Origin of the sequence: Rhodococcus sp. MEB032 (genome assembly GCF_030208925.1) — a bacterium.
Lineage (GTDB): Bacteria > Actinomycetota > Actinomycetes > Mycobacteriales > Mycobacteriaceae > Rhodococcus_F > Rhodococcus_F qingshengii.
Map to the genome: position 1 here is coordinate 112,393 of NZ_JARVSY010000001.1, position 57,405 is coordinate 169,797.

Genomic DNA, 57,405 nt, shown 5'->3' on the forward strand with positions numbered 1-57,405 from the left:
ACATTCCCGTCGAACCCGATCCGTCGGAGATGCACGCAGCAGGTCTGACGGTGGGCGGCGCGGTGCGCGGATCCGGTTTGGCACTGCCGTTCCTGGACTCGTCCGTGGACATCTGCTTCTCCTCCAACGTGGCCGAACACGTCAGCGAGCCCTGGCTGATGGCCGAGGAAATGCTGCGCGTGACCAAGCCCGGCGGCTTGATGGTTCTCTCGTACACCCTGTGGTGGGGTCCGTTCGGCGGCCACGAAACCGGACCGTGGCACGCGCTGGGTGGCGAGTACGCAGCCAAGCGGTACCTACGCAAGACCGGACGCGAACCGAAGAACAGATTCGGGGTGTCGTTGTTCAAAGTCGGCGCCACGGACGGCTTACGCTGGGCCCGTGGAACCAGCCAGGGCACGTTGCTCGCCGCGATCCCGCGCTACCACCCGTCGTGGGCGTGGTGGATGGTCCGAGTCCCCGGTCTGCGGGAGTTCCTGGTGAGCAACCTCGTCGTGGTTCTCGAAAAGCGATAGCGACATGCGCCTCGCAGTCGACATCGGTGGTACCAAGATGGCTGCCGGGGTCGTGTCCGAGGACGGCCGCGTTCCCGTGTTCGACAGCGTGCCGACGCCGCAGACCGACCCGTGGGGATCCTGTGCGGCGCTGCTCGAACGAGTCGCAGACGGCCGAGAGGTCGACGGTGTCGGCATCGCGTGCGCCGGGCCGGTGGACACCGTCGCCGGCGTCGTCGCTCCCATCAACATCACCGAGTGGGCACAAGGATTCGAGCTCGTAGCGGGCGTCCGCAGCGTCTTTCCCGACGCCGGAACCGCCCTCGCAATGGACGGAGCCGCAGCGGCATTGGCGGAGTTCCACCACGGCGCCGGACGCGGAACCCCGAACCTCCTGAGCCTGGTCGTCTCGACGGGAATCGGCGGAGGAATCGTTCTCGGCGGTGAGATTGCTCGGGGTCGCACGGGGAACGCCGGTCACATCGGCCACATCGTCGTTCCAGGATCTGCCGAACCGTGCAGCTGCGGGGGCGTCGGCTGCCTCGAGACGGTGGCAAGTGGACCGTCCGCGGTGCGATGGGCTCGTAGCCAGGGCTGGTCGGGGAACACCGGCCGTGAACTAGCCGAGGGTGCACGCAGCGGCGACGCGATCGCCGTGGACGCGCTTCACCGTGCAGGCACGGCGCTCGGTGGTGCCATCGCCTCGGCGGCTGCCCTCCTGGACGTGGACCTCGCGGTGATCGGCGGCGGTTTCGCCCAGTCGGGTACACCGCTGTGGGAACCGATGCTCGACGCGGCTGCCCGACATGCCCGTTTGTCGTTCGTCGCCGGGCTCCGGATCGTTCCCGCCGAGCTGGGTGGCGCCGGAACTCTGACCGGTGCGGGCTTGCTCGCGCTCACCGCCGTTATCTGACACGCGTTCTTCCCCGATAAATCCGCAGGGAGTCCCACTAAACGGGTGCCACCTGTTCCCAATTTCTGTAACGTGTTTTAGTGTTCTGACTCACACCGTTACGGGCATTGCACGTGACGCCTACGGGAAGGAGGTGACCGTGAGCCCAGACGCTTCCTCATCTGACGTTGCCTCGACTGCTTCTTCGACCGATGAAACCGAGCATCACGCCCAGGTCGCCCGACCAAGCGATTCCCTCCGCGACACCGAAGACCTCCGTGAGCGCCTGGAACGGTGGATGGCCGGCAAGGTGCCGAGCGGATCCACTGTGACCGTCGCCGACGTCACCTTGCCCGCAGCCAACGGCATGTCCAGCGAAACCATCCTCTTCGACGCCACCTGGGACGGCGAACATCATCCCTTGGTCGCTCGGGTGGCGCCGACGGAATCGACCATGCCGGTCTTTCCTGCCTACGACCTCGAATCCCAGTTCCGCACCATGGCTCAGGTGCGCGAGCACTCGGCAGTGCCCGTACCCGCGGTGTACTGGTCGGAATCCGACCCGGACGCGTTGGGTGCGCCGTTCTTCGTGATGGAACGCATCTCCGGCGACGTGCCACCGGACGTCATGCCGTACAACTTCGGATCGTGGGTCACCGAAGCGTCTCCCGAGCAGCGAAAGACCCTGCAGCGCAGCTCGGTCGACGTCCTGGCTCAGTTGCATGCCATCGACAAACCTGGTGAGCGTTTCGACTTCCTCAGACTCCCGAATTCGGGAACGACTGCACGAGAAGCATTCACGGCGCACATCGCCGAGCAGCGCGCGTACTACGAGTGGGTGGTCTCCGACGGGATCAGATCACCGCTCATCGAACGTGCCCTCGACTGGATCGAGGAGAACAATCCCGCGGACGATTCGCCGGCAGTGCTCTGTTGGGGCGACTCGCGCATCGGCAACGTCATGTACCAGGACTTCGCGCCGGTAGCCGTACTGGACTGGGAAATGGCAACTCTCGGCCCGCGGGAGATGGATCTGGGCTGGATGGCATTCCTGCACAGGTTCTTCGAGGACATCGCCGGACTGGCGAACCTACCCGGTCTTCCCGACTTCCTTCGACTGCCGGATCTCGCGCAGACCTACGCCGAGATCACCGGCCACACCCCACACGATCTGGAGTTCTACGTTACCTATGCCGCACTGCGTCAGGCGGTCATCATGTGGCGTATCCAGGCTCGCGCCATAGCTTTCGGCCAGTCACAGCGACCCGAAGACCCCGACGACATGATCATGCACCGCGCTTCGCTCGCCGCGATGCTCGACGGTACCTACTGGGAGAGGTTGGCCTGACATGCTCTCACCGATGGACGACTATCCCGTTCACCAGATCGCCGAACCGATCCGTCACGTAGCCACCTCGGATCGAAACTTCTACGACCGCTACTACTTCAACTGCTACCCCACCGAATCCTCCGACGTGTTCCTCATCGTCGGACTCGGCCAGTACCCCAACCTCGGCGTCATGGACGCCTTCGCGGTACTGCGCCGCGGTGACGACCACATCGTTGCTCGTATGTCGAAGGCTCTGGGCGCCGACCGCACCGACACCACCGTCGGACCTTTGCGCATCGAAGTGCTGGAAGGACTGCAGAAGCTCCGCGTCGTCCTCGAACCAGGCAGCGAATACGATCTCTCCTTCGACATCACCTTCGACGCCACCATCCCGGCGGCGCTCGAGCCCAAGCACTTTCGCCGTCAACTCGAACGAGTCACGTTCGACACCTCACGCTTCCTGCAGACCGGAACCTGGACCGGATCGCTCACCGTCGACGGGGAGGACTTCGCGATCGACCCGAAGACGTGGCGAGGTAACCGCGACCGCTCGTGGGGTGTGCGTCCGGTCGGTGAAGCCGAACCGCAAGGCAGACGCGCCGTCGACGGAATCCAGAACTTCTTCTGGATCTACGCGGTCATGCAGTTCGACGAGTTCACGATCTCGGTGATCATGCAGGAAGACGAGCAGGGCAGGCGCATCGTCGAAGAAGCCATGCGAGTGTGGCCGGACGAAGCCAGGGACAACGAATGGCTCGGCCGACCCGAACACGAACTGACGTTCTGCCCCGACACCCGCGACGTCACCGGAGCGACCATCACCTTCCACCGGCCAGGCGGTGAAGTCCTCACCGTCGCCTGCGAACTGCTGCTGGCCAACTACATCGGAATCGGCACCGGCTACGGGCTCGAACAGGACTGGCGTCACGGAATGTGGCAGGGCGAACTCGTCGTACAAGGGCTCCGCCACAAGGTCCACGAGATCGAACCGTTCCAACGCATGTTCTCCCCCGTCGACAACCTCGCGTCCTTCACGCTCACCGAAGGCACGAACACCAACACCGGCACCGGTCTTTTCGAGGTAGCCGCCATCGGACCGCACGAGAAATACGGATTCACCAGTTTCACCGACACCGCACAGGCAGACGACGCGTATGCCCTCGCGGCGACCGACAACACCGAGGAATGAATTGATGACTGACTACGACAAGCTCTACATCGGTGGAGCATGGGTGGCCCCGGCCACCGACCAGGTACTCGAAGTGTTCTCTCCCGCAACGGAGGAGCGCGTCGGCAGCTGTCCCATCGCAGCACCGGCAGACATCGACGCGGCCGTGTCCGCAGCCCGCGCGGCGTTCGAGGGACCGTGGTCACGCACCACCCCCGCCGAGCGCGGCGCGATCCTCGCCAAGGCCGCCAAGCTGATCGAAGAGCGCAGCGCGGAAATCAACCAGCTCATCTCCAACGAGATGGGCCAGCCGCCCGCCATGGTCGGCATGATGCAGCAGACCCCGTCGATGGCGACGCTGGGCTACTACGCCGAGCTGGCCGACAAGTTCGCGTGGGAAGAGAAGCGCACCGGCGCATTCGGGCAGACCAAGGTGACCCGTGAGCCCGTCGGCGTCGTCGCCGCCGTGCTGGCCTGGAACGTCCCGCTGTTCCTGGCGATCAACAAGCTGGCCCCCGCACTGCTCGCCGGCTGCACCGTACTGCTCAAGCCCGCACCCGAATCCCCTCTCTCCGTCCACGTGATCGCCGAGATCTTCACCGAGGCAGGCGTTCCCGAAGGCGTCATCTCCGTGCTCCCCGGCGGAGCCGAGACCGGCGAATACCTGGTCTCTCACGCGGGCATCGACAAGATCACGTTCACCGGATCCAGTGCCGTCGGCCGCAAGATCGGTGCCATCGCCGCGCAGAACCTCAAGCGCTGCTCCCTCGAACTGGGTGGCAAGTCCGCCGCGATCATCCTCGAGGACGCCGACATCGCCGCCGGAATGCCGATGCTCGTCATGTCCGGCCTGATGAACACCGGCCAGGCCTGTGTCGCTCAGACCCGAATCCTCGCTCCCCGTTCGCGTTACGACGAGGTCATCGAGGGAATGAAGACCGCCGCAGGCTTCATGACCGTCGGCGATCCGTCCGATCCCGCAGCACAACTCGGCCCGCTGATCTCCGAGAAGCAGCGCGAGCGCGTCGAGGGCTATATCGCCAAGGGTAAGGAAGAAGGCGCGCGCGTCGTACTCGGTGGTGGACGCCCCGCCGGCCTGGACAAGGGCTGGTACGTCGAGCCGACCATCTTCGCCGACGTGGACAACTCGATGACCATCGCACGCGAGGAGATCTTCGGACCCGTTCTCTCGGTGATTCCGTACGACTCCGAGGACGAGGCCATCAAGATCGCCAACGATTCGGATTACGGCCTCGCCGGATCGGTGTGGACCACCGACATCGATCACGGACTCGAAGTTGCTGCGCAGATCCGCACGGGTACCTACGCGATCAACTGGTACGCCTTCGATCCCGGATCGCCGTTCGGTGGTTACAAGAACTCCGGTATCGGGCGCGAGAACGGACCTGAGGGCCTCGAAGCCTTCTGCGAGACCAAGTCCGTACTCATGCCGCCCGGCTACGTGGGCTGACCCACCCGGGAGTTGGCACCCTTTGCTGACAGTTGGCACCCGTTCCGACCTGCCGGAACGGGTGCCAGCCCCATGAAATGGGTGCCAACTCCCAGCGAATCCACAGATCCACCCGGTACCGTCGAAAACGAATCAGTCATCTCACAAAGGACATTCATATGCTCACCAACGCCATCAACGCTTTCCTCGCACTCTGGGGCAGCGCCTCCGTCGGCAGCAGTGGATACCAGATCCCGCCGGGAACCCTTCCCTTCGGTTCCTGAGACAGGACAACAGAACCCGCTGAGCGCACTTCGCGCTCAGCGGGTTCTCTGTTTCGCCGACCTGTATCTACCGGTCCAGAACGTGATCCTCCAATTGATTCTCCTGACCTGCGACCAATGCTTCAGCGTCACCGGCGTCCACGTGCCCGAACCAGGTACCGCCGGGGTTCGCGATCACCAACGGCCCCAGGTTGCACGGGCTCAGACAACCGGTTCCGGTCACCTTCGACGAGGTACCTTTGGCCGCCGCGCTCATCGCCCGGTGCAACGGTCCTGCTCCGTACGCCATACAGCGAGGGCCCTTGCACACCAACAGATGCCTATCGTGCTGCTCGATCACGGACCACGCCGGACTGCGATACGACGCCGGACTCGCGGTGATCGGCTTTCCCGCCGAGTCGAGTTCGTCGATCACCTGCCCGGCCACCGCACCTTCGAGCGTTTCCGATTCGTGGAGCGTCACTTCCAGTTCGGCGTCGATCCGGGTTTCGCGCCAGTTCGCAACCGCCTTGCTTGTCCACGTGAGCAGGTACCGATCCCTCGGCACCGCAACTGGAATCAACACGACCTTGTCGACGTCATCGACATGGGCTCGATCGAGTTCCTCGTGAAGGCTCGGCGAGGAGACATCGAGGTACGCAATACGAACGTCGACGTCGGTGCCCGCCTGAACAGCGTCGAGCATCCGTCGTGCAGCCGACTCGTCCAGGCCGCTGACAGTCGGCCGTAAGACGACAATCACCCGACGCGAGCACCGGTTGTTGCTCATGCCGACGGCGCGGTTGTCCAGTCGATGCTGCTCGACGGAGCCAGCCCGAACTCTTCGATCTTCGCGCGCAACTGTTCCGCGCCGTAGATATTGGGGAACCCACTGGTGAACATGGCGAGCGGGAGTACGACGAAACGGTTCTGCTTGACTGCGTCGAGGTCACGCAGGCCTTCTCGGCTCTTGATCGCGTCGATCTTGCCCTGTACTTCGTCGGCACTCTTCTTGTAGTCCATGATCACGATGATGTCGGGTTCTGACTTCGCGACGGTCTCCCAGCTCGCTTTGAACCAGGTGTTGTCGACGTCGGCGAACACATTGGTTCCCCCGGCGACGTCGATGATTCCGTTGGGGGCTCCGTTGCCTCCGCTGGTGTACAGATCTTCTTCACCGCTGTCGTAGATCAGCACCTTCGGCTTGTCGGCGGCATCTGGCGCGGACTCCAGACGTGCCAAACGTGAATCCAATTCGGTCAATGCCTCGGCGGCGGTGTCCTCGGTTCCGAACAGCTTTCCGTAATTGGTCACGTCCGCACGAAGGGCATCCCACGGACCCATCGTGCCGAGCGCGGAATCCGCTGCGGCACTCTGCCGACAACTATCGGAGATCACATATGCATCGATGTTGTTGCTCTGCAGCGATTCCGGCGTCACACCGGAGGCGCCCTTGAACAAGCCACTGTAGGAGCCGACCACCAGGTCCGCCTGCTTACCCAGAATCGTCTCCATCGTGATCGTTCCGTCCAGGTGTGGGACGTCGGCGATTCCGGGACCGAACATCGAGTCCATGACCGCGTCGTTGTTCGTGTTCAACACGACGGCAGCGAGACGATCCAGACCGCCGACTCGGAGAATGGTACCGATATTGGCCGCATTGCTTGTGGCAACAACCTTTTCGATCGGAAGTTGGAAAGTGCTTTCCGTTCCGCAGTTCTCCAGCGTGACCGAAGTCTTGTCCGCGGCTTCGTCGACGGGCGCGGTTGCCGAGCATCCGGACACGGCCAACAACGCTGTAGCGGCTACAACCGCACCGAACGACGCGCGGGTCTTTACGTGTATCAAAGTGCACTCTCCGAAAATGTGTGTTGTGGTTGAGAATTTCGTGATTCGAATACGAGGTGTGAACGGCCTGTCGCGGGGTTCACGAGTTCGAAAGTCTCGACGCCGAAAACAGTTGCCACCACCGAGGTGGTGAGTACGTCGGATGGATGTCCGAACGCCCTGGCCACTCCATCCGCGAGCACGAGCACCCGATCGCACACTGCCGCAGCCAAATCGAGGTCGTGCAGTGCCATGATCACCGTCCGGTCCAACGACCGGACCAGATCGAGCAGTTCGAGTTGATGCCGGATGTCGAGATGATTGGTCGGCTCGTCGAGGATGAGCACACCGGCGTCCTGCGCGAGACCTCGGGCGAGAAACACCCGCCGACGCTCACCGCCGGAAAGCGTGTCCATCGAAGAGAACCGGTGCTCGATCATTCCGACCTCGCCCAGAGCACGATCGACGACGGCATTCTCGTGCTTTCCACCGACGCTCCAGGGCTTTGCATGTGGTGTGCGGCCCAGACTCACGTACTCGTGAACCAACAAATCGGCGGGACTCTGCTCTTCCTGCGCCACAAAGGAAATGGCTTTGGCCCTCGACCGCGCGGACATCGCGTGCACGGAGTCGCCGCCGACACGAATGTCACCGCCGGCGATCGGCCCGAGACCGGCGAGAGCACGCAAGAACGTCGACTTGCCCGAGCCGTTCGGACCAACCACGCCGACCACTGCGCCGGCGTCGGCCGCGATGTCGACGCCTTTGACGATGGTTCGACGGTCGATGCGGACAACTACTCCGGACGCGGTCAGCGCCAGGGCTCGGGCGCTCACGAACTGCCACCGAATCGGTAGCGCCGACGGCCGAGAAGCAGGAGAAACAGCGGTGCACCGATCACCCCGGTCACCACGCTCAGCGGGATCTCGGTCGGCCGCAACGAGGTCCGCGCCACGACGTCGACCCACACCAGGAACGACGCGCCGATCAGCGCTGCCGCCGGCAACACCACTCGATGTCTGGCTCCGACAAGCATGCGTGTGACGTGCGGTATGACCAGGCCTACGAAGGCAATCGCGCCGGACACCGCAACCATCGTGCCGACCAACGCTGCCAGCACGCCGAACAGCACGTTTCGCAGGGTTCGGATGGGAATACCGAGCGAAGCCGCGACGTCCGGTCCGGCCGCCAGCGCGTCCAGCCAACCGTGCAGCGCGAACACCGCTGCCGTCAGCAGGAACACAACGATGACCGGCGCCCACAACTTGTCCCAGGATGCCCCGGCCAAACTTCCCAGGAGCCAGAACAATACGGACTGCGCGGCCTGGGAATCATTGGTACGCAGCACCAGAAAACTCGCGATCGCCGACAAGGCGGATGCGGTAACGGTGCCGGTCAGAACCAATCGCAGTGGAGTGATACCGCCTTGCAGCGTCGCGATGGTGAAGACGAGAATCGCAGCTCCCAGCGCCCCGATCATCGCGCCGAAACTGAGCGCCCACACTCCCGCGCCGGCGAACAGTCCGGTGGTGATGACGGCGGTGGCACCGACACTCGCGCCGGACGACACTCCCAGCAGGTGGGGATCGGCGAGAGCGTTACGGACGAGGGTTTGCACCACCGCGCCGGCGACGGCAAGACCAGCGCCGACGGCCAGACCGAGCAGTACCCGAGGTGCTCTGATCCCCCACACGATCGCAAGTTCGGAACGCGTGACGGGTGGGCCTCCAAAGCGCGAGTGCACCACGTCCACCACAGTGGACACGGGGAGCATCTCGGATCCGAATGCCAACGCGCACACAGCAGAGAGCACGGCGACGACCAGCAGAGCGGGCAGCACGATACCCGGACTGAGCCGTCCTCGAGGCGCACCAGCCTTCGGCGAAGGCAGGTGGGTAGGTGGAGACAGAGCTCCGCCAACAGCATTCATGGTGTGACCGATCCATCCTCGTGGCATGACACAACGTCAACGAGGGTGGTATCTGGCTACGGTCGACGCAGGGACGACCTCACAGTGGCGGGACCGCGCCGGAATTGCACCGACTTCCCATTACCTCGATGATGACGTCAGAAACCATAACGGACTGTGGTCACCATTCCGCACACCGGATCAGGATTCCGACGCGATCATCGATCTCGCCTGCCGCACGACGGCTTCCGTTCGCACTCGAAGTTCCTCGGGTGAATCCGATTCCAGCACAACCCGATGCACCTGACTGTCCACGGCAGTCACAGTCAGCCGCGACGTCAACAACGCATCCTCCGCACTGAAACCGTGGCTCTGGAGGTACTCCGAAAAGCCGAGTACCAGTTGACGATTCATTCCTTCGACCTGCTCGATGAGCTCACGCGTACGTGGAACCTGATCGTAGAGCAGGTGAAAGAACTCTCGCGGCTTACTGTTCACTTCGACCGCGCACTCCACCAACATCCGGACGGCCTCGTCCGGGGAGAGCTCACGCTCGACGATGTCGGCAAGGCAGAGCGCAAAACTCTCCCGCGCAGCACTCACGTGACGGTTCGCCAACTCCGAGAGAATCTCGTACTTGTCGCCGAAATACTGGTAGAGCGAGCCCACCGACACCCCTGCTTCGTCAGCGATCCGGTTGGTGGTCGCTGCCATGGCTTCCGAAGCGAAAACGCGAGTAGCTGCCTCCAGGATCGCGTCGTAGGTAGCCCTCGAGCGCTGCTGGGAGGGCCTTTTCCGCCGAGTCGACACGGTCCTCCGATGCGAGTTGTCAGCCGCGACGCCGATACCGAGAATTGTGTAGGTGACCAGCGCCGATTACTCGAAGTTTATGCCCGACCGGTACACCGACCACATGCCGGCGCCGACCCCGACGTGGTGGGAGTGGAACGGCAACACCGTCCACGTCGCACGGGCCGTGGTTCCAGACGCGCCGGTTCGTGTTCTCGGCATCCACGGCGCCGGCGGCTACTCGGGCGCGTTGTGGCCGTTCGCCGGGATCGGCGTGAAACTCGGAGCCGAAGTCCTCTTCCCTGACCTTCCGCTGTACGGCGACACCGTCGTAGCCGATCCCGCCGGCGTCCGGTACGAGCAGTGGGTCGATCTCCTCTGCGATCTCGTCCGGGCCGAGAAGGCAGCCGACGATCGGCCGCTGGTGTTGTTGGGAGCCAGCATCGGCGGTCTGCTGGCCTACGAGGTGGCCGCGCGGACCGGTCTGGCCGACGCCGTCGTCGCTACCTGCCTGCTCGATCCCTCGGATCCATCGGCCAGAGCTGCCGCGGCGCGGTTCGGCCCGATGGGTGTCTACGGCGCTCCCCTGATGCGGCGCACCGAACGACTGGTGGGCCGTATCCGCGTGCCCATCCGTTGGGTCGCCGACGTGGCGAACATGAGCAGCAATCCGGAGCTCGCAACGCTGTGCGCAACCGATCCGCTCGGTGGAGGTGTTCGAGTGCCACTCGGATTCCTCAGCAGCTACTTCTCGTTCGAGCACACCGCACCCGAAGCATTTCGGACGACGCCCGTTCTGCTCACCCACCCGGCCGACGACCGATGGACGCCACCCGAACTGAGCCTGCAGTTCCTCCGCCGCATCAACGCACCCACCGAATTCGTGATGCTGGACGGGTGCGGGCACTTTCCCGTCGAAGAGCCGGGCCTGACGCAGTTCCACGACGCCGTCGCCACACTGCTGCACTCCGTCGCCGAGCGTCACCGCACGAAACCGTCGTCACCCGCCTAGCCTGAGAATCGTGAGCACCGAAACGGAAGCATCGGCCGACGAGAGCACCACGACGGTCGTACTGGCGTTTGCGGCGAACGCGCTGATCGCCGGTGCCAAGACGGCGGCCGCCATCGTCACCGGATCTGCATCGATGGTCGCAGAGGGCACCCACTCCTGGGCCGATACCGGCAACGAAGTGCTGCTGCTGATCGCGAACCGCCGCTCGAAAAGGGTTCCCGACCGAGACCAGCCACTCGGCTACGGCCGGGAGGCATACATCTGGTCGATGTTCGCCGCTCTCGGACTGTTTGCACTCGGCGCGGGTGTCTCGATCACTCATGGCATCCAGGAACTGTTCCATTCCGAACCGGCGTCCGACTTCGGTGTCGCCTACGCCGTCCTCGGCGTCTCGTTCATCCTCGAAGGCATCTCGTTCCGGCAGGCGTACAAACAACTCCGAAACGAAGCGTCCGCCGTGAACCGCGACGTCATGACCCAGGCACTCAACACATCCGACCCGACGACTCGGGCCGTGTTCGCCGAAGATGCTGCGGCACTTATCGGTTTGGTCATCGCGTTCGTCGGTGTTCTGTTGCACCAGGTCACCGGTTCACCCGTCCCCGACGCCCTCGGCTCCATCTTCGTCGGCATTCTCCTCGGGGTCATCGCAATCATTCTGATAGATCGGAACCGCCGCTTCCTGGTCGGCGAAGAGGCCTCACCGACGCTGCGGGCAGCAGCCGTCGAAGCTCTCACCCAACTGCCCGAGATCAACCGAATCACGTTCCTACGCATGGAATACCTCGGGCCGCGGCAGGTCTACCTGGTGGCCAGCGTCGACCTGGTCGGTGACTACGCGGAATCCCGTGTGGCCCACACGTTGCGCGAACTCGAACGCTCACTCGAGCAGAGCCCACGCGTCGTGCGGGCGATCCTGACCCTCTCGACCCCCGAAGAACCGTCGATCACAGTCTGAACTTTCGGCTGGGCGATAGGCTCTTTCGATGCGCGCACTGATCGTGATTCTGATGGTTCTGGGATTTGTAGTCGGGGGAATTCCCCTGGTGGGCATTGCGATCGACATGTTGACCAGTCGTGACGACACCATTGTCTATCAGGGTGCGTACGAACCGATCCGGGGTGTGCAGATGAGTCGCGACTACGAGTCGAGCCTGGACATCTCCTACATGGCGCTCCCAGACAAATCGCCCGAGTGGTTGATTCTCGCCTGCTACCCCCTGATCGGAGCAGCACTGGGCGCTCTGACGGCGGCCGTACTGGGACGTCTCGGGTGGCGCCTGACACGCGCCTGAGCAGACGCCGATGGCCACCCGTCGTCTACACGAGGGTGGCCATCGAAGAAGGAGTGCTTCAGATGTACATCGCCGGATCGATGTAGCTGTTCGGGTCCACCAGTTTTTCCTTGGTGGTCCGTGGCCGCGCCACCGCCGGGATACCCGTCGCGATGGATTCGGCCGGAACATCTCTGGTGACAACGGCATTGGCGCCGATAGCGCTACCTTCACCGATGACGACAGGTCCGAGGATCTTGGCACCAGCGCCGACGGTGACCCGATCACCCAGCGTCGGGTGACGCTTGACCTGCTCGAGCGAGCGACCACCGAGAGTGACGCCGTGATAGAGCATCACGTCGTTACCGACCTCGGCCGTCTCCCCGATCACGACGCCCATGCCGTGATCGATGAAAAACCGCCGACCGATGGTGGCACCGGGATGAATCTCGATGCCGGTGACGAAGCGTGTCAGCTGCGAGAGCACTCGCGCCGGGCCGCGTAGCGCAGGGACGGCCCACATGCGATGCGCAACCCGATGTGCCCAAATGGCATGCAGCCCTGAATAAACGAGCGCGTTCTCCACATTGCTGCGCGCGGCAGGATCCTGACCGCGCGCAGCCTGCAGGTCCTCGCGAATTGTCCCGAGGATACTCACAAGTCTCAGTCCCGGATGTGTTCGAACAGCGGGGTGGAGATGTAACGCTCGCCGAAGTCGCACACGACAGCCACGATCAGCTTGCCGGCGTTTTCCGGACGCTTCGCCAACTCGAGTGCTGCCCAGACGATGGCGCCGGACGAGATGCCGCCCAGGATGCCTTCCTTGGTGCCGAGTGCGCGAGCGACCTCGATGGAATCGGGGAACGAGACGTCGATGATCTCGTCGTAGATCTCGCGATCGAGGACGTCGGGCACGAAGTTCGCGCCGATTCCCTGGATCTTGTGGGGGCCGGGCTGGCCACCGTTGAGGATCGGCGAGTCGATGGGCTCGACGCCCACGATCTTGACCTCGGGCTTGTACTTGCGAAGGGTGCGTCCGACGCCGGTGATGGTGCCGCCGGTGCCGATGCCGGACACGAAGATGTCGACGGCGCCGTCGGTGTCGGCCCAGACCTCTTCGCCCGTCGTTGCCTCGTGGATGGCCGGGTTGGCCGGGTTCGCGAACTGGCTGGCCGAGACGGCGTTCTCGGTCTGCTCGACGATTTCCTTGGCCTTGGCGACCGCACCGGCCATGCCCTCGGATCCCGGGGTCAGCACGATCTCGGCGCCGTAAGCACGCAGCATCACGCGACGCTCGGTGGACATGGTCTCGGGCATGGTCAGGATGACCTTGTAGCCACGAGCAGCACCGACCATGGCGAGTGCGATACCCGTGTTACCGCTGGTTCCCTCGACGATCGTGCCACCGGGCTTGAGTGCTCCGGACTTCTCGGCGGCGTCGATGATCGCCACGCCGATCCGGTCCTTGACGCTGTTGGCCGGGTTGTAGAACTCGAGCTTGACGGCGACCTGTGCGTCCAGGCCCTCGGTCAGACGGTTGAGCCGCACGATCGGGGTGCGCCCGACCAATTCGGTCACGTTGTTGTAGATCCCGCTCATATCTGGTCCTCCTGAGGATCGAGTGTGTCGACCCGCTCGCTGATCACTGCTTTACGGCTGAACTGCATAACGGCTGAACTGCTTAACGGCTACAGGCAAGGGCATACAGACGACCGATGCCGCATCGGTTCATCAAATTGAACCAATGCGGCATCAGGCCACTACATACGGGGGCGGTTTATCAGGCCAACCGCTGCTTCAGAGCTTCGAACTCGTCGCGAATGCCGGTCGGCAGCTTCTCGCCGACGAAGTCGAACCACTCTTCGATGAGCGGGATCTCGGCCTTCCACTCGTCGATGTTGACCGCGAGGGCCTCGGTGATGTCGGCGTCCGACACGTCCAGTCCTTCGATGTCGAGTGCCGATCCGGTGGGAACGACGCCGATCGGGGTGTCGATACCGGCAGCCTTGTGCTCGATACGCTCGACGATCCACTTCAGGACGCGGGAGTTCTCGCCGAAGCCTGGCCACAGGAAGCGTCCGTCGTCGCCGCGGCGGAACCAGTTGACGTAGAAGACCTTGGGGAGCTTGGACGCGTCGGCGGACTTGCCGAGGTCGATCCAGTGCTGGAAGTAGTCACCGACGTTGTAGCCGAGGAACGGCAGCATTGCCATCGGATCGCGGCGAACCGTACCGACCTGGCCTTCGGCTGCTGCGGTCTGCTCGGAGCCGACCGTTGCACCCATGAAGACGCCGTGCTGCCAGTCGCGAGCCTCGGTGACCAGCGGAACCGTCGTCTTGCGGCGTCCGCCGAACAGGATTGCCGAGATCGGCACGCCCTTCGGGTCGTCCCACTCGGGAGCCATGATCGGGCACTGCGACATCGGGGTGCAGTAACGCGAGTTGGGATGAGCCGCATGGGTGCCCGACTCGGGCGTCCACTCGTTGCCCTTCCAGTCGATCAGGTGCTGCGGGTCGCCTTCGAGGCCCTCCCACCAGACGTCACCGTCGTCAGTCAGAGCGACGTTGGTGAAGACCGTGTTGCCCTGGTCGATGGTGCGCATGGCGTTGGGGTTCGAGGACCAGTTGGTGCCGGGAGCCACGCCGAAGAAACCGAATTCCGGGTTGACGGCGTACAGCTGTCCGTCCTCACCGAAACGCATCCAGGCGATGTCGTCACCGAGGGTCTCGGCGCGCCACCCGGGGATGGTCGGCTGGATCATCGCGAGGTTGGTCTTGCCACAAGCGGAGGGGAATGCCGCCGCGATGTAGTAGGCCTTGTCCTCGGGCGAGATGAGCTTGAGGATGAGCATGTGCTCGGCCAGCCAGCCCTCGTCGTGCGCCATTGCCGAGGCGATACGCAGCGAGTAGCACTTCTTGCCCAGGAGAGCGTTTCCGCCGTAGCCGGAACCGAAGCTCCAGATCTCACGATCCTCGGGGAAGTGGGTGATGTACTTGGTGTCGTTGCACGGCCACGCGACGTCTTCCTGGCCTTCGGCCAGCGGAGCGCCCAGCGAGTGCAGCGCCTTGACGAAGAACCCGTCGGTGCCGAGCTTGTCGAGAACCTTGCTGCCCATGCGGGTCATGACGCGCATGGAGACGACGACGTACTCGGAATCGGTGAGCTCGACGCCCAGCTTCGGGTCCTCGGCGTCGAGGGGGCCCATGCAGAACGGCACGACGTACATGGTGCGTCCACGCATGCAACCGCGGTACAGGTCACCCATGAGGGTGCGCATCTCCGCCGGGTCCATCCAGTTGTTGGTGGGACCTGCGTCGATTTCTTCCTTCGAGCAGATGTACGTACGCGATTCGACTCGCGCGACATCGGACGGATCGGAGTTGCCGAGGAAAGAGTTCGGCTTCTTCTCGTCGTTGAGGCGGGTGAAGGTTCCTGCCTCGACCAACTTCGTTGTCAGTCGGTCCCATTCTTCGTCCGAGCCGTCTGCGAAGACGACGCGATCAGGCTGGGTGAGTTCGGCAACCTCTTGCACCCATGCAAGCAGTTCCTTGTGCTGCGTGGGGGGCGTGCCGTCAGTTCCATTGAGACCGGGAATGGTCGCTGAGGTCATCAAACTCTCCTGGGGTGAGCCGGAACCGGGTTCTCGTGACACCGGATGCGAACTGCAGCGCCCCGATACCAGTCGATCCCGGTGTCCCCCTCTCGACGGGGTCCAGCCGCGTCATCCACTCACGTGGATTTCACGGACGCCGGGTGTCCTATGTATTGAGGTTAACGCTGGCTGTTCACCTGCAGGTAATCGGGTGCGGTCAGAAATGTCACAGAAACGATTCAGTTGGTGTGTTCAGGTGCCTACCCGGCGCTCAGAGCACATAAACGGAAGCTTTTCAGAGTGCTCCGGCATCGATTTTCTGCCACACGAGGGCGCCTTCGTCGTCTCGACTGCATTCCCAGGCCGAGTAGTCGCCGTCCGAGTCGATCATCGTGAGGCGATCGGCGCTACCGTCGCGATCGAAATCGGACACGATCACGACGGCGTCGTCGGAGTGGACGACACGGCTGTCGACCGTTCCGTCACCGTCCAAGTCGAAGGCGTCGAAGTTCAGGTCGCCGGCATCGACCGGTCCCGACGCGGGCCCGAAGGCCTCGGGCTCGATACGCCCAGGATCGAGCGCTTCGGCTTCGTGCCCGTCGATGTGTCCGGCCGTGATCAGAAATGCGTCCATTACTCCCCCTACTGGATGGTGACCTACTGCTTCGGCAACCCCTACCGAAACCGTCCGCTCAGTATTACAGACCCCGACGATCAGTCGAGGCCGAAATTGCGGCACTGTGGAGAACTCTGCACTCGCGGAATGATCAGTAGGCGGCGTTCAAAACGGCGAGGTCGCGCTCGCACGACGCGAGCTGACCCGATCTGGCCGCGGCGAGCTCACGAAGTTCACCGTCGATCTCCACGATTCGGGCCTGCGCCGACGCCACCTGCTCGCGGCTCTCCGCCATGATCGCCGCTCCCAGATCCGCCTCGGCCTCGAGCAGCACGCTCTGCACTCGCTGCTCCCACTGAGCGCGAACCGCCGACATCGATTCGACGATCCACGACCTGGAGTGGGCACGATCGGCCGTCAACCCGCGAGTTCGCGCCAACCACCACGCCGCGGCGCCACCCAGAATCAACGTCACGGGGATACTTGCGAACTCCAAGGCCGGAATCATTTCCAGCGGAGTCACTGCGATACGGCCGAGGCCGAGACCCGCGGACGCGCCGACAAGAATTGTCACCCGGTCCTCGTTTCCGCGCTGACGGCCCGGCAGGCCCTCCGGAATCTGCGGGGAAGGCATGTATCCATTCGTCCCCGCAGATTCCACCGCTGCCGCCATCGCGGCGTCGAACACCCGGGTGTGATGGTCGACCTCGTGCTGCAGTCGCGTCGGCACGCTGCCCAATTCGGCTCGCGAGGCGGCATCGACCCAGGCACGTGCCCCGGCGACCGTCGCCCGGGTTGCCTCGGCGATTTGTTGTGACAGATCCCCGCGCGCTCGTTGCAGTCGGCTTCGCACCTGCACCAGGCGTTCGCCTCGTCGGCCGTCACGGTCTGCGAGCAGCTGCGATCGCTCGGCCCGCAATTCGGCACCAGGAACACTGTCACGTAGATTCCGGATCTCCATCTCGATCATCCGGCGCGTCTGTGCGATGACTCCGGAATCCGAACCACCTGCTTCCCTCTCCCGTGCCGCCCGGCTCACGACCGCAACGAGTGACTGCTCCTGACCAGGCGCAATCGGGACCACCGGAGCCTGAGCAAAAGCGGTGCAGTGCGAAGCGAGAATCTCGGCATCACGCCGGCGCACCGCCTGCCAGTCTCGATAGACGTCGACGCGGGTCAGCGCCACCACCACCGGGGTTCCGCTCGCCGCGGCGTCGCCGAGGAGAAGGAGATCCTCGCGTCCGATCACACTGGCGGCGTCGACGACCAGAAGTACGACGTCGGCGTCCACCTCGCGTGTCACTGTCGAACAATCTTCCGAAGCATCGAACATCTGCGCGACGTCTTCCCCTCCACACCTTGGTGGACCGACAACGTAAATGCGAGTGCCACTGGATGTTTCGGCGGCGACCCGGCGACCCGGATCGGATGCCGGATTCCATCGCTGCACCACGCGCAGCACCGAATCCGGAAGTACCGAAACGCTATTCATCGGTCACCGCCGGGGCAGAGCGATCGCCTCCGAGCTGCGCCCACCGACGCACATACCCGCGTCGAATCAGTGAGACCCGTTGTTGCGGAAACTGTTCCGACTCGTTCACGAGCTCGCTCCACCACCGGCTGCACGTGCCCGCGTCGTCAGCGGTACGAGGATCGGGAGGCTCGCCTTGACGCAGGGCTCGAATTTCGGGGCTCATCATCGCCGCCGCGGCGCCGAACAACACCGCGGAGTCCGAACTCAGATACAACTCGATCTCGTCCCTGCCCGCAGCGCTGCGCGAGGCAGATCGCCTCAGCGCCGGGCCGATCTGCTCGACCCGGCCCCACCACTGCGCCTCCAGAACAGGTCCGAGAGCCGCGAACAACTCTTCGACGCCGCGCCCGGTCAGTGTCTCCACCGGAACCGTGGGCACGCCGACGTTCTCCGAGATTTCCGCCGCCCGTCCCAGCGCCTCGTCCCAGCGCGGACCGAACAAGTCAGCCTTGTTCGCAGCGACGACCACACGATCGGAAACTCGAGCAATGGCTCGGCCGTCGACGTCGCGGACCGCGTCGACCACCACGTAGACAACGCAACGACGACCCAGATCGGGGTTCGACGTTCCAGGGACATCGAATGCCCTCGACTCGGTCACCACAACCGGTGCGCCGACAACTCTGCGCGAGAACCGGTCGTCGCGCCTCAGGATTCGCGCCAACGACGACCGCCCCACCCCGGCCCGTCCGGCGACCACCAGCTCGAGCGGCGCAGTCAGCGATCCGAGCACGGAGTGAACCACCTCTGCGGCTCCCGAATCGATCGACGTCAGCCGATATGCCAGAGCGCGCAACTGATCGATCGGCTCCGAGCAGGCGTCGTCGATCGATTCTGCGGGCAACATTCGTGACCAATTACTGCATGCAAATCCTGTGTTCATCCCCACCCCACGTCCCCATCGTGTCGGTGAGATTCTGTCAGGTTCTCGGCAAGGACGGCAGGTGACACCACCCTTTCGCCGACAGTCCGAAGTCGACGGTTTCAGGACTTTCCGTGGAAAGTCTCAACTCAAACTTCAGACCCGTCTGCGCTAAACGGGGGTCATGCGTGACAATGGGTTCGTGAACGAAGCCGATCAGCATGCACCGCAGACCCCTGACACGGGGCAGACGGACCACACCAAGGGGTCCCGTCTCCATCCGAGAGTGACCAGCTTTCGCTCTCGCCGGGGTGCGCTGACCGACGCACAGCAGCAGGCTTGGGACCGTCAGTGGCCGCTCATCGGCGCCGACGTCTCGGACACACCGCTCGACGCGAACGCCTGGTTCGGACGTGAAGCACCCCTGATCATCGAGATCGGTTCGGGTACCGGCACCGCGACGGCCGCAATGGCCAAGGCGGAACCGCACGTGAACCTGATCGCGATCGAGGTGTACCGCCCCGGGCTGGCGCAGCTTCTCCAGCAGGTCGAACGCGAAGAAATTCCCAACGTCCGCGTACTGCGCGGTGACGCGATGGACGTACTCGAGAACATGGTCGCCCCCGAGTCCCTGACGGGCGTCCGGGTGTTCTTCCCGGATCCGTGGCCCAAGGCCCGCCATCACAAGCGTCGCCTCCTGCAGGGGCCGACGTTCTCGCTGATCGCCAACCGCCTCAAGCCCGGCGGAGTCCTGCACGTGGCAACCGATCACGCCGAGTACGCCGAATGGATCGAAGAAGCCGGCAATGCCGAGCCGCTGCTGACCGCACTCGACTGGGAGTCTCCGATGACCCACGAGCGTCCGGTCACCAAGTTCGAGGACAAAGCCCATAAGGTCGGAAGTGCAATCACCGAGCTTATATGGGGGAAGATCAGAGCATGAGCGTCAGCGAACAGCTATCCGACGACGTGACGTCGTCGGAATCTCCTCTCGACTTCGGTCGTGACTCCCGCCACCCCAAGCGGGTGCTTCTGGTCTGGGACGCCCCTAACCTCGACATGGGCCTCGGCGCTATCCTCGGTGGCCGGCCTACCGCCGCCTACCGGCCACGATTCGACGCTTTGGGTCGTTGGCTGCTCTCTCGCACCGCCGAACTGTCCGCCCAGAACAGCGGCACGCTCGAGCCTGAAGCGACCGTCTTCACCAACATCGCGTCCGGCAGCGCCGACGTCGTTCGTCCTTGGGTCGAAGCCTTGCGTAACGTGGGTTTCGCGGTGTTCGCCAAGCCGAAGGTCGATGAAGACAGCGATGTCGATTCGGACATGCTCGAGCACATCGCGCTCCGGTACGGCGAGGGCCTCGCCGGAATCATGGTCGCGTCCGCCGACGGCCAAGCGTTCCGCGAACCTCTCGAGGACATCGCAGCAACCGGTATCCCGGTCCAGGTTCTCGGGTTCCGTGAACACGCCAGCTGGGCTGTGTCGTCCGATATCTTGGACTTCGTCGATCTCGAGGACATCCCAGGTGTCTTCCGTGAGCCTCTGCCACGGGTAAGCCTGGACACCCTGCCCGACGAGGGCGCCTGGTTGCAGCCGTTCCGACCGCTTTCTGCCCTGCTCATCGGGCGAAAAAGTGTTGCCGAGTAGGAGTTGATCAGTGTTCGCCAGCTGGGGAAGCATCGTCTATCGAGCCCGCTTCACCGTCATCGCTGTCATGGTGGCGGGGCTCCTCGGGCTCGCTGCGTACGGCCTGAGCCTGCAGGATCATCTCAGCCAGAGCGGCTGGGACGATCCGGGGTCGGAATCGGTAGAGGCTGCCAAACTCGCTGACGGCACGTTCGGACGCAGCACGACGGGTGACGTTCTGGCGCTGTACACGGCGCCGGAGGGCAAGACCGTCGACGACCCCGAGTTCCAAGCGAAGGTCATCGACAATCTGCAGCGACTCGTCGCCGACAACCCCGACCAGATCATGAAGATCAACGGCTCGTACTTCAAGGTCGACAACGGTCTCTCGGTGGCGGCCCTGGCGGACAAGACCAAGCAACACGCGGTCACCAGCATCGCGATCGCCGGAGACAACGACACCGCGGTGTCCAACAACTTCCGCGACGTCGAGTCGCAGTTCTACATCGACGGCGTCGACGTGCAACTCGCCGGCCTGCAACCTGTCGCGAATTCGCTCAACGACACGATGGCCAACGACATCAAGCGCATGGAAATGCTCGCGATTCCTGCTGTCGGTGTCCTGCTGTTCTTCGTCTTCGGTGGCGTCGTCGCTGCTGCCCTCCCGTTGATCGTCGGCGGTCTGACCGTTATCGGCGCCAACGGCATCATTCGACTGATCACCAACTTCACCGAGGTCAACGCGTTTGTTGCGCCCGTGGTCTCTCTGGTCGGCCTGGGTCTGGCGATCGACTACGGACTGTTCATCGTCAGCCGTTTCCGAGAAGAGATAGCCGAGGGGTACGACACCCCGACCGCTGTACGCCGAACGGTCATGACGGCAGGTAGAACGGTCATGTTCTCGGCGACCATGGTTGCCGTCAGCCTCGGCGGTCTGCTGTTGTTCCCGCAGGGCTTCCTCAAATCGGTGGCTTACGGCGCCATTGCTGCCGTCATGCTTGCCGCGATCTCGTCCATCACGATTCTTCCCGCGATTCTCGGCATTCTCGGCAAGCGGATCGACGCGCTGACCTTCAAGAAGCTGCGCCAGACCAAGACCAACGAGGAAATCGAGAACGGTTTCTGGGGCAAGCTCACCCGCTGGGTCATGCAGCATCCGCTCAAGGTCGCGGTCCCGATCGTCGCGGCTCTACTGCTGATGATCATTCCGCTGACGGGCATCAAGTTCGGCGGTATCAACGAGACGTACCTGCCCCCGGACAGCCCCACGCGTGTCGCGCAGGCGCAGTTCGACGAACTCTTCCCCGGCAATCGCACCGAGCCCGTTCGACTCGTCATCGAGGGAGCCGACAACACCACCCTCGGTCAGATTTCCAAGACCGCAAATGCTGCGCCGGGTCTCGTCGAGAAGTTCACCCCGGAGGTTGCGACGAAGGACGGTGTCAACGTCCTCAAGGCCGGTCTGACGGAGCGGAACGAAGCACGTCCCACCATCGACTATCTGCGGTCCGCGGACTGGCCCGAGGGCACAACTGTGCTGGTCGGCGGTACTCCGGCCATCGAGCAGGACAGCGTCGACGCATTGCTCGATCGTCTGCCGCTGATGGTCGTATCCGTCATCCTGCTGACGACCTTGCTGATGTTCTTGACGTTCGGCTCGCTCGTCCTGCCCATCAAGGCCGCATTGATGAGCGCGCTCGGACTGGGTTCAACGCTCGGAATCTTGACCTGGATCTTCATCGACGGGCACGGTTCCGGTCTGTTGAACTTCACACCGGGGCCGATCATGTCTCCCGTCCTGGTGTTGATCATCGCGATCGTCTACGGCCTGTCGACCGACTACGAAGTGTTCCTGCTCTCCCGCATGGTCGAAGCGCGAGCGCAGGGCGCGAGTACTACCGAATCCATCCGTATCGGCACGGCACATACCGGACGAATCATCACCGCTGCCGCACTGATTCTGATCGTGGTCACCGGCGCATTCGGCTTGTCCGATCTGGTGATGATGAAATACATCTCCTACGGCATGATCTCCGCGCTGATCATCGACGCGACTCTCATCCGAATGTTCCTGGTCCCCGCGACCATGAAACTGCTCGGCGACGACTGCTGGTGGGCTCCGGCCTGGATGAAGCGGATCCAGCAGAAGATCGGGCTGGGCGAGCCGATCCTCGACAACGAGCTGGTACTCGCGAACGTCCCGCAGATCGCGCCTGTCGGTGCGATCGCCGGACCGGGTCAGCCGCGCAAGATCGAAGCGGCCTCGCGGGTCATGCCGCCGCCTGCCCCGGCTGCACAGCCGGAAAGCGGACCTCGCGTTCCCGATCCTCTCACCGAGCCCATTCCGCTCAGCGAAATGGCGATCAAGGCACCCAACACGGAGGCTCCCGCCGCCGAGAAGCTGGCACCGCGACGTCGTCTCGATATCGGGAGTGCAGCCAGCGCCCCCCAGAACCTGATCGAGGCACCGGTGCCCAATCCCTCGTACCGGCCGCAACCGAATGCCAGCGACAAGCGCAGAAACCCCACGCCCGCTGCGCCGGCCGAGCGTCCCATCGAGAGTTGGTTGTCGGACCTGCGGGCCCGGGAACAGACTCCCCCGGCCTCACGTCCACTGCCGGTGGTCCGGACGCCTTCGCGGACAAACGGTTCGGCGACCAACGGTGCTGCCAGCAGCAGTTCAGGCTCCAACGGCGCGAGCCGGAACGGCTCCGCAAACGGTGCTACCAACGGCTCTGCAACAAACGGTTCAGCCCCGACCTCGGTGGAGGCGACCCCCCAGTCGCCGCCTCCACCGTCCGCTCCGGAGCGTCGTAACGGGGTTTTCACGGATTCGCCTTCGCCTACCAACGAGCCCCGAGTCTCGGACGCCACCCCTGACGGCGACGACAACGCCACCGGCAGGCACCGGCCTGACGACGCAGGCGCCATCAGCGTGAGCGAGCTCATCGCTCGCCAGAAGCGAAGCTGACCTGCTCCTGCTCCTGCTCCTGCTTGGCGAAGGCTCGTGCATAACGTGTCCCGACCAGCAGGAGCAGCAAGCCGACCACCAGGAAGGCAACGCTACGCACCAGCCCACTGAGTGTGGCCAGGTCGAAGAGGAACAGCTTTGCCACGGCCGCACTGGTGAGAGCAAGCCCGGCTCCGAGCAAGACGCGAGCGTGCTGGCGGTTGTTCAATCCGAGCACCAGCGCTGACGTGGCGGCAAGCATCCAGACGATGGTTGCAACGCTGTGCCCGGCAACGAATCCGGTTGCACTGTCGAAAATTTCGACGCCGGATGAGACGAGCGCGCACGTCACCGCGTAGAGGACACCGAACCCTGCGGCCGCCCATAGAACCGCTGCATTCGAATCGGCAATCAACTTCAGTCGGTGAATCGCCCAGACCAGCATCACCAGTGCACCTATCGCCGTCAGGCTCGAGAGTGCCGTGATCGCACCGAGTTGCATGGATGCGGCGCGAGCGGTCGTCAACGCCTCCGGCGGAACCGTCGTGAGGTATCCGATCGATCCGATTGCCGCAAAGACGGTTCCGAGGGCGAAGACGAAGCGCGAACCCGCATACAGCGAGACTCCGAGGAAGATCATTCCGACCGTGAGGATCAGCGGTACGACCAGAGATTCAGTCGCCCCGGAGAAGCAGCAGAGCAACAATGCGAGGGCGCCGGTTGCGCCCAGTCCGAATCGCAGTTGCGTCGGCAAAGGCTTGGCCGCCGCTGCAGCCGAAAGAAGTAGTGCCGCAGCAATTCCGTACAGCACTGCGGATTCGGTGCGCCCGAGCACGGCTCCGACGCACATCAGCGGAAGGGACGAGATGACAAAGGTAGCGGTGGACCACGCCCCTGCAATGCCGTCACGCGAGGGCGAACCCGTCCACTGCATAACCATCGCGCAGCCGGCCCCCACGATTGCAACCACGCCGGCACTGATCACCAATTGCACTGCACTGTTACCGGATTCGCAGAAGATGGACTTCGACGCTATCGCTGCGAGCAGTGCGAGAACCACCGGTGCGGTGCGCGCCATGCCCAGGTATTTCCAGTCACGACCGAGCTGGGCGGAGAATGTCGCCGATTGGATCGCGAAGAGGAAACCGATGAGGGTCAACGATATTCCCGACGTCAACACGGGAGCCAGCAGCGCTGCTCCCAGAACGATCATGAGCGCCAGCGATTCGGAATCCCACTTCACGGCGAGGGCAACGCCGGCGGCGGCGATTCCGAAGGCAATCACCACCGCGAGCGGTGTCGTCACCCAACCGTAGAGAACGGAGGCTGCGACGACATCGAGATACATCCCTGCAAAACCGGTGGCAGCCAGGGCAATTGCCCCCACTTTGCCCCCTGGTCGTCCGTGGACCCGCACCCCGGCAAACACCAAGGCGCCGGAAAGGAGCGCACCGCCGAGCACCCGCAGCGGAGGTCCGAAGAATCCGGCCTGCGCTGCAAGTACCAGCAGCATCACGACGCCGATCAGTGTGACGGCAACACCGGCCGCGGCCAGGAGTCGACTGATGACACCGTCGCGTTGCCACCAGGGCTGGCGAGGCGCGGCAACCGGATACGTCGGCGGCTGCCACGCGGGCACGCTCTGCTGAGGACGCATTGGTGGCATCTGCGGCACCTGTGGCGCCGGAGATGCGGGTGCCGGAACTACCGGCATGGGCGGGGTCGCAGTAGCCGAGGACAGCTGAGTCTGCAGGATCGACAGGTTCTGGCCCATGTGACGCAACTGCCGGCCGATGCTGTCGCACTCGGCCGAGAGGGCGGTCACCAGTCGCGGATCGACGGCGGAAAAGCTCGGTGTGGTCATGGCTTCGAGCTTGCTGCGTGGCCGAACCGATCAGATGAGTAGTACTACTCGATCAGCCTGGGGACTTCTCGTACTCAACTGACAGGGCACTAACGCCGAGGTGCCGCGTTCCGCAATCGTTCGGACAGAAGCCGACCCGAAGTGTGAAGCGGAGCGGGATCCTGACGCGCCCGAGCAAGGACCAGCGCGCCCTCGAGTGCGGACAGAGCGAGAATTGCCTCGGACTCGGCGTCTTCGCGGGACCAACCGTCTGCCTCGAGGCGCTGAGCCAGCAGTGCGAGCCACGAGTTGTACCCATCCGCACAAGCACCGCGGATGACCTCGGATTCGGTTGCGGCATCCAGTGTTGCCGTAGCCAGGGCACATCCACGTACGTAGTCCGAATCCGACAAACGCGCAGCCAATGCGGCGGCGAATGCCGAGATCGCGGTGGCTGCATCGGGTGAGCTCTCCAGCAGGTGCCGGATGAAATCGGCCATTGCCTCGCCACGTCGCCTCAGAGCCTCGCCTGCGAGTTCTTCCTTGCCGCCGGGAAAGTGAAAGTACAAGGAACCTTTGGTAGTCGCACTAGCCGAGAGAACTTCCGACACCCCCGTTCCGGCGTAGCCCTTCCGCTGCAACAAATCGGCAGCGGCATCGACCAACAAATCCCTCGTAGACATACGTTCAATATACCGATCAGTACACATATCGACAACAGTTGAAGTGCATAAATTGTCAAAACCTTGCATCACTAGACCGATTGGTACATGATTCGGGAATCAACAAACCGGAGCACGGCCAACGACGCTCACGACGACGAAGGACTGAATCGATGTCACCGAATTCCCCGAACAACACCACCACGACCGTCCTCGGACCGGACGAAGACCTCGCCGGGACCCTCGCGGCCACCGGCGTCCGGATGATGGTTCGAAACAAACAAACCGAGGGAGGTTTCTCTCTTGTACAACACCGCATCGCTCCGCATTCGATGACCTCACCGGTCCATCGCCACAGCCGGGAAGACGAGTACACGGTGGTTCAAAGTGGCCGCGTCGCAGCGATGGTCGGAGACGAGGTCGTCTACGCGGAGACCGGCGCCATGATCTTCAAACCGCGTGGCCAGTGGCACGCCGTGTGGAATCCCGACGACGCTCCAGCACGGATTCTCGAAATCATCACGCCCGGAGGGATGGAAGACCTGTTCGAACTGATGCCGAAACTACTGGCCGAAGCAGGTTCCGCCGCGGAATCGGTTGCAGCGCGGGTAGAAGCAGACTTCGGGATCGAATTCGATCTCGTTGCCACCGCCGAGATCGCACAGACACACGGTGTGGGATTCGGCATCGAAAGTCACTGACCGACTGTCAGCACCTACCGATCGAGGAAAATTCATGCTTGTACTCACCGGAGCAGAAGACCTCAGCGCCAACCTGAACCAAGAGCTGGGCGTCAGCGACTGGCACGATGTCACCCAGGAGTCCATCGACGAGTTCGCCCGGGTCACCGGCGACGATCAGTGGATTCACGTCGATGTGGATCGCGCGAAGGAGTCGCCGTTCGGCGGAACCATCGCGCACGGCAACTACACGCTCTCACTCGGCCCCAAGTTCTCGTACGCAATGTTCTCGCTCGAAGGTTTTGCGTTTGCTCTCAACTGCGGATTCGACAAGGTCAGGTTGCCCGCTCCGCTTCCGGTCGGCTCTCGTGTCCGCATGCGCGCGACGTTGAGCAAAGTCGAACCGATCAACGGCGGTGTCCAGATCACGGTGACGCAGACGTTCGAACGAGAACACGGTGACAAGCCCGTGTGCGTCGCCGAGATGTTGACCCGCGCGTATCACTGAAAGGTCAGGAGCCGAACATCTTTCGGATCGTGGTACCGAAGGGATGCTTCGCGGTGACACTGCCGAATCGCACCTTGCCGTGCACCACCAGATGCAGCGGGCCCATCTGTGGGCCGGAACGAACCTTGTTCGACGCGCTTCCCCCGACTGCCTCGACACCGTTCATGTCCACCGTCGCCTCTTCGGGAACGATCAGTGAAATCGAGCTGGCGTAGTCGTCGATCGAGATGTTCACGACCTGCGTCTGCATCACCGCACGCGTGAAATCGATAGTCACACTGGACATTCTGGTGTCGACCACGACAGCTGGTGGAACGATCCAGGCACCGTTCCGCGTCACCGTCGCCATTCGTCCACGGATCACGGCAGCATTTGCCGCTCCGTAAGTACCTACAACCGGAGCCCCGACGGGAGCGCGGTAAGGCGGGCTCGGGTGAACCGGCGGCGGTTGGGGTTGGTACGTCGGCGCCGGGTAGGGCTGGCCTTGGTACATCGGCTGACCCGCATTGGGATACGCGGGTGGGTCGTAGTCGGAGATCAGTGTGATGCCCGGAAGATCGGCGAGAACCGAGTTGAGCTCACCTCGTGTCTTTGCGGCCAAGGCAGTGTCCATGCGCTCGGTGAACTCACCGAGCGAGAGCATCCCTTGACCGACAGCTTTCTGCAGCAGCTCGCCGACATGCTCTCGTTCGGCATCGGATACGCGTAGATTCCTGGCCTCCATGATTTCCAGGATAAACGTTATTCGAGACCTTGTTCTATCGCGTATCGCGTGAGCTCGACGCGATTGGCCAACTGAAGCTTCCGAAGCGTTGCCTGCACATGGTTTTCGACGGTCCGGTGGCTGAGCGAGAGCCTCGTGGCGATCTGTTTTGCGCTCAGCCCCTTGGCGACAAGACGGAGCACTTCGGTCTCACGGTCGGTGAGCCGAGGCAGCTCGGGTGCGCGATCGTCGGCCGGTGCCGTCGACATCCGGCGGTACTCACCGAGCACCAATCCGGCGAGGCCGGGGGTGAAGACGGCTTGTCCGTCGAAAGTCGCTCGCACGGCCTCGAGCAGTTCCGCCACCGAAGCACTCTTGACCAGGTAACCCGACGCTCCGGCTTTGACCGCGTCGAGGACGTCGTCACGTTCGGCAGAGGCCGAAAGCACCAGTACCTTGCTCTTCGGCGAAACCTCGAGAACTGCGGTGGTGGCGTCGGCACCGTTTCCGTCCGGCAGGTTCATGTCCATCAGAACCACCGCCGGTTGCACGGCGGCGGCCCGGCGGCGCGCACTCTCGACACCCTCCGCCGTGGCGCTCACGGTGAAGCCGGCAGCTTCGAGGTCCCGGGAGACACCGTCGCGCCACATCGGGTGATCGTCGACGACCATCACCGTCACCGGATTCTCGCCATGTTCGTCAGCCACGCTCACTTTTCCCCTTCGGAACGTTGATCTCCCATTCGGTGCCCTCCCCCGGCCCGGTTTGCAGGACTGCAGTGCCGCCGAGCACCTGCACTCGGCCGAGAATGGACTTCGATACTCCCATGCGGCCTTCGGCTTCGGCCTGCGCCAAGCGACCCTCGGGGATTCCGACGCCGTCGTCGCGGATGCTGACGATCACCTCGTCCGGCAAATCTTCGAGCAATACGTATCCCTTCGCCGCGGGCCCGGCGTGCAGCCCGACATTGGACAGAGCATTGTCGACGATGGCTGCCAGTTCGATGGCTCGATCACGCTCGATCACCACGGGGTGCGCGGGCGTCGACACCGACACCGACGTGCTTGCCTGCGTGGTCAACAGCGGACACAGATCCACTGTCTGTCCGCCGACGTCTGCCGCGGCGCCCGAAACCTGCTCGGAGATCAGCATTCTCAAGGCGACCTCCTGCTCACCGGCCAGAGCAGCCAGTTCAGCTGCCTCGCCGCCGAGTGCCGCACCTCGCCTGCGCACCATCGCCAGCACCTGCAGAACGCCGTCGTGTACTTCGCGTGCCAAACGCTCGCGCTCTTCGGTGGCCGCCGCCAGACGGACGGCTTGCTCGAGTTGTCGATGCGAGCGCCGAGCGGTGGTGGTGGCCAAGCCCAACGCCAGACCGACCGATACGAGCACGGGAGCCGTCGCATCGCGCCAGAGGTCCAGGTTGACCTGGTCGCGGACGATCGCGCTGGCCGCCGAGATGACAACTCCGGACGCCATACCGAGCCACGGCCCGCCGAGAATTGCCGCGGAGATGACCGCGTTGGTGGCCCACAGCGTGGTGGGCAGCGTCTGGTGATTCTGATACCACTCGTGGTCGGAGACCAGCCTCGTCGACGCCATCAGCAACATGACGACCACCTGATCGGCGATCACCACCTGATACCGCGGCAGCTTCTTCCCGAACAAAGCACCGGATGTCCCGAGCAACAGTGCCGACACCCCGGTCCACACGGCCATCAGAGCGACGAAGAACCAGCTGAGCCGAGAGTTGGTGTAGTCGGAGGCCGAGGCGAACTGGTAGCTGATCGCGTACACCAGCGTGACGAGCCGAAATGCCTGCGCCGCCCGCCACAGCGGGGCATCAGGGTCGGTGTCGACACCCGACGCCTCGCGAACGGTCGGCTGATAGTGCAGCCGACGACGGCGGGTGGGCTCAGTCATCGGGAGGAGTGGGGTTCACGATGCGAGGCTCGGCGCGCGGCTCGTCGGGTTCGGCGGGGAACAGTGGGGTTTCCGGATCTTCGACGTGCAGTTCGGCGTACGCGATGTCCGGGTCGTCGGCGAGGAGGGAACGAATAGCGGTATTCAGGACCGCGACGATCGGAACAGCCAAGAGCCCGCCGACGATTCCAGCGAGAACGATGCCCGTTGTAATGGCGAGAACGACTGCCAGCGGATGCAGGCGAACAGCGCGACCCAACAACAGCGGTTGCATCACGTGCGCTTCGAGCTGCATGACGCCGATGATGATGCCGAGGACAATCAGCGCCGTCAGGAAACCCTTCGTGACCAGAGCGACAAGCACCGCGAGAAAACCGGTCAGAAATGCACCGACGATCGGAATGAACGCGCCGATGAACACCAACGACGCCAGCGGCAGGGCGAGCGGCACCCCGAGGATCGCCAGGCCGGCACCGATACCGATCGCGTCGGCGGCGGCAACCGCGACCGTGGCGCGCACGTAGCCGATCAGCGACCCGAAACCTGCAGAACCGGCGATCCGTACGCGACGACGCGCGTCGGTGGGAACGATCCGGGTGACGAACTGCCAGATCTGATCGCCGCCGTAGAGGAAGAAGATGAGAGTGAACAGCGTCAGCAATGCCCCGGTGAAGATCTCGCCGATGACTGTCGCCGTGGTCAAGGCGCCGCTGGTCAGGGACTCACGATTGGATTGCACCGACTTGACGACCGAATCACCTGCCTGGCGGATCTGATCCTCGCTGAAGTGCAGCGGACCGCTGGTGAGCCAGTTCTGAATTTGCGTGACGCTGGCCGTGAACTGGTCAGTGAGCTGGGGCAACCCGTCGATGAACTGCTCGACGACAAACGTCATGATTCCCGCGACCAGTCCGATCGAGGCAAGCAGAACAACGATGACGGCTGCCGAGCGGGGAACACCCCACACCTGTAGCCGATCGACAATCGGGATCAGCAGAGCTGATGCCAGCAGAGCCAGCCCCACCGGGATGAGCACGGTTTCGAGGCGGAGTACGACGTACCCGAGAACCAACAGTCCGGCGAAGATCACAATGAGGCGCCACGACCATTCCGCAGCGATGCGCACGCCGGGATGCACCGCCCGAGCGTCGGCGGAGATGGGTTTGTTCATCCTCGATGCTCGCTCCGCACGCCCCCTGTTTGCGTTCACATCGCGAGCCTAACCGGCCCGGCCGACACAGGTGAGCGGACGAATAATCGGACGCGCGTACCAACACTTCGACCTCTGCCAGCTAAATTGAACCCTGTGCGGGCCTCATACAGAGCAATAGCGGTGACCATCCGCAGCCGGTGGCCCCTCTATATGCTCTCCATGCTCGCAGCCAATCTGATCGGCGCGGTACTGGTCTTTGCCTTCGTCCGGTACGGCGTGCCGATCCAGGAGTCCGACGCGATAGTTGCCGACCGGGTCCGCAACTTCGCGATCTTCGGCGTGTACCTGGCATTCGCCGGCGCCGTCAGCCTCACGGCGGCGGCGATGATGTTGAAGTCGGTCATTCGCTGGCGGCTGCGCGGGGGTCCACCGACGAGGTCCGAGCAGATGGCGGCACTGCACGCGCCGCTTCGCCAGGCCATCGTCCACCTGGTGCTGTGGATTCTGGGCGGCATCATCTTCGTGTTCCTGACCATCACCGAGATGCCCGGACTCGCGATCGCCGTGATCGTGACGGTCTGCATGGCCGCGACCACGACCTTCGGGTTCACCTACATGCTCGGCGAGCGCATTTTGCGTCCGGTCGCCGCCCAGGCCTTGAGCGAGGGCGAATTCGATCGGACCATGGCGCCTGGCGTCGGAACCCGGCTGGCGATGACCTGGGGACTCGGCACGCTGATGCCCGTCGCAGGCATCATCTTGCTGTGCTCGACGCAGCTCACGACCGATCTCGAGTTCTCCCCCGACTCGCTCGCGTGGGCGATCCTGCTCATCTCGATCATGGCGATCGTGCAGGCCTTTGCGCTGTCGATGCTGACGGCTACCCAGATCTCCGATCCGATCCGCCAACTGCGACGCGCCATCGAGCGGGTGCAGCGCGGCGCCACCGACGTACGCGTCGAGGTGTTCGACGGCAGTGAGATCGGCCGGCTGCAGGTCGGCTTCAACCGCATGATGAAAGAGTCCGACGAACGTCGTCTGCTGCGTGAGCTGTTCGGTCAGCACGTCGGCGAGGACGTGGCCCGGCGCGCGTTGAAGTTCGGTACCGAGCTGGGCGGCGAAACTCGATTCGTGGCAGTTCTGTTCGTCGACATGGTCGGATCAACCGGTGCCGCGGCCGAGCGCCCGCCGGGTGAAGTGGTCGAACTGCTCAACGAGTTCTTCCGTGTGGTCGTCGACGTCATCGATCGTCACCATGGTTTTGTCAACAAGTTCATGGGTGATGCGGCACTCGCCATCTTCGGTGCACCACTAGATCGGCCCGACGCTCCGACTGCGGCCTTGGCGGCGGCTCGCGAGCTGCGGTTCAAGCTCAACGACATCACCGGCCTAGACGTCGGAATCGGTGTGAGCGCGGGGCTCGCGGTCGCCGGCAACATCGGTGCTGCCGAACGTTTCGAGTACACCGTGATCGGTGATCCGGTCAACGAGGCGTCACGGCTCACCGAGCTCGCGAAACTTCGGCCCAGCCGGGTGCTGGCGTCGACGAGCGCGTTGTACTTCGCCGACGAAGAGGAACAGGCCGAGTGGGAACTCGGAGAGCAAGTCCAACTGCGTGGGCGCCGACGACTGACGCATCTGGCGTGGCCGGAAAAGTATCCAGAGGTCGATCCGGATCAAATTGGTTAGGGTGAGTCGATGGCTCAGCCTGGAAACACCCCACGGCGACTGAGACGACCACGCTCGCCCGTGGCCGAGACCAGTCGGGTCAGAGGGCGCTTCTGGTGGCTGAAGTGGCTGCTCGGGGTGGCTCTGATCGCTCTTCTGATCGTCGAAGGTGCAATTCTGTGGTCCAAGCTCAGTGAGTCCTGGCAAGCCTTGACCGAAATCCATTGGGGTTGGGTGGCCGCGTGCGTCGCGGCGCAACTCATTTCGCTCAGCGGATACGCGTCCGTTCAGCAACGTCTTCTCAATGCCGCCGGTGTGATTGCCGGTCACCTCAAGAACCTCTCGGTCATCTACGCCAGCACCGCGATGGCGCTGACGTTGCCAGCCGGCCAGGTCTTCTCGACCGCATTCACCTACAAGCAGACTCGGAAGTGGGGCGCTACACCGGTTGTCGCGTCTTGGCAGTTGGCGGTGTGTGGAGTGATCGCTGCGGCGACTTTGGCGCTGTTGGGTGCCGCGGGCGCGTTTGCCTTCGGCACCAAGGTCAGCCCTATAACGCTCACGATCTCGATCATCGGCATGGCGGCACTGTTCCTGGCGTTGCGATACATAGCCCAGAATCCCGGCAGTATCGAGCGAATCGGGCATCGAGTCCTAGCCCGCTACAACCGAATTCGCAAGAATCCGCTCGGCCACGGGATGCGACGCTGGTCCGAGATCCTGAAGCAACTGGATACGGTCGAGCTCAGCCGCACCGACTCGGTCATCGCATTCGGGTGGTCGGCCATCCATCGTGTCGCCGATGTCGCTTGTTTGGGTTTCGCATGTTGGGCTGTTGGCGCGGAGCCCTCTTTTGCTGGGCTCCTGATCGCTTTCGCCGCCGCAAAAGCAGTCGGCAGCATTCCGCTGGTTCCCGGCGGGCTGGGTTACGTCGACGCTGCTCTGGTCACCGCGCTGACGATCGCAGGGGCCGGCGGAGCGCAGGCAATCGCGTCGGTGTTCGTGTATCGGATGGTCAGCCTCGTCATGGTCGCTGTCGTCGGTTGGATCGTCTTCTTGATCACTTTCCGTGCAACCCACCACGAAGACCTCGAGATGGACCTCGAGTTCGAACGCCGAGAACAACCCGGCGTCTAGCGTCGCAACGCTGCTGCCATGTCGTCGAGGTGTGCCCGGCTGATCCGTACGGCTGCCTCCGCGTCGCCGACTTCGATGGCGTCCACCAACATTCGATGTTCGTCCGCGTCGGGCTGGCTGTGGGGATGCAGGTCCAGAACCGCGATCAACTCAATCAACGCAGCCCGCAGACGCGGTACAAAGGTCTCGAAGAGTTCCGACAGCACGGGATTGTGTGCCGCGTCCACCACTGCTCGGTGGACGGCGATGTCGGCGTCGACGAACGCTGCGTCGCCAGAGTGCGCTGCGGCAGTTCTACCGTCGAGCGCTTGCCGCAGAGCCGCGACGTCAACGGCATCGCGCCGCTGCGCGGCGAGGCGAGCTGCTTCGATCTCGACCGCGTTGCGCACCTCGACGACGTGAAGGATCGCCTCGGCTTCGAGCACTCGGGGCCACTGATCCGGAGGCGTCGTACTCCGTAGGAAGACCCCGGCGCCCTGCCGCGATTCGAGCATGCCGAGGCCCGCGAGAGTCCGCACTGCTTCCCTGATAGTGGACCGCCCGATACCCAACTGCGCAGCAAGAGTGGTTTCACCTGGAAGTTTGGCGCCGATTTCCCATTCACCGCTCACGATCCGCGCGCGTAGCAACTCCGCGGCCTGGTCGGTGAGCAGCCGACGCTCGACGATCGGGGACACGTGAACTCCTCAGGTTGTCTGATAAGTAATTTCGTTCTAGTGTAGCCCGCATGGCTACAGGAGCACTCCTTCTCGACTGCCGCGGCGGGGCCTGAAAGACCGGCACCCCTCCGCGGGGTTTCGCCATGCCGGTCTCTCGACTCGACCGCAGGAGAAACCGAAGATGAGTACTACCCGCGCCAACCGCTGGAACAATCAGAAGCCGTCACCCATGCCGTCCGAGCGCTATCGCGCCGCGTGGGATCGCGTCGACATTCCGACTTTCGAGCGGACGTGGCCGTCCAATCGCACCACCGCGGCGCCCCTGTGGGTGCCCGTCGATCTGCGTGACGGCAACCAAGCCCTCGCAGAACCGATGGACCCCGAACGCAAGCGTCGAATGTTCGAACTGATGGCGGCAATCGGCTACAAGGAAATCGAGGTCGGCTACCCCTCCGCGAGTCAGACCGATTTCGATTTCGTTCGCGACCTGGTGCGCTTCGATCTCGTTCCCGACGACGTCACTATCGTCGTATTCACCGCCGCGCGTACGGATTTGATCGAACGGACATATCAATCGATCGAGGGGCTGCCTGACGCGGTCGTCCACATGTACACAGCGACTGCGCCGACGTGGAGAAACGTCGTTCTCGGCAAGGAGCGAGAAGAGCTGCACGACATGATTTTCCGCGCCGCGCAAGACGTTGCTCGTGGCGGCGAAGGCCACGACGGCTGGCGATTCGAGTTCTCACCCGAGGTCTTCAACCTCACCGAACCCGACTACATCCTGCAGGTCTGCAACAGTCTCACCGAACTCTGGGACGCCAGTCCCGATCGCCCGGTCATCCACAACCTCCCTGCCACAGTCGAAATCGCCACCCCCAACATCTATGCCGATCAGATCGAATACATGCACCAGAATCTGGCCCGACGCGATTCGGTGATCCTCTCGGTCCACCCGCACAACGACCGCGGCACCGGCGTTGCGTGCGCCGAACTGGCAGTGCTGGCCGGCGCGCAGCGCGTCGAGGGATGCCTGTTCGGCAACGGCGAGCGGACGGGCAACGTCGACCTGGTCACACTGGGGCTGAATCTGCATGCACAGGGCGTCAATCCGGAAATCGACTTCTCCGACATCGACAAGATCCGTCGAACGGTGGAGTACTGCAACAGAATTCCCGTCCACGAACGCCACCCGTACGGCGGCGATCTCGTGTACACGGCATTTTCCGGAACCCACCAGGACGCGATCAAGAAGGGCTTCGCGCATCACTACGAGAGCGCGGAGGCTGCCGGCGTCGATCCGGGATCGGCGCCGTGGGCGGTCCCTTACCTGCCGATCGACCCCGCCGACGTCGGCCGCGACTACCAGGCGGTCATTCGTGTGAACAGCCAGTCGGGCAAGGGCGGAATCGCATATCTGCTGCAGACCGAGTACGGGGTCGAACTCCCCCGGCGCCTGCAGATCGACTTCGCCTCGCGGGTGCAGCTCGAAACCGACGACTCGGGCACCGAAATGACTGCCGACCAACTGTGGAAACTGCTGCTGCGCGAGTACGGGTACAACGGAGGAGTGCGTCGGTACTCACTGGAACACACCGCCGACGGTGATCAGTTGTTCGTTGCCATCGATCGCGACGGGCGCGAGGTCACCGCCGCGGCCAGTGCGTCCGGGCCGGTCGAGGCATTGAGCAAAATCCTGACCGAACAGGGCTCGGCCGTCGAGGTTGTCTCGCTCACCCAGCATTCACTGCCCCGCAACCCGAATTCTTCCGGGAGTGCGAATTCGGCAGTCACCATTGCAGAGTGCGTGGTGAACGGTGAAGGACGCTGGGGCATTGCGGTGCATCAGTCGGTGACAGCGTCGGCGCTTCACGCGGTCTATGCCGCAAGCACAAACACTGTGATGCAGCTCACATGATCTTGCGGAAGGATTTCCTGAGGTCCATAGTTGAAGCTACAAGAACTTGAACATTCAACTACTTATTCAGGAGCTTCCATGACCACCGCAACCTTGCCCGCTTTGACCGCCGGAACCTGGGTCATCGACACCGTCCACTCCACTGTCGGATTCTCGGTTCGCCACCTCATGGTTTCCAAGGTTCGTGGAACGTTCGACGAGTTCTCCGGAACGATCACCGTTGCCGAAGACGGAACCCCGGCCGTCGAGGCCGAGATCTCCGTGGACTCCATCAACACCAAGAACGAGCAGCGCGACGGCCACATCAAGTCCGCTGACTTCTTCGACGTCGAGAAGTTCCCGAAGGCCACCTTCAAGTCCACCGCGGTGCGATCCAAGGGCAGCGACTTCGTCCTCGCCGGCGACTTCACGCTCCACGGCGTCACCCGCGAGGTCGAGCTGAACCTCGAGTTCAACGGCGTCAACCCGGGCATGGGCCAGGGCCCCGTCGCCGGATTCGAGGCCACCACCGTCATCAACCGCAAGGACTTCGACATCTCCATCGAGATGCCCCTCGAAGGCGGCGGAGCAGTTGTCGGCGACAAGATCACGATCACCCTCGAGATCGAAGCCGGCCTCCAGGCCTAACAACACTGTGCGCCTTTATTAACCGCCCGCGGTTAATAAAGGCGCACAGTCGTATGGTGTGAGCGTGAAGAAGTACGCACCATTCCTGCTGATCGACGCCATTCTTGTCATAATCTTCTGCGCGATAGGGCGCCGTACCCACGAAGAAGCCAATGCGCTCGCCGGTCTGGCGAAGACATCCTGGCCCTTCCTGACCGGCCTGGTGATCGGATGGGCTGCCACGTTCGCGCTCTACCGCGACAAGTTCAACGCCGTTCTCCTTGTTCCCACCGGCGTTGTCGTTTGGCTCGGCGCCGTCGTCTTCGGGATGATCCTGCGAGTGTTGAGTGGCCAGGGCACCCAGTTCAGCTTCATCGTCGTCGCGACGCTGGTCCTCGGCGCGTTCCTTCTCGGTTGGCGCGCACTCGCTCCGCTGGTAGTGAGAATCCGCACCAAGTCGTAACCAAACTCCACGGCTCGGAACCACCCGAAATGCCCGAGCACGTAGGACACTTTTCGGATGAGCAACACTACGGAGCCCGTCGAACGTAGCGAGAAGGAAGACCGGGGGTTCTTCGGCCAACCCTTTGCGCTGGCGAACCTGTTCGGCGTCGAGATGTGGGAGAGGTTCTCCTTCTACGGGATGCAAGGCATCCTCATCTATTACCTGTACTACAGCGTCAGCGACGGCGGCCTCGGCATCAGCCAGGCGGCAGCGACCAGCATCGTCGGCGCGTACGGCGGCACCGTCTACCTGTCGACGATTCTCGGGGCGTGGGTGGCCGACCGACTGCTCGGCTCCGAGCGCACGCTCTTCTACAGTGCTTCGCTGGTGATGGCCGGCCACATCGCACTGTCGGTTCTTCCCGGCATGTGGGGTGTCGGCGTCGGCCTCGTCATGGTCGCTTTCGGGAGCGGCGGCTTGAAGGCCAATGCGACCTCTCTGGTCGGAGATCTCTATTCCGAACAGGATGTTCGCCGCGACGCCGGATTCTCCATCTTCTACATGGGCATCAACATCGGCGGTCTTGTCGGTCCGCTGCTCACCGGAGCTGTCCAGGACGCCTGGGGATTCCACGCCGGTTTTGCTCTCGCTGCCGTCGGCATGGCGCTCGGCCTGATCCAGTACACGCTGGGCCGCAAGCATCTTCACGGAATCGGTGCCGAACCAGGCAACCCGTTGCCGGCGGACAAGCGCGCACTCTACATCGGGATCGGCATTGCCGCGATCGTCGTCGTCGCGGTCGCCTCCGTCACCGGTTTGATCACGGCGGACAACATGTCCGACGTCGTTGTCGGACTCACGATCGTCGCGTCGGTCGGTTACTTCCTCCTCATGCTCACCAGCAAGAAGGTCACCAAGGTCGAACGCAGTCGAGTCTTTGCGTTCATCCCGATGTTCATCGCGAGCGCGGCCTTCTGGTCGCTGTTTCAGCAGCAGTTCACCACCGTGCCGGTGATCTCAGACAAGCTCCTGGACCGCAATCTCTTCGGTTGGGACTTCCCGCCGACGTGGGTACAGTCGATCAATCCGGTGTTCATCATCATCTTTGCCGGTGTGTTCGCAGCGATGTGGACCAAACTCGGTGACCGTCAGCCGTCGTCGCCGATCAAGTTCGCGCTCGGTACCGGCACGATGGGTCTGGCGTTCCTGGCGTTCATCCCGATCACCGGGGGCGGACCGAACAGTGCGCCGCTCCTCGGCCTTGCCGGTGTGCTTCTGCTCTTCACCTTCGCGGAACTCTTCCTGTCCCCCGTCGGCCTTTCCCTTGCAACCAAACTCGCGCCCGAGCATTTCCACACTCAGATGGTGGCGTTGTTCTTCTTGTCCGTTGCATTGGGTTCTTCGATGGCGGGAACCTTGGCCGGTTACTTCGACATCGACGACAGTCGCCCGTTCTTCCTGATCATCGGTTTCTCGTCGATCGGAATCGGAGTGATTCTTGCTCTTGCCTCGCCGTGGATCAAGAAGCTGATGCAGGGCGTGAAGTAGACGGGCTCACTTCACCCACAACCACAGAGCCAACACGAATCCCGCTATCGCTACTGCCACACGCAGTACCGATGGCGGGATTTTCTTGACGACGGGCGGGCCACACCAACCTCCGGCCAACGCGCCGAGCGCCATCGCCAACGCGGCCACCCAATGCACCTGTCCGGAGAATGCGAAGATGAGTGCAGCCACAAGATTGGCGATGCCGAGAAAGAAACTCTTCAGGATCGTTGCACGCCACACCGTTTCGGAAGTGAGGATGAGCGTCGCAGCCAGGAAGATGACGCCGGCACCGGCACCGAAATAGCCTCCGTATACCGCGACGGCGAACAGTGCTGCGGAGTAGATTCCGGGGCGGTCGCCGCCGCCGGACAACTCACGAATCTTCGGTTGCAGCAGCAGCGCGAGCGAGGCGAACACGACCATCGCCGGCACAACGGATTCGAACGAACCTTCCGGTGCCAACCACAGGATGAGGGCACCGATGATGCCACCGGCCGCCGAATAGAGAGACCAGCGAACAAGTTTCGGACCGGTATCGGCAACTTCACGGGACGAGTTCGCCAACGCTCCGACGCCGACGGCCACCAACGCGACGGTATTGGTCATGTTCGCGCTGACCGGTGAGAGCCCGACGCTCAGCAGCGCCGGATACGAAACGATCGATGCAAGACCGGTGACAAAACCGACTAGACCGCTGAAGAATCCCGCTACGACGAGGAAAAGGAAATCGAGCAGGTTCACGAACCAGGAATCTACTCGCGGTGCCCGGTACTACTTGTCGGCAGGCTTGCCGAGTTCCTGGAAGAGCTTGTCCGTCATCTGCATTGCTCGATCGCCGCCGTCGGCGTCTGCGACGAACACTGCGAATGCGAAGTCTCCGCGTGATCCGTAGAACCAGCGATCATCACCGCTCGCTGCACCGGCCGCCATCATGTCCGGGTACCCAGCCAGTCCGCCGGCGCCTCGCATGGCGTCACGCAGACGATTGTTGACGTCGCCGGGCAACGCCGTCGGCGTGACGTCGGCGGTAGCCGGTTGTCCGAAGACCATCATCGGCATCGGGGCACTGCCGCGGGCGATCGATGCCGCGAGCATCGCCATTCCGAACGGAGTTACCGTCGGCGCGCTCGCGTCGTTGGACGTCTTGTTGGCCATGACGTTGTTCATCGCCTGGTCCACGCCGGGGCGGTTCGCGGCAAGCACTGCTGTCTGCTGTTCGAGTCCCTGAATGTGGAAGCCGTTGCCGAGTCCGAGTTGCTGCCCGGTGTCGGCCAACTGCTCGGCTGACACGGCGCCGGGGTCGACGCCGTTCTGCATCGACGATGCGAGACGGACCAGATCGAGGGCGCCGCCGGCCGGGCGCAACCCGGTGAAGGCGATCGGGCCCTGTTCGATGGCCTGATTGTTCTGTGCGGCAGCCAGAATGGCGCCGTCCGACGGGCGGATCGCGACGATGGCCGCAGGAGTACCTGCACTGACGACAGCTTCGATCGCGGCGAGTTGAGCGTGCGAGTCGAGGGTCGCGGCGACGTCGGGGCCGGGAGGTCCCTGGAAGCCGGCTTGCTTGATCGGGAATCCGTTGGGCTCGACCAGATTGACCGCCCAGCCGGCGGTGGCGTCGCGATTGGCCTGCCACACGGTCCGCAGTGGGTCCAGCAACGGCGAGTTGATTCGACGGTCGGAGGCGATCAGCTTGGGTGTCTTGACCACGACGACACCGGGGATCGCAAAATCGCTTTCCAGGTAGGCGTAGTCGGGATCGCGGAGCAGTACGGCGGTGACGGGCTTGCCGGGGTTTGCGGCGAGGTCGGCCAACATCGACTCCGAAGTGACCAACGGGGCGACAGGTTCGAGCACCGTGGCGAGGCGACGAGTGGTGTCGACGGGGTCCGGCATGGTGGCCGGGTCGAGAGTGATCGCGTTGATGGTCTGCTCGTTCATGAGCAGGGTGCCGGTGCTGTCGACTACCTTCGGCGGCGCTGCGTCCGTGCGGGTGTACGAAACGGTGCGACCGTTGCCGAGGTCGGGGACGAGGACCGACGGGTCCCAGGACACACGCCAGCCGACCGACAGATCACGAACCTCACCCTGCGACTGGTAGCTCCAGTCCTTGCCTTCGCCGAAGTTCCAGGACGCGTCGAGTGTGAAGAGTCCGGAGTCGCTACCCAGATCCATGACCTGAGCGACGTCGAAGTCGGTGGACTTGGCGGCCAGTCCGTCGAACATCTGCTGGATCGACGGCCGCGCCGCGTTGGGGTACGACGTGAGCGCCGCGGCAGCTTCGGCGTCGTGGTTGTTGAGGGCGGTGACGAAGTCCTCCACCACCGAGGCGGCGTCGGATTTCTTCTCCCCACCGATGACACACGACGCGAGCGCCACTGTCAGAACGACAGCAGTTATCGACGCAACGACATATTTTCCACGACGGTTGTGCTGTCCTCCGGGCCCCATGCATGTAACTCTTTACTTCTGTCACACGAGTAACAAGCACGGGATGCCTACGAACGTGTCACGGTTGAGCTACGACGGTGTGATCCAACTGCAACGGAAAACAGGTTTCAGCGCAGAAAAGTGCCCGCTACCTGCACTGCAGGCGAAGAGCTGTCCGCACCCGCGATGAATACCGCAAATGCGAGGTCTCCCTTGATTCCGACGAACCACCCATGTGCCGGGCCACCCTCGGTTTCGGCCGTGCCGGTCTTGCCGAGAAGCCCCGGAATGTCCTGCAACGACGTCGCCGTACCGCCTGTGACGGTCTCGCGCATCATCACCCGCAACTGTTCGGTCACCTCCGCGGGAGCCGGTACAACGGTCTGATCTGCCACGCCGGGCTGTCCCTTGACCAACATCGGCGCGGGTGTCGTTCCGTTGGCGATCGAGGCCGCCACGAGAGCCATCCCGAAGGGCGTGGCGGTCACCGTGCCCTGTCCGATCGCGGACTCGACGCGTTCGGCGGGGGTGTTCGCGTCAGGGACGTTGCCCGTCACCGTCGTGAGTCCGGGGGTGACGTAGTCGACGCCGAGCCCGAACTGCAGCGCCGCTTTGTGCAGAGCATCGGCGGGCAGACCGACGGCCATCCTCGCCATTGTGGTGTTGCACGACTTCGCGAACGCGGTGTGCAGCGGAACCGATCCGAGGTCGAACTCGTCGTCGTTGGGAATCTGACGGCCCTCGATGTTCTCGGTACCCGGGCACGGCAGAACGGTGTCCGATGTAGCGACGCCGGCTTGCAGGGCCGCGGACGTCGTCACGGTCTTGAACGTCGAACCCGGTGGGTACAGGCCGGTCAGAGCGATCGGGCCCTGTGCGTCGGCGGGGGCGGTCTGGGCCACCGCCAACACCGCTCCGGTCGACGGCTGCAGCGCAACGATCGCCGCCTGTTGTGTCACCCCGGCGAGCGCATTCTCGGCCGCGAGTTGCATGGGTCGGTCGATCGTTGTCGCGATGTTCGGAGCAACCGGCCCGTCTTGGCCGGCGACGGTGGTGACGGTTCCGTTCTGCTTCACCTGCTGTACCGCCCAGCCCGCGGACTTGTCCTGCCCCTCCTGCCACAGATCGGACAACCCACTGAAAGTCGGCGACGCCAGAGTTTTGTCCACCGAGAGCAACCGAGCCTGCGGCGCCAAGCTCACTCCGGGAATCGCCGCCAACCTCTCCTCGATCGGTGCAAGATCCTCGGCCCGCAAAGTGATTGCGGTGACCGGCTTCCCACTTGCCGACGCAAGATCGCCGCTCAGCGATGCCGCCGTGATCGTCGGTGCGATGGGCGAGAGAAGGGCCGCCACGGCTGCCGTGTCCACCGGGGGCACCGCGGCGGAATCGAGATTGACCAGCGTCACCACCTGCTGCTCCATGATCGGCTGGCCCGCCGCGTCCAGCACCGACGGCGGAGCACCGGTGGTGGGTGTGTAGCGCAAGGTCGTCGAGGAGGTCAGGTCCGGAGCCAACAGCGCCGGGTCCCACTGAATCAGCCAGTTGTCCCCGCTTTTCGACGCGTTTCCCTGCGTCGAGTAGTTCCAGTCCTGACCTTCACCGAACTTCCACGCCGCATCGAGTGTGAACGTCCCCGCAGAATCACCGGACTCGGTGGCGTCGGAGACGGTGAATGTTCCCTCGTCCTTGCCCAGCCCGTCGATCAGAGCCGAAATCGCAGTCGACGCCGCCGCCGGATCGGTGGTCAGGGCTGCCGCCGCTTGCACGTCATCGGACGTGAGCGCGGAGGCAAACGCCTCTGCCACTGATTTCGGCTGGTCAGGGCCAGAACTGCAGGCAACTACCGATCCTGCGGCCAATACCCCCAGAGCCACGGCAGCCACGGGACGACGGAAAGTTCGGAAGCTCTGACGAGCGTGTGAAAGGCGCACGACTCCGATCATGCCCGAATTTGTGGCGCCAGTTCGACTATCGGTGTAATCATGTAATCAGTGCAATAAACGCACGCCACACTCCACCAGGTCTCCGAGGAGAACGCCATGAAGAACTCACAAAACTCCGGCGACCGCAGGTTCGGCCGTCCCGGAGGTTGGCAACAGGCGTCGGTTCCCGACGCGAGTGATGCGTCCGACTGGTTTGCCGGTCGACTTCCAGATGACTGGTTCACCGGAACGGCCGACGTCCAGGTCGACCGCGAAGAAATCGTCGTGATCGGTGAACTCCCGGCAGTCGACGGTGGCGAGGCCGCCGCGGACGGAAGGATCTCACGCTTTCGCGAAACCACGCGCGCCGACCGGATGCGCATCGCCGACGAGGCCGAGGCTCGCTACGGGCGCAAGGTCGCCTGGGGTGTACGTCTGGACGAAAAGACCGTCCTGTTCACACATCTCGCAGTTCCGGTGATGACACGACTACGTCAGCCCGAACGCAAGGTTCTCGACACTCTGGTGGACGCGGGTGTTGCTCGTTCGCGAGCGGACGCCCTCATGTGGACAGTCCGGTTGGCGGGCAAGCACAGCGAACAATGGCTCACCGAACTCCGCGAAGCGATGTCGAAGGTCGACGACCTCCGATCCGAGGGTCCGAAAATCTGAAGGCCCGAAAATCTGAGCACCGAACACTGACGAGACCGACAGCACAGAATAATTCGATTGCACGGGACCGTTCGAGTGTTCTAACCTGGAACACGAATCATTCCCGACAGAACAGGAAACGGGCCGTTGCTCCTCTAGAGGTTCATCACGCGAAGGCACTCGCACCCATCAGCACTTGCTGAGCCGGGCGCACAGTCCAAGCACCCTCTGGAGTACTCATGACCCAATCCCATCTTTCTCTGTCGCTCTCGGATCTCACCTTCATCTGGCCGGACGGCGAATCAGTCTTTTCCCACACCAATTTTGTATTCCCCAGTGGCCGTGTCGGTCTCGTGGGACTCAACGGATCGGGAAAGTCGACTCTGCTGCGATTGATCGCAGGAGAGCTCTCACCGGAATCCGGATCCGTGACCGCTTCCGGCGAGGTCGGCTACCTCCGTCAGGACATCACACTCGATCCGAGCGTTCGGGTGGATGACATCCTCGGTATCCACGAACTCCGAAACGCATTGCACCGCATCGAAACCGGCGACGGCTCCGAATCCGACTTTGCGCTCGTGGACAACAACTGGGATATCGAGGAGAGCGCTCTCTCCACCTTGCATCGACTCGGCCTCGAGAAGGTGGCTCCGGATACCGCAGCATTGAGCCGAACTGTCGACACCCTCTCCGGCGGAGAGACCGTCTTACTCGGCCTGACCGCAACGCTGCTGAAGAATCCACAGGTACTGCTCCTGGACGAGCCGACCAACAACCTGGACCGCGACGCTCGATCACGAGTTCATGCTGCAGTCCAACAGTTTCCGGGAACCGTACTGATCGTCAGCCACGACCGGGAACTGCTCGACACCGCGGAGTACACGATCGAACTACGTCGGGGGGATCTACGCGTGTTCGGCGGCAACTACTCGCACTACCAGGAGGTCGTGACCGCTGAGCAGGAAAACGCACTCGCCACCGTTCGCGACGCCAAGGCCGATCTGGCAAAGCAGAGCCGCGAGCTGATCGACGCTCGAACGAAACTGGACCGGCGTAAGCGCTATGGGCAGAAGATGTTCGAGAACAAGCGGATGCCGCCGATCATCGCGCAGACACGAAAACGTCAGGCCCAAGTTTCGGCGGGAAAGCTGGCCCTCAACCATATCGGGAAGGTGGACGAGGCCAAGTCTGTCCTGTCGGAGGCAGAGGAACTCCTTCGAGACGATCGCGAGATTCGTCTGGATCTGCCTGCTACAGAGGTTCATCCGGGGCAGCAGGTTGCGCGGCTCGACGAGGTGCCGTTGCGGAGCGGCCAAGTGGTATCGCTCCAGATCACCGGGCCGGAGCGGATTGCGATAGTGGGACGCAACGGAATCGGCAAGACGACGTTGCTCGATGCACTCGCCGCGTCGACTCCGTTCGTAGCCTCTCGTGCGCTCCCCCAACGTCTAGACGTGTTCGACGAGGACCTCTCGGTGGCGGACAACGTCGCGTTGGCCGCGCCACACGCGACAGCCGAGGAAATTCGCGGGCAGTTGGCACGGTTCCTTTTCCGGGGAACGGATTCCGACGTATCGGCATCCGCACTCTCCGGCGGTGAACGATTGCGTGCGGCGTTGGCCACGATCCTGCTGGCCGAACCCGCGCCCCAGCTGCTTCTTCTCGACGAGCCGACCAACAACCTGGACCTACCGAGTCTCGCCCACCTCACGCAGGCACTTTCCGATTTTCGCGGCGCCATGGTGGTGGTGAGTCACGATCTGCCGTTTCTTCGCGGCATCGGCATAACGCGATGGATCAGCATGGACGAGACTGGTATTCGAGACATCGATCCCGAGTCGGCCGACGGTTGACGCTGTCGGCGCTCGACGGTCTGGCCTACCGTGGGGCGATGTGCCTTCACCTCGACGCAACCGCCGCGCTGTCGCTCGCAGGTTGGGTTCGCGAAGAACCCACTCGATCGGCCTCTGCCCCAGTTCCGCAACCACTGGTCGGCGGTTGTGACCAACTCGTAGTGTGGGCGAGTTCGTTCTCCGTACTTGCCAGCTCCGACGACCAGGTGTGGTTTCTCTCGGCGGAGAACTATGCCGGTGGCGTTGGCGTCAGCGATGAGGCGTTTCCCTGGAATGCGTTCCGGCACGAGAGCCTGGCGGTCGCTTCCGGGCCGGCGGAGCGCGCGGCGATCAACGCCTTCTGGTCCACTCACCTCCCGGTCCTGCTGTCGGTGCGCAATGGGTACGAGTACTTGGCGCTCGCACCCGACGGTCAGGTTGTCCGTGGAGGAGAGCCGGAGTTCGAGGAGGTCACCATCGTCGCCGCTGATTTCGAGGCTCTGATTCGGGGCATAGCCGCAGGCGTCAGCACTGCAGACCCCTCCACCGATGCATTGCTTGGAACAGTGGGTACTGCCCCGCCGGGCAGTGACCGGTAGCTCTGGGGGAGGCCGAGTTGACGGCCCGACTGTTCGTGAGAGTCCACGCCATCCGTCGAATGGGACCGGACGACTACTCGAGTTCACGTGCGTAGCAACTGGCACCCATACTGGACGGGTGTTGCACGACGTGAGAAATCCGGTGGACGGTGCGCGGATCACCTATCAGATCGTGGGCGATGGCCCACCCCTGTTGATGGTGCACGGCACAGCGTTGTCGCGCTCCATCTGGCGTGGCTTCGGGTACGTCAAGGCACTTCAGGAGCAATATCGTCTGATCCTCGTCGACATGCGGGGTCACGGACGCAGTGACAAACCACACGACTCCGATTCGTATGCAATGGATCTGGTGGTCGGCGATCTCCTGGAGATCCTCGACACGGAGTCTCCGTTCGAACCGGCACACGTCCTCGGATACTCGTTCGGCGGACGCTCGGTGATGTCGCTGACAGTCGAGCACTCCGAACGGGTGCGATCGCTGACCGTCGGGGGCGGTAGCAGCCGACCGATGACGGGCGCGTTCGACGCATTGTTCTTCCCGGGTTGCATCGACGTACTCGAAAGCGGCGGTATCGAGGGATTTCTGACCGGTTGGGGCGTGAGGCGCGGCAAACCGGTGGATCCTCAGACTGCGACTGCCTTCCGAATCAATGATGCCATCGCGCTCGCTGCCTACATGCGCCGCGCAGAGAAGGAGCACGGCATCGACGACGCCGTGCTGCAACGGATCACCACACCGGCGTTGTTGTTCGTCGGATCGAGAGATCGCGAGCGCCTGCCGGATACCGAGCATCTCGCGTCGCTGATCCCGGACAGTGCCTTGACTGTGATCGAAGGGGCTGACCACGCAAGCGCAGTCGCAGACTCCGATGCTGTACTGCGTGCGCTCATTCCGTTCCTGAGCCGACAGTAGTCCGCCTTCAACCTCTCGCTACTGCGATGTGAGCACTCTCGACTCCAGCGCGGTCACCGGTGGTTGCCGCAAGTCCAAGCGCCTCAACAACTGGGCATTCGCGGCAACGACCACAGTGGATACCGACATCAGGATTGCTCCGACCTCCATCGGCAGCACGAACCCGACGGGCGCCAGTACTCCCGCAGCGAGGGGAACCGAGATCGCGTTGTATCCCGCTGCCCACCAAAGGTTCTGAACCATCTTGCGGTAGGTGGCGCGGGAGAGCTCGATGACCGAGCTCACCGAACGCGGATCATCGCTGGCCAGAACAACTCCCGCCGACGCGATCGCCACGTCGGTTCCGGCACCGATCGCGATGCCCACATCCGCCTGGGCGAGTGCCGGCGCATCGTTGACCCCGTCACCGACCATCGCCACGCGGTGGCCCGCAGCCTGAAGCCGAGATACCTGCGCTCCCTTGTCCTGCGGAAGCACTTCGGCGAAAACTTCGTCGATCCCGAGCCTGCGAGCCACCGAATGGGCCACGGCCTCCGCGTCTCCGGTGACCATGGCCACCCGCACACCGCGAGCATGGAGGGCGTCGACGGCCAATGCTGATTCCGGGCGAATCTCGTCGGCCAATGCCAATGCGCCGATTACCTTCTCGTCACGCACTACATGCAGGACGGTCGACCCGTCACTGAGCCACTCTTCGGTCCCCGGGATCGCGGTGGCCCCGACCGATCGCAGCATCCCCGGTCCGCCGACACCGACGCGTGCACCGGCGACGTCCGCAGCAACCCCGATCCCGTTGTGCGCCTGAAAGTCGGAACCCGAAGTGAATTCGAGCGACAACTCCCGCGCCGCCGCGACGACGGCGCGCCCGAGTGGATGTTCGCTGTCGAACTCGACGGCAGCCGCTGCGCTGAGAACGTCGTCATCGGAATACCCGTCGACACCGCGTACACCGACCACTGCGGGCTCCCCCTTGGTGAGAGTGCCGGTCTTGTCGAAGAGAACGGTGTCTACGTTACGCATCGCCTCGAGGGCCATGCGGTCGGTGATCAAGATCCCAGCCCGAGCCGCCCGTTCCGTCGCGATCGAGACGACCAGTGGAATCGCCAACCCGAGCGCGTGCGGGCAGGCGATCACCAGAACGGTGATCGTCCGGGTGACTGCGCTCTCCGGGGTGCCCCAGATACTCCAGGCGATCGCGGTCAGCACTGCCGCGCCCAGTGCGTACCAGAACAGCAGAGCAGCGGCCTTGTCCGCCAACACCTGCGCGCGACTCGACGAGTTCTGGGCTTGTTCGACCAGGCGCCGGATACCGGCGAGCGCGGTGTCTTCTCCCACGGCGGTGACTCGAAGCCGAAGTGCCGAGTCGGTGGCTACCGTGCCGGCCACCACCTGATCTCCGACAGTCCGGCGGACGGTCTTCGACTCGCCTGTAATCATGGATTCGTCCATGTCGGCGCTTCCCTCGACCACCGTTCCGTCCGAGGGAACACGGGCCCCGGGACGAACTATCACCAGGTCGCCGGTCGCCAGAGCTGCGGTGGGCACGGTTTCCACCGATTCCCCCACCACCCGTTCTGCCTCGTCGGGCAGCAAAGCGGCAAGTGAATCCAAGGCGCTCGATGTCTGACTGAGCGAACGCATCTCGATCCAGTGGCCCAACAACATGATCACGATCAGAAGCGCGAGCTCCCACCAGAAATCGAGAGTGTGATCCACCCAGTGCAGACTCGCAGCCCATGACGCGAAGAAGGCCACGGTGATCGCGAGCGCGATCAACAGCATCATTCCCGGCTGCCGAGAACGGATTTCGGCAACAGCGCCGGTGAGGAACGGCTTGCCACCCCAGAAGTACATCACCGTGCCGAGTACCGGTGAGATCCATTCCACCAGAGAGTTTTCCGGCAGTGTGTACCCGACCAGATCAGCGAACATCGCGTCTGCCGCAACGACCGGAACCGCGATGACCAGCATGACTGCAAACAACGTCCGGAACTGTGCGACGTGACCACCGTGTGCCCCATGCTCCATCTGGCCATGGCTCATCTCGCTATGGTCCATCTGGCCATGGTCCATCTGACTGTGATCCATGTGGCGGTCATCCCCTCGCGTGTGATTGCAGCACAGCACCGGTCAAGCCATCAGCCTCGAACGTATGCCCAGGTAGCCACCCGAGCAAGGTCACGCGGCCAAGGCCTCCTGTTCAACTCCCTTTCAACATCGCTTCCATCTGAGTGATTTCCGCCTGCTGACCGGCAATGATCGCTTCTGCCATCTTCTCCGCCGACGGGTCGAGCCCGTTGTCGAGTTCGGTCTGGGACATGGTGATGGCACCCTTGTGGTGCTCGATCATCATCGTCAGCCACAACTTGTCGAACTCCGCGCCACTGGCATCGGTGAGGGCGGTCATGTCGTCGGCCGACATCATTCCCGGCATCTCGGCCATCCCGACGCCGTGTCCCGCGTGCGCCGACTCATCCATGCCCTCCATCGAACTCGACGAAGGCTCGGGGCGTCCCCACTCAGACAATTCGGTCATCTGAGCCATCTCCGGGCCTTGCGCTGCCTCTATCTGTGCTGCAAGAGAGAGAAGTTCGGCATTGTCGGTTCGACCGTCGACCATTCTGGCCATGTCCAATGCCTGCGCGTGATGCGGGTACATTCCTTCGAGAAACTCGATGTCGGCGGCATTGACACCCGCAGGAATCTCCGACTGTGCTGCGACGCTGGTTGTTTCGGAAGAATGGTTGATGCTCTCCCCGGAGTTGTCCGAGCATCCGGCAATCAACAGTGCTGCCGCTGCCACAACCGGAACGAACCGCGCGGCGCTCTTCCTGACCGTCAAAGACATGTTTTCACTCCCGAGAATTGATTCTGTTCGATATGCACTGCACCACAATTGATTTGACAAGAGTGCTGCACATGCACAGTTGCCACGTTACCGGCGAAAATCCACCGCGAAGCCCGATAACCGGCTCGAACAGGCTTCCTTCATCGAATCTTCACAGTCGAGTGGAAACCACCACGCGACAGCAATGCAGACACGCAGTCGACTAACCTCGGTCTGATGAGCGCCGAACTACGACCTGGCGAGGAACCGGGGCGCGTTCTTGTCGTCGACGACGAGACTGCCCTCGCCAAGGTTGTCGCCAACTATCTGACACGCGAAGGATTCACCGTGCGCCTCGCCCACGACGGGCCGAGCGCAGTACGTTCGGTGCGCGAATTCGAGCCCGCGCTGATAGTGCTCGATCTAATGCTCCCGGGCTTCGACGGCATGGAAGTCTGCCGACGAATCCGTACCTTCTCCGATGCGTACATCCTGATGCTGTCCGCCCGCGGTGAAGAGTCGGACAAGGTGACGGGTCTGGCGGCCGGCGCTGACGACTACGTGGTCAAACCCTTCGGCCCCCGCGAACTGGTTGCGCGAGTGAAAGCACTGCTCAGACGGCCACGCGCGTCGAGTTTGCTGCCAAAAGTGCTGCCGACGCCTCCCGGTCTCGACATCGACGTCCTGGCCCGCACGGTCCGTGTCGACGACACCCTGGTCGATCTCACTCCCACCGAGTTCACCCTGTTGTCCGCGCTTGCATCCCGACCCGACGCTGCCTGGAGTCGGGCCGAGATCATCACCTCGGTGTGGGGCTCGTCCTGGTTCGGGGACCAGCACATCGTCGACGTCCATGTGCGTGCATTACGCCGCAAACTCGGCGACGACGCGACCGATCCTCGGTTCATCAGAACCGTCAGGGGCGTCGGATACTCCCTGAGGTCGTCATGAACGCGGTCGTCATGAACGGGGTCGTCATGAAGAAACTCGGGCTACGCGGAAAACTGCTGCTGGCGCAGCTTGTCGTCCTGTTCGTCTCCTGCCTCGCCATCGCCGCAGTCGCCATTGCCGTCGCTGCCCCGCTCTTTCACAACCACCTCATGATGGCCGGCATCGAAGACTCGAATGTCCGTACCCACACCGAAGAGGCATTCGCTCAGACCATGACCATCGCACTGTTGTGCGGGATCGCGGTCGCACTGGTGGGCGCAAGCATCGCCGCGGTCTACATCGTCCGACGCATCACGGCCCCGATCTCAACGCTGGCGGAGGCGGCTCAAAGCGTCGCAGACGGGAACTTCGACGTGACTATCGGCAGGTCCGACGTAGATGCCGATTTCACGCGTCTCGAAACTGCCTTTGCCGACATGGCGGCACGCCTTGATCATTCGGATCGGGTCCGCAAACGCCTGCTTGCCGATCTTGCCCACGAATTACGCACTCCGGTATCGACTTTGGCTGCGTACGTGGACGGCATCGAGGATGGCGTCCTCCCCACGGACAACTCTTCATGGTTGGTCATGCGCGATCAACTCGAAAGACTGCGTCGGCTCTCTTGCGATCTGGCGGACGTCTCCGCGGCCGACGAACACGCTCTCGAACTCGATCGCCGAGACGAGAAGATCGACGACATCGTTTGCAGCGCAACGGCAGCAGCGGCGCCACGTTTCGCCGATCGTGGAGTCGAATTGACGACCGCGCTACCTCCGCAACCGATCACGGCCGAGGTCGATCGCCAACGAATCGAACAGATCCTCGCCAATCTGCTCGAAAACGCGTTGCGGCACACTCCGAGCGGAGGTTCGGTGACGGTGACACTCGCACGGGAAGGTGACCACCTCTCGGTGTCCGTCACCGACACCGGTGACGGAATTCCCGCAGACCAACTCGAATCAGTCTTCGACCGTTTCCATCGCGGTGATCGATCCGACGGTTCCGGTTTGGGGCTCACGATTGCGCGCAGCCTCGCGCTCGCACACGGCGGCGATCTGTCGGCGCTCCGAAACGAGCAACCTCTCGGCAGCACGCTGATCCTCACCTTGCCGACAGGTTTCAGGCTGCCGCTTTGAACGGATCGTGCTCGGCGATCAGCTTCTCGAGTCGAGCCTCGTCCACTCGAACCCTGACTGTGGATGCCTCCTGCTGATCACGAATCACCTTGGCCAACGTGAACGTACTGGTGACCAAGAACAGCAAGGACATTCCGAGAAATCCGCGTTGCCACGCATCGATCGGAAGATACGCAATTCCGAGGAGGGTGCCGACAAAACTGACGGCAAAGGCTATTCCGGCCTGAAGATAGAAGGCTGCAGTGGTCTTCGAGGGTGTTGTCGGTGTGCTCATGCTTCGAAGTCTGCTCGCCCATCCCGGCACTCGGATGCGTAGTCCTACTCGAGTGCGCTCGGTACTTCCCCGGCAAAAATCAGATGCCGTTACCCATCCTGGTGGATAGTCTCGGTCCGGTATCCGGAGTTGTTCCAGAACAGTCAGACGGCAGGAGTGATCGATGACCCGCAGACATATAGCCATGGTGAGCATTCCGGCACCGGGCCACGTCAATCCGAGCCTGGCGATCATCGCGCGTCTCGTCGCCGCCGGTCACCACGTCACCTATGCCAACGACGAGTCGATGCGTGAGATCATCGAGGCGACCGGGGCCGAATTCGCACCGTACGTCTCCACGCTGCCCAGCCTCGTCCCTTCTCCCGACGGCGCCGAACCCGAGAAGAGCTGGGACGGGGATCTGATCGATCAGTTGACGATTTTCCAGGACGATTACGAGTCGATGCTGCCGCAGCTACGCCGAATCTACGAAGACGATCGCCCTGACCTCTTTCTCTACGACATCGCCGGCATTCCGGCACGAATACTGGCTCAGCAGTGGGGCGTTCCCATCATCCAGTTGTCGCCGACGTACGTTGCCTGGGACGGTTACGAAGCCGACGCCGCACCGATGTACGACGAAATTCGTTCCGATCCGAGAGGCGTCGACCTGCTCGATCGGGAGACCCGGTTCTTCCGCGCCGAAGGCGTCGAGGTCGATCCACGTGAGTTCACCGGACGCCCACCCCGTGCAATCGTGCTGATCGCAGAATCGATGCAGCCCAACGCCGAACGCGTGAACCGCGACGTCTACACGTTCGTCGGCCCCGCACTCGAACCGAGCAGTCAACCTTGGGTGAACCCGGATCCCGAACGCAAGCTCTTGTTGATCTCGCTGGGTTCAGCATTCACCGATCATCCGGATTTCTACCGCACCTGCGTCGAGGCTTTCGGCCAGATGGACGGCTGGCACGTCGTCCTCCAGATCGGAAAGCAGGTGCAGATCTCAGATCTCGGACCATTGCCCGACAACGTCGAAATACACCGTTGGGTACCGCAGTTCGCGATTCTGCAGCAGGCCGACGCGTTCGTGACCCACGCGGGTATGGGCGGATCCAGCGAGGGACTGGTGACCGGGACACCCATGATCGCAGTGCCGCAAGCCGTCGATCAGTTCGGCAACGCCGACTCGCTCGTCGACGCCGGTGTCGCAGTACGCGTCGACAGCGCTACCGCCACGGCAGTAGAGCTTCGTGAGGCGCTGACTCTGGTGAGCGCCGACGAGTTCCGCCGACGCAGCGCGGAGTTGGCAGAAGAACTCGCAGCGGCGGGCGGTGTGTCCCGTGCCGTCGAATTGATCGAAGCCGCTCTACCCGGCAGCGGGCCCGGATAATGTCTGCTACCAGTGCCAGGCGTCGCCGCCCACGTTCTTGATGGTTCGCTGCAGCACAGTGATGGTGGTGACAAACTCCTCTTCGGTGATTCCCTGCATCCGCTCTTCCTGCAGCATCTGCTGTACCCGCGCGGCGCGATCGAACTGCTCGGAGCCTGCATCAGTCGGGCGAAGGACAGACCCGTCTTCGCGCGCCCACCCCAGTTCGAGGGCAGAGTCGACGGCGTCATCGATCACGTCGGTGGATTCGTTCGGACCGATCGTCCGCAAGAGGACAGCGCGCTCCACCCCTTCAGGGTGCAGCGAAAGTTGGTGCAGGACCCACCACCCCGGCTGGGTGACGCCGATCGCTTCGAGTGCTCCGCGCGTGCGCGCGCGAATCGCTTCACCGGCTCGCGCGGTCCAGAATCCGATCGGCTGGTTGGCCGGTGGCTGCATCGCTTGTTTGTTCATGCACACGACGATAAAACCTCAACGGAAGTTCAGGTCAACCACCAGCGAGGTGAAGTTCTACATATGTTGCGTGATTGCTCGGCCGATAATGCGGGCGGCGTCGGGGAACTCACCCGGGTTCGGTCCGGCGTAGTTGAGCCGCAGGAACTTTCCAGTCGGTTCTGCCGGGAACCAATCGTCACCGGCCCCGACGATGACGCCGGCCGACCGGCAGTCCTGCACCACGCGTTCGACGTTCGTGGTGTCCGGGAGCCGAAGCCAGAGGTTGAGTCCGCCTTTCGGTACGGCGTCGAGGTGAGCGTCCGGCGCGTGCTCGCGCAGACTCGAGACGAGGAGGTCGCGTCTGGCCTCGAGTTGGTGACGAAGCCTGCGCAAGTGCGTTCGCCAGGCCGGTTGGGTCACGACGTCGAGCGCTACCGCTTGCAGCATGCCGCTGACGTACATCGAATCTGCCTGTGTATCAGCCAGAATCCGCTCGTACGCCGGACCCCGAGCGATCAATCCGGCAACTCGCACCGATGGGGACACGCTCTTGGTCAGCGCACGAAGGTAGACGACGTGACCGCTGTCGTCTCGTGCAGCGATGGGGCTGGGATCTGCGGTGATTCCGAAGTCGAGCGCCGAACTGTCCTCGATGAGGAATGCGCCGTGCCGACGGACGGTGTCGAGAACCTTGTCAGCCAACGACGGCGACCACAGCGCTCCGGTCGGACTCGCGAAGCTCGGTTGTGCGTAGAACGCACGGGCACCGGTCTGTTCGAATGCACGCGAAAGCTCTTCAGGATCAGGACCGTTGGCGCCGCTGGAAATCGGAATGACCGTGACTCCAGCCTGTGCGGCGGCCAGGATCGCTCCCCAGTAGGTCGGCGATTCCATGAGCAACGGACGTCCCTCCCCCACCAACGCGCGAAAGGACGTCGCAAGCCCACCCTGACTGCCGGGAAGTACAACCACGTCGTTCGGCCCCGGCGGAGTGATCCCGGCAGGAGTGGCGGAACCCAATTCGGAGGCAAACCAGGACTGCAGTTCCGGAAGCCCGGCAGCGAGGGGCCGATTGAACACGGCGTCGGTTCGCGTCGCCCTGGTGAAGGCTGCACGAACCAGACCTTCCGGCAACAGCTCTCGGGCCGGATAGCCGGAATGCAGCGCGATCACGTCGTTGGAGGTGGACTGCAGCGCCATGGGCAACTGCAGACGATAGTTCGGCGATCCGAGCGCCGCTGTCTGCCACCCGTAGTCGTTGGGTCGCACGACGCGCGCCGCGCGCACGAAGGTCCCCACACCGGGACGAGCCTCCACAACCCCCTGAGATACCAGTGTTCGCAGCGCCTTCTGCACGGTGACCGGACTCGCCCCGTGCAGGCTGACGAGCGACCGAGTGGACGGAAGCTTCGCGCCTGGAGGAGCCGTCGCGATCCACTCACGCAAGGCTGCGACGATCCTCGAACTGCTATCATTGGACATGTCGAATCATAGTAGCGCTACTCTTCTTTCGCCGCTAGCGCTATCGCGAATCAATGTCCGTTTCCAGACCGAACCCTGAGGCGCCCTTCTCATCTGAAACACAACTCACCCACCCGAACCGGAGAGGTACGTAACCGCGTGAACACACCCATCGATCAGGCCCGCAAGCTCGAGAATGTCAGGTACGACATCAGAGGGCGAATTCTCGACAAGACCGAAGAACTCGAGGATCAGGGACACACGATCCTGCGACTCAACGTCGGCAATCCGGCCCCCTTCGGGTTCGAAGCTCCGGACGAAATCATGATGGCCATGATCCGCAATCTCCCTACCGCGCAGGGATATTGCGATTCTCGCGGACTGTATTCGGCGCGCACTGCGGTGGTCCAGTACTACCAGACGCGGGGTATCACCGACGTCACCGTCGACGAGATCTATCTCGGAAACGGTGTGTCCGAACTGATCACCCTGACGATGCAGGCCCTCTGCAATCCAGAGGACGAGATCCTGATTCCCGCTCCCGACTATCCCTTGTGGACGGCTTCGGTTTCACTTGCCGGCGGCACGCCCGTCCACTACCTCACCGATGAAAGCCAAGGCTGGGCACCGGACTTCGACGATCTGGAAGCTCGGATCACGCCGCGCACCCGAGGGATTGTCGTCATCAATCCCAACAATCCGACGGGCGCCGTCTACTCGACGGAGGTGCTGCAACGCTTCGTGGATCTAGCGCGCAAACACGATCTGATGCTCTTCGCCGACGAGATCTACGAAAAGATCGTCTACGACGGCCGATCCATGACAAACCTTGCGACGATGACCGGGCGAGACGTTCTGTGTCTGACGTATTCGGGACTGTCCAAGGCCTACCGCGTGTGCGGATTCCGAGCCGGATGGCTGGCCGTCACCGGACCACTCGAGCGGGCGTCGAGCTTCATCGAAGGCATCAAATTGCTGGCCAACATGCGAATGTGTGCCAACGTGCCGGCGCAGCACGCTATCCAGACTGCACTCGGCGGACGCCAGTCCATCGAGGACCTGTTGCTTCCACAAGGTCGGCTGACGGCCCAGCGCGATCTCGCACACACCACGCTCAACAGTATCGACGGGATCAGTTGCCAACAGGCCGACGGGGCGCTGTACCTGTTCCCCAAGCTCGACGTCGACAAGTTCGGCATCGTCGACGACGAGAGGTTCGTTCTCGATCTACTGGAATCGGAGAAGATTCTTGTCAGCCACGGTCGCGCGTTCAATTGGATCGAACCCGATCACTTCCGGTTGGTGACTCTCCCCAACACCGACGATCTCTCGACGGCACTCGAGCGACTCGGCAACTTCCTCAGTTCCTACAGCCAGTAGCTCTGGGTACCGGGCCCACATACGACTGAACGCCGACCGGATTTCCGGTCGGCGTTCAGTGGTGAAAATCAGCAGGCGATCAGGCAGTGACGATCGCGTCGAGGGCCGAGTAGAACAAGCCCAATCCGTCGTCACTGGGACCGGTGAGAGCCTCGGTGGCGTGCTCGGGGTGCGGCATCAAACCGACGACCCG

The 57,405-nt window shown here is 63.1% G+C and carries 54 protein-coding genes and 1 riboswitch (2 of these 55 cut by a window edge); of the genes, 27 read left to right on the plus strand and 27 right to left on the minus strand.

Translation table 11 applies throughout. The features are described 5' to 3' along the window. From QRN54_RS00540 to QRN54_RS00560, 5 genes are all read left to right on the plus strand, one after another. A protein-coding gene (locus QRN54_RS00540) for a class I SAM-dependent methyltransferase (protein WP_003945692.1) crosses the window boundary here: on the plus strand, positions 1-515 show its 3' portion. It extends 256 nt beyond the left edge of the window; only the last 515 of its 771 coding nucleotides appear in the window; the start codon falls outside the window, past its left edge; the stop codon is at positions 513-515. 4 nt (positions 516-519) lie between these two features. Continuing rightward, the gene (locus QRN54_RS00545; RefSeq protein ID WP_007734524.1) at positions 520-1,407 is read left to right on the plus strand and encodes an ROK family protein; all 888 of its coding nucleotides are present in this window, start codon (positions 520-522) and stop codon (positions 1,405-1,407) included. A 139-nt stretch (positions 1,408-1,546) separates the two neighbouring features. Next, positions 1,547-2,734 (plus strand): phosphotransferase family protein, encoded by a 1,188-nt coding sequence (locus QRN54_RS00550; RefSeq protein ID WP_007734522.1) that lies wholly within the window; start codon positions 1,547-1,549, stop codon positions 2,732-2,734. Between the two features lies 1 nt (position 2,735). Further along, positions 2,736-3,905: an Rv3169 family protein gene (locus QRN54_RS00555; protein ID WP_285181428.1), complete on the plus strand. Its 1,170-nt coding sequence runs from the start codon at positions 2,736-2,738 to the stop codon at positions 3,903-3,905. 4 nt (positions 3,906-3,909) lie between these two features. Further along, the gene (locus tag QRN54_RS00560) at positions 3,910-5,355 is read left to right on the plus strand and encodes an aldehyde dehydrogenase (RefSeq protein ID WP_003945530.1); all 1,446 of its coding nucleotides are present in this window, start codon (positions 3,910-3,912) and stop codon (positions 5,353-5,355) included. Positions 5,356-5,685: 330 nt separating this feature from the next. Here the strand turns inward: QRN54_RS00560 and QRN54_RS00565 are convergent, their stop codons facing one another. The 5 genes from QRN54_RS00565 to QRN54_RS00585 all read right to left on the minus strand — a co-directional run bounded on the left by QRN54_RS00565 (position 5,686) and on the right by QRN54_RS00585 (position 10,143). Next, positions 5,686-6,387 carry a (2Fe-2S) ferredoxin domain-containing protein gene (locus tag QRN54_RS00565; protein ID WP_042920257.1) on the minus strand — a complete coding sequence of 234 codons (702 nt, stop codon included), beginning with the start codon at positions 6,385-6,387 and terminating at the stop codon, positions 5,686-5,688. Then, positions 6,384-7,445, minus strand: a complete 1,062-nt coding sequence (locus QRN54_RS00570; protein ID WP_063314957.1) for an ABC transporter substrate-binding protein — start codon at positions 7,443-7,445, stop codon at positions 6,384-6,386. The genes QRN54_RS00565 and QRN54_RS00570 overlap by 4 nt, the downstream gene beginning before the upstream one ends. Then, positions 7,442-8,260 (minus strand): ABC transporter ATP-binding protein, encoded by an 819-nt coding sequence (locus QRN54_RS00575; protein WP_063314958.1) that lies wholly within the window; start codon positions 8,258-8,260, stop codon positions 7,442-7,444. The genes QRN54_RS00570 and QRN54_RS00575 overlap by 4 nt, the downstream gene beginning before the upstream one ends. Further along, a complete protein-coding gene (locus tag QRN54_RS00580) occupies positions 8,257-9,264 on the minus strand; it encodes a FecCD family ABC transporter permease (protein ID WP_007734507.1) in 1,008 nt (335 codons plus the stop codon). The genes QRN54_RS00575 and QRN54_RS00580 overlap by 4 nt, the downstream gene beginning before the upstream one ends. Positions 9,265-9,381: 117 nt before the next feature. Continuing rightward, positions 9,382-9,518, minus strand: a riboswitch (cobalamin riboswitch). 16 nt (positions 9,519-9,534) lie between these two features. Next, entirely contained in the window at positions 9,535-10,143 is a 609-nt protein-coding gene (locus tag QRN54_RS00585) for a TetR/AcrR family transcriptional regulator (RefSeq protein WP_285181429.1), read from the minus strand. A 52-nt stretch (positions 10,144-10,195) separates the two neighbouring features. Here QRN54_RS00585 and QRN54_RS00590 point away from each other — a divergent pair, with 52 nt between their 5' ends. Genes QRN54_RS00590 through QRN54_RS00600 form a run of 3 tightly spaced genes read left to right on the plus strand, consistent with a single transcriptional unit; the run spans position 10,196 to position 12,429 of the window. Continuing rightward, positions 10,196-11,134, plus strand: a complete 939-nt coding sequence (locus QRN54_RS00590) for an alpha/beta hydrolase (protein ID WP_285181430.1) — start codon at positions 10,196-10,198, stop codon at positions 11,132-11,134. A 10-nt stretch (positions 11,135-11,144) separates the two neighbouring features. Continuing rightward, complete coding sequence (locus QRN54_RS00595) at positions 11,145-12,092, plus strand: cation diffusion facilitator family transporter (protein WP_285181431.1); 948 nt, start codon at positions 11,145-11,147, stop codon at positions 12,090-12,092. A gap of 28 nt (positions 12,093-12,120) precedes the next feature. Next, positions 12,121-12,429 (plus strand): hypothetical protein, encoded by a 309-nt coding sequence (locus tag QRN54_RS00600; protein ID WP_007734501.1) that lies wholly within the window; start codon positions 12,121-12,123, stop codon positions 12,427-12,429. 58 nt (positions 12,430-12,487) lie between these two features. Here the strand turns inward: QRN54_RS00600 and epsC are convergent, their stop codons facing one another. From epsC to QRN54_RS00630, 6 genes are all read right to left on the minus strand, one after another. Beyond that, a complete protein-coding gene (gene epsC / locus QRN54_RS00605; RefSeq protein ID WP_003945907.1) occupies positions 12,488-13,066 on the minus strand; it encodes a serine O-acetyltransferase EpsC in 579 nt (192 codons plus the stop codon). A gap of 5 nt (positions 13,067-13,071) precedes the next feature. Continuing rightward, a complete protein-coding gene (cysK, locus tag QRN54_RS00610) occupies positions 13,072-14,007 on the minus strand; it encodes a cysteine synthase A (protein ID WP_003945916.1) in 936 nt (311 codons plus the stop codon). A 181-nt stretch (positions 14,008-14,188) separates the two neighbouring features. Next, positions 14,189-16,018 carry a phosphoenolpyruvate carboxykinase (GTP) gene (locus QRN54_RS00615; RefSeq protein WP_003945806.1) on the minus strand — a complete coding sequence of 610 codons (1,830 nt, stop codon included), beginning with the start codon at positions 16,016-16,018 and terminating at the stop codon, positions 14,189-14,191. A gap of 277 nt (positions 16,019-16,295) precedes the next feature. Then, complete coding sequence (locus tag QRN54_RS00620; RefSeq protein WP_007734497.1) at positions 16,296-16,634, minus strand: DUF6802 family protein; 339 nt, start codon at positions 16,632-16,634, stop codon at positions 16,296-16,298. A gap of 133 nt (positions 16,635-16,767) precedes the next feature. Continuing rightward, on the minus strand, positions 16,768-18,108 hold the full coding sequence (locus tag QRN54_RS00625; RefSeq protein ID WP_285181432.1) for a hypothetical protein: 1,341 nt from the start codon (positions 18,106-18,108) through the stop codon (positions 16,768-16,770). Beyond that, positions 18,101-18,997 carry a GTPase domain-containing protein gene (locus QRN54_RS00630; RefSeq protein WP_285181433.1) on the minus strand — a complete coding sequence of 299 codons (897 nt, stop codon included), beginning with the start codon at positions 18,995-18,997 and terminating at the stop codon, positions 18,101-18,103. Before QRN54_RS00630 ends, QRN54_RS00625 begins: the two co-directional genes overlap by 8 nt. A 199-nt stretch (positions 18,998-19,196) precedes the next feature. Here QRN54_RS00630 and trmB point away from each other — a divergent pair, with 199 nt between their 5' ends. Genes trmB through QRN54_RS00645 form a run of 3 tightly spaced genes read left to right on the plus strand, consistent with a single transcriptional unit; the run spans position 19,197 to position 23,609 of the window. Then, positions 19,197-19,955, plus strand: a complete 759-nt coding sequence (trmB, locus tag QRN54_RS00635) for a tRNA (guanosine(46)-N7)-methyltransferase TrmB (RefSeq protein ID WP_007734493.1) — start codon at positions 19,197-19,199, stop codon at positions 19,953-19,955. Beyond that, positions 19,952-20,659: an NYN domain-containing protein gene (locus QRN54_RS00640; protein ID WP_003945733.1), complete on the plus strand. Its 708-nt coding sequence runs from the start codon at positions 19,952-19,954 to the stop codon at positions 20,657-20,659. Before trmB ends, QRN54_RS00640 begins: the two co-directional genes overlap by 4 nt. 10 nt (positions 20,660-20,669) lie before the next feature. Next, entirely contained in the window at positions 20,670-23,609 is a 2,940-nt protein-coding gene (locus QRN54_RS00645; RefSeq protein WP_285181434.1) for an MMPL family transporter, read from the plus strand. On the opposite strand, the gene QRN54_RS00650 is transcribed toward QRN54_RS00645, so the two are convergent. Both QRN54_RS00650 and QRN54_RS00655 read right to left on the minus strand, forming a co-directional pair. Next, complete coding sequence (locus tag QRN54_RS00650) at positions 23,584-25,452, minus strand: DUF2339 domain-containing protein (protein ID WP_285181435.1); 1,869 nt, start codon at positions 25,450-25,452, stop codon at positions 23,584-23,586. The two genes, QRN54_RS00645 and QRN54_RS00650, sit on opposite strands and share 26 nt — an antisense overlap. An 89-nt stretch (positions 25,453-25,541) precedes the next feature. Continuing rightward, a complete protein-coding gene (locus QRN54_RS00655) occupies positions 25,542-26,114 on the minus strand; it encodes a TetR/AcrR family transcriptional regulator (RefSeq protein ID WP_285181436.1) in 573 nt (190 codons plus the stop codon). 152 nt (positions 26,115-26,266) lie between these two features. Between QRN54_RS00655 and QRN54_RS00660 the strand changes: the two genes are divergently transcribed. Together QRN54_RS00660 and QRN54_RS00665 are read left to right on the plus strand one after the other, a co-directional pair. Next, positions 26,267-26,794, plus strand: coding sequence for a cupin domain-containing protein (locus QRN54_RS00660; protein ID WP_007734488.1), 528 nt, complete (start codon positions 26,267-26,269; stop codon positions 26,792-26,794). 34 nt (positions 26,795-26,828) lie between these two features. Beyond that, complete coding sequence (locus QRN54_RS00665) at positions 26,829-27,281, plus strand: MaoC family dehydratase (protein ID WP_003945664.1); 453 nt, start codon at positions 26,829-26,831, stop codon at positions 27,279-27,281. Positions 27,282-27,285: 4 nt separating this feature from the next. Here QRN54_RS00665 and QRN54_RS00670 read toward each other — a convergent pair whose 3' ends face one another. The 4 genes from QRN54_RS00670 to QRN54_RS00685 are packed head-to-tail and all read right to left on the minus strand — an operon-like array spanning position 27,286 to position 31,078. Next, entirely contained in the window at positions 27,286-28,005 is a 720-nt protein-coding gene (locus tag QRN54_RS00670; protein ID WP_007734485.1) for a DUF1707 SHOCT-like domain-containing protein, read from the minus strand. Between the two features lie 17 nt (positions 28,006-28,022). After that, positions 28,023-28,655: a response regulator gene (locus QRN54_RS00675; protein WP_047269712.1), complete on the minus strand. Its 633-nt coding sequence runs from the start codon at positions 28,653-28,655 to the stop codon at positions 28,023-28,025. A gap of 28 nt (positions 28,656-28,683) precedes the next feature. After that, positions 28,684-29,907, minus strand: coding sequence for a MacS family sensor histidine kinase (macS, locus tag QRN54_RS00680; RefSeq protein ID WP_285181437.1), 1,224 nt, complete (start codon positions 29,905-29,907; stop codon positions 28,684-28,686). Continuing rightward, positions 29,900-31,078 carry an AI-2E family transporter gene (locus tag QRN54_RS00685; protein WP_007734480.1) on the minus strand — a complete coding sequence of 393 codons (1,179 nt, stop codon included), beginning with the start codon at positions 31,076-31,078 and terminating at the stop codon, positions 29,900-29,902. Before QRN54_RS00685 ends, macS begins: the two co-directional genes overlap by 8 nt. Positions 31,079-31,270: 192 nt before the next feature. Between QRN54_RS00685 and QRN54_RS00690 the strand changes: the two genes are divergently transcribed. Together QRN54_RS00690 and QRN54_RS00695 are read left to right on the plus strand one after the other, a co-directional pair. Beyond that, positions 31,271-32,749, plus strand: a complete 1,479-nt coding sequence (locus QRN54_RS00690; RefSeq protein WP_003945952.1) for an adenylate/guanylate cyclase domain-containing protein — start codon at positions 31,271-31,273, stop codon at positions 32,747-32,749. Between the two features lie 9 nt (positions 32,750-32,758). Further along, positions 32,759-33,865 carry a lysylphosphatidylglycerol synthase transmembrane domain-containing protein gene (locus QRN54_RS00695; protein WP_042452628.1) on the plus strand — a complete coding sequence of 369 codons (1,107 nt, stop codon included), beginning with the start codon at positions 32,759-32,761 and terminating at the stop codon, positions 33,863-33,865. On the opposite strand, the gene QRN54_RS00700 is transcribed toward QRN54_RS00695, so the two are convergent. Further along, entirely contained in the window at positions 33,862-34,542 is a 681-nt protein-coding gene (locus tag QRN54_RS00700; protein ID WP_283543191.1) for a FadR/GntR family transcriptional regulator, read from the minus strand. The genes QRN54_RS00695 and QRN54_RS00700 overlap by 4 nt on opposite strands. Before the next feature lie 163 nt (positions 34,543-34,705). Here QRN54_RS00700 and QRN54_RS00705 point away from each other — a divergent pair, with 163 nt between their 5' ends. The 4 genes from QRN54_RS00705 to QRN54_RS00720 all read left to right on the plus strand — a co-directional run bounded on the left by QRN54_RS00705 (position 34,706) and on the right by QRN54_RS00720 (position 39,041). Further along, positions 34,706-36,442 (plus strand): 2-isopropylmalate synthase, encoded by a 1,737-nt coding sequence (locus QRN54_RS00705; protein ID WP_285181438.1) that lies wholly within the window; start codon positions 34,706-34,708, stop codon positions 36,440-36,442. 78 nt (positions 36,443-36,520) lie between these two features. Then, entirely contained in the window at positions 36,521-37,069 is a 549-nt protein-coding gene (locus tag QRN54_RS00710) for a YceI family protein (RefSeq protein WP_003945643.1), read from the plus strand. 64 nt (positions 37,070-37,133) lie between these two features. Next, entirely contained in the window at positions 37,134-37,511 is a 378-nt protein-coding gene (locus QRN54_RS00715; RefSeq protein WP_042453523.1) for a DUF3054 domain-containing protein, read from the plus strand. A gap of 57 nt (positions 37,512-37,568) precedes the next feature. Then, positions 37,569-39,041, plus strand: coding sequence for a peptide MFS transporter (locus QRN54_RS00720; RefSeq protein ID WP_003945468.1), 1,473 nt, complete (start codon positions 37,569-37,571; stop codon positions 39,039-39,041). A 6-nt stretch (positions 39,042-39,047) separates the two neighbouring features. Here QRN54_RS00720 and QRN54_RS00725 read toward each other — a convergent pair whose 3' ends face one another. The 3 genes from QRN54_RS00725 to QRN54_RS00735 form a co-directional block, all read right to left on the minus strand. Further along, positions 39,048-39,785 carry a sulfite exporter TauE/SafE family protein gene (locus tag QRN54_RS00725; RefSeq protein WP_003945554.1) on the minus strand — a complete coding sequence of 246 codons (738 nt, stop codon included), beginning with the start codon at positions 39,783-39,785 and terminating at the stop codon, positions 39,048-39,050. A 30-nt stretch (positions 39,786-39,815) separates the two neighbouring features. After that, a complete protein-coding gene (locus tag QRN54_RS00730; protein WP_003945897.1) occupies positions 39,816-41,495 on the minus strand; it encodes an NTF2-like N-terminal transpeptidase domain-containing protein in 1,680 nt (559 codons plus the stop codon). A 107-nt stretch (positions 41,496-41,602) separates the two neighbouring features. Continuing rightward, positions 41,603-43,420, minus strand: a complete 1,818-nt coding sequence (locus QRN54_RS00735) for a penicillin-binding transpeptidase domain-containing protein (RefSeq protein ID WP_285181439.1) — start codon at positions 43,418-43,420, stop codon at positions 41,603-41,605. A 96-nt stretch (positions 43,421-43,516) separates the two neighbouring features. Between QRN54_RS00735 and abmR the strand changes: the two genes are divergently transcribed. The 4 genes from abmR to QRN54_RS00755 all read left to right on the plus strand — a co-directional run bounded on the left by abmR (position 43,517) and on the right by QRN54_RS00755 (position 47,394). Further along, positions 43,517-44,071 (plus strand): ATP-binding transcription factor AbmR, encoded by a 555-nt coding sequence (gene abmR / locus QRN54_RS00740; RefSeq protein ID WP_003945732.1) that lies wholly within the window; start codon positions 43,517-43,519, stop codon positions 44,069-44,071. Between the two features lie 218 nt (positions 44,072-44,289). Then, positions 44,290-45,903: an ABC-F family ATP-binding cassette domain-containing protein gene (locus tag QRN54_RS00745; protein ID WP_217018421.1), complete on the plus strand. Its 1,614-nt coding sequence runs from the start codon at positions 44,290-44,292 to the stop codon at positions 45,901-45,903. Between the two features lie 38 nt (positions 45,904-45,941). Next, complete coding sequence (locus QRN54_RS00750) at positions 45,942-46,481, plus strand: hypothetical protein (protein ID WP_058227338.1); 540 nt, start codon at positions 45,942-45,944, stop codon at positions 46,479-46,481. A gap of 142 nt (positions 46,482-46,623) precedes the next feature. Continuing rightward, positions 46,624-47,394 (plus strand): alpha/beta fold hydrolase, encoded by a 771-nt coding sequence (locus QRN54_RS00755; protein WP_058039300.1) that lies wholly within the window; start codon positions 46,624-46,626, stop codon positions 47,392-47,394. Between the two features lie 18 nt (positions 47,395-47,412). On the opposite strand, the gene QRN54_RS00760 is transcribed toward QRN54_RS00755, so the two are convergent. Beyond that, complete coding sequence (locus tag QRN54_RS00760) at positions 47,413-49,452, minus strand: heavy metal translocating P-type ATPase (RefSeq protein ID WP_285181440.1); 2,040 nt, start codon at positions 49,450-49,452, stop codon at positions 47,413-47,415. A 142-nt stretch (positions 49,453-49,594) separates the two neighbouring features. After that, the gene (locus QRN54_RS00765) at positions 49,595-50,242 is read right to left on the minus strand and encodes a DUF305 domain-containing protein (RefSeq protein WP_217018418.1); all 648 of its coding nucleotides are present in this window, start codon (positions 50,240-50,242) and stop codon (positions 49,595-49,597) included. A gap of 216 nt (positions 50,243-50,458) precedes the next feature. Here QRN54_RS00765 and QRN54_RS00770 point away from each other — a divergent pair, with 216 nt between their 5' ends. Together QRN54_RS00770 and QRN54_RS00775 are read left to right on the plus strand one after the other, a co-directional pair. Further along, positions 50,459-51,172 (plus strand): response regulator, encoded by a 714-nt coding sequence (locus QRN54_RS00770; protein ID WP_081557412.1) that lies wholly within the window; start codon positions 50,459-50,461, stop codon positions 51,170-51,172. Further along, positions 51,169-52,290, plus strand: a complete 1,122-nt coding sequence (locus QRN54_RS00775) for a sensor histidine kinase (RefSeq protein ID WP_083058449.1) — start codon at positions 51,169-51,171, stop codon at positions 52,288-52,290. The genes QRN54_RS00770 and QRN54_RS00775 overlap by 4 nt, the downstream gene beginning before the upstream one ends. On the opposite strand, the gene QRN54_RS00780 is transcribed toward QRN54_RS00775, so the two are convergent. Next, positions 52,274-52,564, minus strand: coding sequence for a YiaA/YiaB family inner membrane protein (locus QRN54_RS00780; RefSeq protein WP_003945505.1), 291 nt, complete (start codon positions 52,562-52,564; stop codon positions 52,274-52,276). The genes QRN54_RS00775 and QRN54_RS00780 overlap by 17 nt on opposite strands. A 163-nt stretch (positions 52,565-52,727) precedes the next feature. Between QRN54_RS00780 and QRN54_RS00785 the strand changes: the two genes are divergently transcribed. Further along, positions 52,728-53,936, plus strand: a complete 1,209-nt coding sequence (locus QRN54_RS00785) for a macrolide family glycosyltransferase (RefSeq protein ID WP_285181441.1) — start codon at positions 52,728-52,730, stop codon at positions 53,934-53,936. Between the two features lie 6 nt (positions 53,937-53,942). Here QRN54_RS00785 and QRN54_RS00790 read toward each other — a convergent pair whose 3' ends face one another. Both QRN54_RS00790 and QRN54_RS00795 read right to left on the minus strand, forming a co-directional pair. Then, positions 53,943-54,389 carry a MarR family winged helix-turn-helix transcriptional regulator gene (locus tag QRN54_RS00790; RefSeq protein WP_037132303.1) on the minus strand — a complete coding sequence of 149 codons (447 nt, stop codon included), beginning with the start codon at positions 54,387-54,389 and terminating at the stop codon, positions 53,943-53,945. A gap of 57 nt (positions 54,390-54,446) precedes the next feature. Next, positions 54,447-55,853: an aminotransferase-like domain-containing protein gene (locus QRN54_RS00795; RefSeq protein ID WP_042452643.1), complete on the minus strand. Its 1,407-nt coding sequence runs from the start codon at positions 55,851-55,853 to the stop codon at positions 54,447-54,449. Positions 55,854-55,991: 138 nt separating this feature from the next. Here QRN54_RS00795 and QRN54_RS00800 point away from each other — a divergent pair, with 138 nt between their 5' ends. Next, positions 55,992-57,212 (plus strand): pyridoxal phosphate-dependent aminotransferase, encoded by a 1,221-nt coding sequence (locus tag QRN54_RS00800; protein ID WP_058227295.1) that lies wholly within the window; start codon positions 55,992-55,994, stop codon positions 57,210-57,212. 79 nt (positions 57,213-57,291) lie between these two features. On the opposite strand, the gene purQ is transcribed toward QRN54_RS00800, so the two are convergent. Next, positions 57,292-57,405, minus strand: the final stretch of a protein-coding gene (gene purQ / locus QRN54_RS00805; protein WP_003945887.1) for a phosphoribosylformylglycinamidine synthase subunit PurQ. Its footprint extends 564 nt past the window's final position; 114 of the gene's 678 nt are visible here — the last part of the coding sequence; its start codon lies off the right edge, out of view; the stop codon is at positions 57,292-57,294.

Excerpts from the sequence above, each read along its gene's own strand:
- QRN54_RS00545 (WP_007734524.1), top strand. The coding sequence starts at position 520 with ATGCGCCTCGCAGTCGACATCGGTGGTACCAAGATGGCTGCCGGGGTC.
- QRN54_RS00555 (WP_285181428.1), top strand. The coding sequence starts at position 2,736 with ATGCTCTCACCGATGGACGACTATCCCGTTCACCAGATCGCCGAACCG.
- QRN54_RS00560 (WP_003945530.1), top strand. The coding sequence starts at position 3,910 with ATGACTGACTACGACAAGCTCTACATCGGTGGAGCATGGGTGGCCCCG.
- QRN54_RS00565 (WP_042920257.1), bottom strand. The coding sequence starts at position 6,387 with ATGAGCAACAACCGGTGCTCGCGTCGGGTGATTGTCGTCTTACGGCCG.
- QRN54_RS00600 (WP_007734501.1), top strand. The coding sequence starts at position 12,121 with ATGCGCGCACTGATCGTGATTCTGATGGTTCTGGGATTTGTAGTCGGG.
- cysK (WP_003945916.1), bottom strand. The coding sequence starts at position 14,007 with ATGAGCGGGATCTACAACAACGTGACCGAATTGGTCGGGCGCACCCCG.
- QRN54_RS00615 (WP_003945806.1), bottom strand. The coding sequence starts at position 16,018 with ATGACCTCAGCGACCATTCCCGGTCTCAATGGAACTGACGGCACGCCC.
- QRN54_RS00620 (WP_007734497.1), bottom strand. The coding sequence starts at position 16,634 with ATGGACGCATTTCTGATCACGGCCGGACACATCGACGGGCACGAAGCC.
- QRN54_RS00625 (WP_285181432.1), bottom strand. The coding sequence starts at position 18,108 with ATGAATAGCGTTTCGGTACTTCCGGATTCGGTGCTGCGCGTGGTGCAG.
- QRN54_RS00630 (WP_285181433.1), bottom strand. The coding sequence starts at position 18,997 with ATGTTGCCCGCAGAATCGATCGACGACGCCTGCTCGGAGCCGATCGAT.
- trmB (WP_007734493.1), top strand. The coding sequence starts at position 19,197 with ATGCGTGACAATGGGTTCGTGAACGAAGCCGATCAGCATGCACCGCAG.
- QRN54_RS00640 (WP_003945733.1), top strand. The coding sequence starts at position 19,952 with ATGAGCGTCAGCGAACAGCTATCCGACGACGTGACGTCGTCGGAATCT.
- QRN54_RS00650 (WP_285181435.1), bottom strand. The coding sequence starts at position 25,452 with ATGACCACACCGAGCTTTTCCGCCGTCGATCCGCGACTGGTGACCGCC.
- QRN54_RS00655 (WP_285181436.1), bottom strand. The coding sequence starts at position 26,114 with ATGTCTACGAGGGATTTGTTGGTCGATGCCGCTGCCGATTTGTTGCAG.
- QRN54_RS00660 (WP_007734488.1), top strand. The coding sequence starts at position 26,267 with ATGTCACCGAATTCCCCGAACAACACCACCACGACCGTCCTCGGACCG.
- QRN54_RS00665 (WP_003945664.1), top strand. The coding sequence starts at position 26,829 with ATGCTTGTACTCACCGGAGCAGAAGACCTCAGCGCCAACCTGAACCAA.
- QRN54_RS00670 (WP_007734485.1), bottom strand. The coding sequence starts at position 28,005 with ATGGAGGCCAGGAATCTACGCGTATCCGATGCCGAACGAGAGCATGTC.
- QRN54_RS00675 (WP_047269712.1), bottom strand. The coding sequence starts at position 28,655 with ATGGTCGTCGACGATCACCCGATGTGGCGCGACGGTGTCTCCCGGGAC.
- macS (WP_285181437.1), bottom strand. The coding sequence starts at position 29,907 with ATGACTGAGCCCACCCGCCGTCGTCGGCTGCACTATCAGCCGACCGTT.
- QRN54_RS00685 (WP_007734480.1), bottom strand. The coding sequence starts at position 31,078 with ATGAACAAACCCATCTCCGCCGACGCTCGGGCGGTGCATCCCGGCGTG.
- QRN54_RS00690 (WP_003945952.1), top strand. The coding sequence starts at position 31,271 with ATGCTCTCCATGCTCGCAGCCAATCTGATCGGCGCGGTACTGGTCTTT.
- QRN54_RS00695 (WP_042452628.1), top strand. The coding sequence starts at position 32,759 with ATGGCTCAGCCTGGAAACACCCCACGGCGACTGAGACGACCACGCTCG.
- QRN54_RS00705 (WP_285181438.1), top strand. The coding sequence starts at position 34,706 with ATGAGTACTACCCGCGCCAACCGCTGGAACAATCAGAAGCCGTCACCC.
- QRN54_RS00710 (WP_003945643.1), top strand. The coding sequence starts at position 36,521 with ATGACCACCGCAACCTTGCCCGCTTTGACCGCCGGAACCTGGGTCATC.
- QRN54_RS00720 (WP_003945468.1), top strand. The coding sequence starts at position 37,569 with ATGAGCAACACTACGGAGCCCGTCGAACGTAGCGAGAAGGAAGACCGG.
- QRN54_RS00730 (WP_003945897.1), bottom strand. The coding sequence starts at position 41,495 with ATGGGGCCCGGAGGACAGCACAACCGTCGTGGAAAATATGTCGTTGCG.
- QRN54_RS00735 (WP_285181439.1), bottom strand. The coding sequence starts at position 43,420 with ATGATCGGAGTCGTGCGCCTTTCACACGCTCGTCAGAGCTTCCGAACT.
- abmR (WP_003945732.1), top strand. The coding sequence starts at position 43,517 with ATGAAGAACTCACAAAACTCCGGCGACCGCAGGTTCGGCCGTCCCGGA.
- QRN54_RS00745 (WP_217018421.1), top strand. The coding sequence starts at position 44,290 with ATGACCCAATCCCATCTTTCTCTGTCGCTCTCGGATCTCACCTTCATC.
- QRN54_RS00750 (WP_058227338.1), top strand. The coding sequence starts at position 45,942 with ATGTGCCTTCACCTCGACGCAACCGCCGCGCTGTCGCTCGCAGGTTGG.
- QRN54_RS00760 (WP_285181440.1), bottom strand. The coding sequence starts at position 49,452 with ATGGACCATAGCGAGATGAGCCATGGCCAGATGGAGCATGGGGCACAC.
- QRN54_RS00765 (WP_217018418.1), bottom strand. The coding sequence starts at position 50,242 with ATGTCTTTGACGGTCAGGAAGAGCGCCGCGCGGTTCGTTCCGGTTGTG.
- QRN54_RS00770 (WP_081557412.1), top strand. The coding sequence starts at position 50,459 with ATGAGCGCCGAACTACGACCTGGCGAGGAACCGGGGCGCGTTCTTGTC.
- QRN54_RS00775 (WP_083058449.1), top strand. The coding sequence starts at position 51,169 with ATGAACGCGGTCGTCATGAACGGGGTCGTCATGAAGAAACTCGGGCTA.
- QRN54_RS00780 (WP_003945505.1), bottom strand. The coding sequence starts at position 52,564 with ATGAGCACACCGACAACACCCTCGAAGACCACTGCAGCCTTCTATCTT.
- QRN54_RS00785 (WP_285181441.1), top strand. The coding sequence starts at position 52,728 with ATGACCCGCAGACATATAGCCATGGTGAGCATTCCGGCACCGGGCCAC.
- QRN54_RS00790 (WP_037132303.1), bottom strand. The coding sequence starts at position 54,389 with ATGAACAAACAAGCGATGCAGCCACCGGCCAACCAGCCGATCGGATTC.
- QRN54_RS00795 (WP_042452643.1), bottom strand. The coding sequence starts at position 55,853 with ATGTCCAATGATAGCAGTTCGAGGATCGTCGCAGCCTTGCGTGAGTGG.